This is a genomic window from Saccharopolyspora sp. NPDC050389 (assembly GCF_040655595.1).
GTDB lineage: Bacteria > Actinomycetota > Actinomycetes > Mycobacteriales > Pseudonocardiaceae > Saccharopolyspora.
Map to the genome: position 1 here is coordinate 1 of NZ_JBFAKG010000003.1, position 57,671 is coordinate 57,671.

20 protein-coding genes and 3 pseudogenes (1 of these 23 running past the window's edge) are annotated in these 57,671 nt (G+C 68.2%); 4 read left to right on the top strand and 19 right to left on the bottom strand.

Annotated features, from left to right (window positions below; all coding sequences use genetic code 11):
* Positions 1-15: 15 nt before the first annotated feature.
* A pseudogene (locus AB0I53_RS02475) lies at positions 16-663 on the top strand (reverse transcriptase/maturase family protein); the annotation flags it as partial.
* An 86-nt stretch (positions 664-749) separates the two neighbouring features.
* Positions 750-1,094, top strand: a complete 345-nt coding sequence (locus tag AB0I53_RS02480; RefSeq protein WP_358595243.1) for a group II intron maturase-specific domain-containing protein — start codon at positions 750-752, stop codon at positions 1,092-1,094.
* 223 nt (positions 1,095-1,317) lie between these two features.
* Here AB0I53_RS02480 and AB0I53_RS02485 read toward each other — a convergent pair whose 3' ends face one another.
* The 15 genes and pseudogenes from AB0I53_RS02485 to AB0I53_RS02555 all read right to left on the bottom strand — a co-directional run bounded on the left by AB0I53_RS02485 (position 1,318) and on the right by AB0I53_RS02555 (position 23,778).
* The gene (locus tag AB0I53_RS02485; RefSeq protein WP_358595671.1) at positions 1,318-1,479 is read right to left on the bottom strand and encodes a lipopolysaccharide assembly protein LapA domain-containing protein; all 162 of its coding nucleotides are present in this window, start codon (positions 1,477-1,479) and stop codon (positions 1,318-1,320) included.
* 93 nt (positions 1,480-1,572) lie between these two features.
* The gene (locus AB0I53_RS02490) at positions 1,573-2,169 is read right to left on the bottom strand and encodes a DUF308 domain-containing protein (RefSeq protein ID WP_358595246.1); all 597 of its coding nucleotides are present in this window, start codon (positions 2,167-2,169) and stop codon (positions 1,573-1,575) included.
* A gap of 439 nt (positions 2,170-2,608) precedes the next feature.
* Positions 2,609-2,983, bottom strand: a pseudogene (locus tag AB0I53_RS02495) (leucine zipper domain-containing protein); the annotation flags it as partial.
* Positions 2,984-3,066: 83 nt separating this feature from the next.
* Positions 3,067-3,318, bottom strand: a pseudogene (locus AB0I53_RS02500) (MFS transporter); the annotation flags it as partial.
* Positions 3,319-3,565: 247 nt separating this feature from the next.
* Positions 3,566-4,864, bottom strand: coding sequence for a cytochrome P450 (locus AB0I53_RS02505; protein WP_358595248.1), 1,299 nt, complete (start codon positions 4,862-4,864; stop codon positions 3,566-3,568).
* Between the two features lie 152 nt (positions 4,865-5,016).
* The gene (locus AB0I53_RS02510) at positions 5,017-6,096 is read right to left on the bottom strand and encodes an HAD-IIIC family phosphatase (RefSeq protein WP_358595251.1); all 1,080 of its coding nucleotides are present in this window, start codon (positions 6,094-6,096) and stop codon (positions 5,017-5,019) included.
* A 17-nt stretch (positions 6,097-6,113) separates the two neighbouring features.
* Entirely contained in the window at positions 6,114-7,226 is a 1,113-nt protein-coding gene (locus AB0I53_RS02515) for an acyl-CoA dehydrogenase family protein (RefSeq protein ID WP_358595254.1), read from the bottom strand.
* Positions 7,216-7,503 (bottom strand): phosphopantetheine-binding protein, encoded by a 288-nt coding sequence (locus AB0I53_RS02520; RefSeq protein WP_358595256.1) that lies wholly within the window; start codon positions 7,501-7,503, stop codon positions 7,216-7,218. Before AB0I53_RS02520 ends, AB0I53_RS02515 begins: the two co-directional genes overlap by 11 nt.
* Positions 7,500-8,366, bottom strand: coding sequence for a 3-hydroxyacyl-CoA dehydrogenase family protein (locus AB0I53_RS02525; RefSeq protein WP_358595259.1), 867 nt, complete (start codon positions 8,364-8,366; stop codon positions 7,500-7,502). Before AB0I53_RS02525 ends, AB0I53_RS02520 begins: the two co-directional genes overlap by 4 nt.
* Positions 8,367-8,481: 115 nt before the next feature.
* Positions 8,482-9,150 (bottom strand): class I SAM-dependent methyltransferase, encoded by a 669-nt coding sequence (locus AB0I53_RS02530; protein WP_358595262.1) that lies wholly within the window; start codon positions 9,148-9,150, stop codon positions 8,482-8,484.
* Positions 9,151-9,428: 278 nt separating this feature from the next.
* On the bottom strand, positions 9,429-10,568 hold the full coding sequence (locus AB0I53_RS02535; RefSeq protein WP_358595265.1) for a cytochrome P450: 1,140 nt from the start codon (positions 10,566-10,568) through the stop codon (positions 9,429-9,431).
* Complete coding sequence (locus tag AB0I53_RS02540) at positions 10,565-16,009, bottom strand: type I polyketide synthase (RefSeq protein WP_358595268.1); 5,445 nt, start codon at positions 16,007-16,009, stop codon at positions 10,565-10,567. Before AB0I53_RS02540 ends, AB0I53_RS02535 begins: the two co-directional genes overlap by 4 nt.
* A gap of 40 nt (positions 16,010-16,049) precedes the next feature.
* On the bottom strand, positions 16,050-21,323 hold the full coding sequence (locus tag AB0I53_RS02545; protein WP_358595271.1) for a type I polyketide synthase: 5,274 nt from the start codon (positions 21,321-21,323) through the stop codon (positions 16,050-16,052).
* A gap of 393 nt (positions 21,324-21,716) precedes the next feature.
* Entirely contained in the window at positions 21,717-22,982 is a 1,266-nt protein-coding gene (gene ccrA / locus AB0I53_RS02550) for a crotonyl-CoA carboxylase/reductase (protein ID WP_358595274.1), read from the bottom strand.
* Positions 22,983-22,992: 10 nt separating this feature from the next.
* Entirely contained in the window at positions 22,993-23,778 is a 786-nt protein-coding gene (locus AB0I53_RS02555) for an alpha/beta fold hydrolase (protein ID WP_358595276.1), read from the bottom strand.
* 308 nt (positions 23,779-24,086) lie between these two features.
* Here AB0I53_RS02555 and AB0I53_RS02560 point away from each other — a divergent pair, with 308 nt between their 5' ends.
* Complete coding sequence (locus AB0I53_RS02560) at positions 24,087-24,317, top strand: hypothetical protein (RefSeq protein WP_358595279.1); 231 nt, start codon at positions 24,087-24,089, stop codon at positions 24,315-24,317.
* A gap of 540 nt (positions 24,318-24,857) precedes the next feature.
* Positions 24,858-25,751: a winged helix-turn-helix domain-containing protein gene (locus AB0I53_RS02565; protein WP_358595282.1), complete on the top strand. Its 894-nt coding sequence runs from the start codon at positions 24,858-24,860 to the stop codon at positions 25,749-25,751.
* A 110-nt stretch (positions 25,752-25,861) separates the two neighbouring features.
* Here AB0I53_RS02565 and AB0I53_RS02570 read toward each other — a convergent pair whose 3' ends face one another.
* From AB0I53_RS02570 to AB0I53_RS02585, 4 genes are all read right to left on the bottom strand, one after another.
* Positions 25,862-34,807 carry an amino acid adenylation domain-containing protein gene (locus AB0I53_RS02570; RefSeq protein ID WP_358595285.1) on the bottom strand — a complete coding sequence of 2,982 codons (8,946 nt, stop codon included), beginning with the start codon at positions 34,805-34,807 and terminating at the stop codon, positions 25,862-25,864.
* Complete coding sequence (locus tag AB0I53_RS02575) at positions 34,804-47,535, bottom strand: amino acid adenylation domain-containing protein (protein WP_358595287.1); 12,732 nt, start codon at positions 47,533-47,535, stop codon at positions 34,804-34,806. Before AB0I53_RS02575 ends, AB0I53_RS02570 begins: the two co-directional genes overlap by 4 nt.
* 366 nt (positions 47,536-47,901) lie before the next feature.
* A complete protein-coding gene (locus tag AB0I53_RS02580) occupies positions 47,902-48,123 on the bottom strand; it encodes an MbtH family protein (protein WP_358595290.1) in 222 nt (73 codons plus the stop codon).
* On the bottom strand, positions 48,116-57,671 hold the 3' portion of the coding sequence (locus tag AB0I53_RS02585) for a non-ribosomal peptide synthase/polyketide synthase (RefSeq protein ID WP_358595292.1). Its footprint extends 8,378 nt past the window's final position; the window shows 9,556 of its 17,934 coding nt (coding positions 8,379-17,934); its start codon lies beyond the right edge, outside the window — the gene reads right to left on this strand; its stop codon occupies positions 48,116-48,118. Before AB0I53_RS02585 ends, AB0I53_RS02580 begins: the two co-directional genes overlap by 8 nt.

Genomic DNA, 57,671 nt, shown 5'->3' on the forward strand with positions numbered 1-57,671 from the left:
CGGTGCAGGGACAACTTGCACGCCGGGTTCGGAGGGCGGAGCGGAGAAACGGACCGGATCGAAAGACCGGCACCGCGCTTCGCTCCGACCCTACTCCACCCGTGCTCCTACGGGTTCCGCCCGAAGCGCCGCGCCCACGACGCGGTGGCGGAGGTACGTCACATGACGTCTCGTTCGTTCGAGTGGGTCGTCGAGGGCGATATCACGGCCTGCTTCGACGAAATCTCGCACCCGCCCTTGATGGAACGGGTGCGCAAGCGCGTCGGAGAAAAACGTGTCCTGGCGCTGGTGAAGGCGTTTCTCAAAACCGGGATCCTCACCGAGGACCGGACGTTGAGAGCCACCACCACCGGCACCCCGCAGGGGTCGATCCTCTCGCCGTTGCTGAGCAACGTGGCGTTATCCGTGCTCGACGAGCACATCGCCCGCGCACCGGGCGGGCCGAACATCTCCCGCCCGCAGCGACGCAAGCGCTGGCGTCACGGCCTGCCGAACTACCGGCTGGTCCGCTACGCCGACGACTGGTGCCTGGTCGTCTCCGGCAGCCGAGCTGACGCGGAAGCGCTGTGCGAGGAGATTGCCGGCGTCCTCTCCACGATCGGTCTTCGCCTGTCGCAGGAGAAGACACTGATCACCCACATCAGCGAGGGGCTGGATTTCCTGGGATGGCGCATCCAGCGCCACCGGAAACGAGGCACCAGCAAGCACTTCGTCTATCTTACCCGGCCAAGAAAGCGCTGCGTGCGATCATGGCCAAGGTCAAGACGTTGTGCAGGCAGGATCTCAGACAGTCGCTCGATGACCTGCTGCGCCGACTCAATTCGGTGCTGCGGGGCTGGACCGCCTACTTCAAGCACGGTTCGTCGAAGGCGACCTTCAACTACCTGCGTGCCTACACCTGGAAGCAGGTCTTTCGGAGGCTCCGCCGTAAACATCGGCGCACCAACTGGAAGACACTCCGCCGCCAATTCACCCGCGACGGATGGTGGCCCACCACCAGCGAGAGGACCTTGTTCAACCCGGCAGGAGTGAAGATCATCTATTACTCCTACCGAGGAGGCAAGATCCCCTCGCCCTGGCCGAGCGCAGCGTGAGAACACCCAAGGTCCACTGGGATATGTGGAGAGCCCGGTGCCTGGTAACAGGCACGCCGGGTTCGGGAAGCGGCCCGGAGAAACCCACCGGCGGAAACACCGGCAGGGCGCTCCGGGCCGACTTCGCTTGACGATGGCCGCAGTCGGGTTGTGAAAGACCGGATTTCATCAACGTGGTGGTGGACAGTGTAAGGCAGCACTGGCGTGCGGGTGCTGAGGCAATTCACTTCCTTGGGCGGGACACCAGGAGCCCGACAACGACGCCGACGACCAGCATCACGGCCAGCGCCGTCCACAGTGGCATCGCGACCACCGGCACGAAGATCCTGATGTCGACCATTTGCCGGTTTTCGACCGCGAGCACCACGGCCGCAGCAACGAGCACCAATCCCGTTATGGTGCGTGGGGACACCCAGTTGTGACGGGCGCCCGTCCTGTCCCGTGAAGGCTGCTTCTGACTACTCATGGCGAACTCCCACTATGCGGGCGCTGGGCCCGCCTGCCCCGCAGGTGCTGCTACTGCATGCGGCCGCATTTGGATTGCTCGGATAGCTGCGATTACCCCGTAAACCACCAGCCAGACGCCGAGGATGTAGGTCAGGGTCACCAGCCCGATGCCGGGGTAGGCCAGCAGGGCGATACCGGCGAGCACGCTGAGCAGCCCGGATGCAATCGTCCATCCCCGTGACGGGACGTCCGCGGCGACGATGGCGTGCAAGGTCTCGACAACGCCGCTGATCAGCCAGAAAAGGCCCAACGCCAGCGGGAACGCTGCGGCGGATGCCACGGGCGACCGCAGCAGGATCACACCGGTGATGATGGCCAGCAGAGCATGGGCGAAGCGGTTTTCCTGGTGCGCGCCCACTGCCTTGACGAACCAGAAGATCCCGCCGATGAACAACTGGACTCCGACGATGATCGCCAGAGTGACGACCGCCGGCCCCGGCCACACCAGTACCAGCACCCCGGCGACCACGGTCAGGATTCCGAAGGCCAGCAGCCAACCCCAGGACCGCCCGAGCCGAGCCAGCGGTTCAGCGGCAGTCGTGGCGGGCTGTTCCTGGGTGTTCGACATGACCACCTCGCACGCGAATCTACCCCCTCAGATTGCGCGGTCCTCCCGGTGCGCCCCAAGGGTCCAACGACCTCAGTCCTCAGGACGCTCGCCACCGGATTGGGGTCAGCTCACGCACGTCTACGACGCTGGCATCTGGCTGCGTGCCGTGCGGGTGAGCCCTGTCAGGCGGTGCTGGCGAATCTTTGAGGAGACGGCACCGCTCACAGCCCAGCGATCAGCGCAGCGGCGGACGAACCGCGACGGTCGCGCTGATCACGTTCTTCAGACAGCAGCGACGATTCGCTCCATGATCGCGTCCACGACCTGCTGGATTTCCGCGGTGTCGATCATCACGACGGGTGTCCCGAGTTGGGAGACGGCACGCAGCCGACTCGGCACCCTTGTGTACCCCGCTGGAACATTTGTCGTTGCCGATCCCTGCGCCTGCTCGCGGTCGGCCCGAGCCGTTCCGCAAACGGCGTTGTCCCAGCCCCAACCGCTTCAAGTGTCTGGTGACCGCGCGGCGGTTGATCATGAACCCGAGGTCGGCCAGCTCGTCGGCGATCCGTCGCGCGGACCATTTGTGCTCCCGCCGCCAGGTCTCGATCTTCTCGACCACCCACGTGGGTGTCGCGGTCGGGCTGTGGTGCGGCACCGAGGATCGGTCCTGAAGGCCCGCCTCGCCGTGACGTCGCCACCGGTTGACCCACTTCGAGGCGCAGGCGCGGGAGATTCCCATCTCGGAGGCCACATGCGCGACAGGTCTGGTTCGGCAACGCTCTACCAGTCGCCGGCGACCCTCGATGTTCAGTAGCGCGTTGCGGTGTGTCATGCCGTGTCCCCGCCGCGGCGTGGCGTCGCGGTCATCGGGCGCGGACCGATGACTGCGAACTATCTGGGCCGTGGTCAAACTCCCAGCCCGCACAACGATGACCCGAGTCCAAAGACAGCGAGTCCGACGAGGAATACGCGCCGTCGGCCGAAGCCGTCGGCCATCGAGCCCGCCAGAACGAGAAAACTCGCCAGCACCAGGGTGTAGGCGTCGACCGTCCACTGAAGACCAGCCGCCGACGCATCCAGGTCGCGTCGAATGGCCGGCAGCGCGACATTGACGATCGAGATGTCCATCACCACGACGATCACGCTGGCGCAGCAGATCGCGAGCACCAGCAGTCGGCGTCGTTGATCGGTACCCCTCTTCGGCGACAAGAACAGGGTTGGGAGCAAAAGAGAACCCCAGCTGGGGACCGAGCAGATCAGTCACACCTTCGCACTGATCGATCTGCTGCTGTACGGGCGGCAGGAGGAGTGGCAGGACTCGCCCGAGGGCTGGCCGCAGGGACCCACCTGCAGCCGGTGGGCGAGTTCCGAAGACATCGCCGCGCACTACGGCTCGGATGATTGACGGACCAGTTCAGGTGCGCTGAACGGTCTTGCCCGGGAAGGCCGGGAATGACGCCAGGCCGCGGACGACCGACGTCGGGCGGCGCACCACGGGTCCGGCGCGGCGCAGATCGGGCACCCGGGTGGCCAGGCAGCGGAACGCGACCTCCCCCTCGATCCGCGCCAGCGGGGCGCCGAGGCAGTAGTGGCTGCCCGAGGAGAAGGCCAGGTGCTCGCCCTGGACCTCCCGGGTGATGTCGAATCGGTCGGGATCCTCGTGCTTCGCCGGATCCCGGCCGGCCGAGGCCAGCAGCACCAGCACCGGCGTGTCCTTGCGCAGCTGGCGGCCGGCGAGCTCGACCGGCTCGTGCGCGATCCGGCCGGTCATCTGCACCGGCGGGTCCCAGCGCAGCGCCTCCTCCACCACGGCCGGCGCCAGGCCCGGGTCGGCGCGCAGGAGGTCCCACTGCTCCGGGTGGTTCAGCAGCGCGTTCGCGCCGTTGCCGACCATGCTGACGGTCGTCTCGAAACCGGCGACCAGCAGCAGGTTGCACAGCTGCACCAGCTCCGTGCTGGTGATCTTGTCGTCGTCGAGGGCGGTAACCAGGTTGCTCACGACGTCGTCGCCCGGGTCCGCGCGGCGCTGCTCGATGAGCCTGGCGAACATCGCGTCCAGCTCGTTCAGGGATTCCCGCATCTGCCGGAGCTGCTTGGTCGAGCGGACCCCGTCCAACGAACCGGACACCACCAGGCCGTGGTGCCCCAGCCGGTCGGCGTCCACTTGGGACAGTCCGAGCAGGTCGCAGATCACCCGGATCGGCAGCAGGCTGGCGTAGTCGCGGACCAGGTCGAAGCTGCCGCGCTCGATCGCCTCGTCCAGCAGCTCGTTTGCGATGTCCTCGATCCGCTGCCGGTACTTCTCCATGCGGCGCGGCCGCAGCTCCGGCGCGGCCAGCCGCCGGATCCGGGTGTGGTCCGGCGGGTCGAGTTCGAGCAGCGAGAGCTGGAGGTCGACGGCGGCCGCGGTGGGGTCGCCGTAGGACCCGTCGCTGCGGAGCACGCCGAACCGCCGGTCCCGCAGCACTTCCTCGCACAGCTCGTGGGTGGTGCAGATCAGCAACCCGAGCTTGCTGCGGATCAGCGGCCCCCCTGCGCGCATCGCCGCGTAGATCGGGTACGGGTCGTCCCGCCACGGGGAGTGCAGCAGGCGGGCGAACGAATCGCCGCCCTTGGCGAACAGCAAGGCCAGCGCCCCTTGGGCGAACAGCCTCGCCCGGAGCCCGAGCTCGGCGAACGTGCTCTGGTCGGCCCGGGACTGCTGACCGGACATCGTCGAACCTCCATGATCTTCGGAATGAGAACCAGTCCGAGAACTCGTTTTGCGTGGCGATGCAAGTAGCGGAACCTCAGACACCGCCTGGACTCCGCCCTACGCGACTTCCATTGAAATCGGACCTTCGATTTCAATGGAAATCGCGGCCCCTACGGGACGCGGGGTAGGCCGAGGGCCGGGGCGTCGAGGCGCATGGTTTCGGGCAGTGCTCGCGGCTCCGGAACGAGGTGCAGCCGCTGGACGTCGGCTTCCCCCGGCTGGTCGGTGCTGCATTCGCAGCGCTCGTCGGTGAAGCCGGCGAAACGGTAGGCGATGTCCATCATCCGGTTGCGGTCGGTGGCCCGGAAGTCGGCGACGAGGTGCACGCCGGCCCGGAATGCCTGGTCCACCAACCAGTTCAGGATGACCGTGCCCACCCCGAAGGAGACCACCCGGCACGAGGTGGCCAGCAGCTTGAGGTGCCAGGAGTCGGGGCGGGTTTCCAGCAGCAGCACGCCGATGGCGCCGTGCGGGCCGAAGCGATCGGTGAGCGTGGCCACCAGGACCTCGTGGGCCGGGTCGGCGCAGAGCTCGCGCAGCACGGCGTCCGGGTAGTGCACACCCGTGGCGTTCATCTGGCTGGTGCGCAACGTCAGCTCTTCGACCCGCGACAACTCCTCGTCGTCCGCCCGGCCGATGCGCAGTTCGAGGCCCAGCGTGCGCAGGAACTCCTCGTCGGGCCCGGTGAAGGACTCCCGTACGGATTCGCGCTGGAAGTTCGCCTGGTACAGCTGCCTGCGCCGCCTGGAATCGACCGTCACCGCCCGCGGGCTGAACTCGGGCAGGCCCGGCAGTGCCAGCGCCTGGTCGGCCGGGTAGCAGCGGACCTCGGGGAGGTGGAAGGCGACCTCCGCGCGTTCGGCCGGCTGGTCGTCGATGAAGGCGATCGTGCCGGGCGCGAAGTTCAACCGCTCCGCGATGCGGCGAACCGAATCCGACTTGCGCCCCCAGCCGATCTGGGGCAGCACGAAGTAGTCGGCCGCGCCCAGCTCCACCAGGCGGGCCCAGGCCAGGTCGTGGTCGTTCTTGCTGGCCACCGCCTGCAGGATGCCGCGGGAGTCGAGCTCCTCGATGACGGCGGTGATCCCGTCGGTCAGGCGCACCTCCCCGTCCTCGACCAGGGTGCCCCGCCACAGGGTTTCGTCCAGGTCCCAGACCAGGCATTTCACCAGCGTCTGCTTGTCGTCCATCGGTACTCCCGAAACGTTCATCGCGCTGCGATCAGCGCGTGCTGCGCCAAGATGAGCTGGCAGATCTCGCTGCTGCCTTCGATGATCTCCATCAGCTTCGCGTCGCGGTAGGCGCGGGCGACGACGTGCCCGTCGTGCGCGCCCGCCGAGGCCAGGACCTGCACCGCCGACGCGGCGCCCGCAACGGCCTGACCGGAGCTCACGTGCTTGGCGAGCACTGTGGACACGACCGCGTCCGGAGAGCCGGAATCCCAGCAGCGACTCGCGTGTTCGCACGCCCTCGTCGCGACCTGCTCGGCCACCAACAGCTCGGCGAGGTGCCGGGCGACCAGCTGGTGCTCCGCCAGCGGTTTGCCGAACTGCCGTCGCGACGCGGCGTGCCCGCTCGCTGCGGCCAGGCAGGCCCGCAGGATGCCGACGCAGCCCCAGGCCACCGACATGCGGCCGTAGGCGAGGGCCGTCGTGACGAGCAGCGCGAGGGACTGCCCGGTGCCGCCGAGGACGCTGCTCTTCGGCAGCCGCACGGAATCGAAGCGGACGTTGGCGTGCCCGGCCGCGCGACAGCCCAGCGGCTCCGCGATCCGCTCCACTTGCACGCCGGGTGCCGATGCGGGCACGACGACCGCGGCGGCACCGTCCCCGTAGCGGCCGAAGACCACCAGCAGGTCGGCGTAGTGCGCGGCAGTCATCCACACCTTCTGCCCGCTCACGACGACGGAGTCGCCGTCCTGGCGGATCTCGGTGCCGATCGCGGACAGGTCGCTGCCCGCCTCAGGTTCGCTGAACCCGACGGCGGCCAGCTCCCCACCGGTCAACTGCCCGAGGTAGGTGCTGCGCTGGTCGGCGTCGCCGAGGCGCTGGATGGTCCACGCCGCCATGCCCTGCGAGGTCATCACGCTGCGCAGCGAGCCGCAGAGGCTGCCCATGTGGGCGGTGAACTCCCCGCAGGCGAGGCTGTCGAGGCCGAGGCCGCCGTGCTCCGCCGGAACTTGGGGGCACAGCAGGCCCCGGACGCCGAGTTCGCGCAGCACCTTCTCCGGCAGGAGTCCCGCCACGTCCCAGGAATCGGCTTGGTCGCCGACGAGCGCAGCGACCAGCGCGCGTTCGTCGGCGAGCCGCTCAGGCGCCATCGGTGGGCGCGGCCCGCTGGAGCCGGTGGACGAGCTCCGCCATGGCGTTGACGGAGCGGAAGCTGTCCATCTTCAGGTCCGGTCCGACGATGGACACGTCGAAGGTCTGCTCCAGCTGGACCACCAGCTCCATCGCGAACAGCGACGTGATCAGCCCTTCCGCGAACAGGTCCCGGTCGGGTGCCACCGACGTCCTCAACCGCTGCTCCAGGAACGACAGCAGCTCGCGCTCGATCGCCGCGCGGGAACCCTTCGCGACTGATTGATCCGTTGTCATGAGAGCACCTCTCCGTAGTCGTAGAAGCCCTGGCCGGTCTTCCGCCCCAGGTCTCCGCTGGCCACCTTTTCCAGCAGCAGGTCGCACGGTCGGCAGCTCTGCTCGCCGGTCCGCTCGTACAGCGCCGCGAGGGAATCCACGAGGTTGTCCAGGCCGATCAGGTCCGCGGTCCGCAGCGGGCCGGTCGGGTGGCCGAGGCAGCCCTGCATCAAGGTGTCGACGGCGTCCACTGTGGCCGTGCCGCGCTCCACGATCCGCGCCGCCTGGTTGATCATCGGGTGCAGCAACCGGCTGGTTACGAACCCGGGGTCGTCCCGCACGACGACCGCGGTCCGGTTGATCGCGACCAGCAGCGACTCGACCGCCGCGACCGCGGCATCGGAGGTGCGCGGGCCGCGGACGAGTTCCACCATCTTGATCAGGTACGTCGGGTTCATGAAGTGCGTCCCCACGAGCTGCTCGGGGCGCGGTAGATCCTCGGCCAGTTCGTCTATCGGGATGCCCGAGGTGTTGGACACCAGGGGTGCTCCGGGCGGGACCACCGCCGCGACCTCGGACAGCACCTTCCGCTTCACTTCGGGAAGTTCGGTGACCGCTTCCAGGACGGCGGTCGCCCCTTCCGCGCCCGCGACGGATGTGCTGGTGACCAGCTCGCCGGCGGGCTGGCCGGCGGGCAGCGCGCCCAGCAGGTGGGCGTGCCGCAGCTGCCGGTCGATCCGCGCCCGAGCTTGATCCAGCGTCGACTGGTCCACGTCGACCAGGTGCACGGGCAACCCGTACCCGACGGCCAGGGTCGTGATGTTCGATCCCATCACCCCCGCCCCGAGGACGGTGAGCCGATGTTCTCCCGGACCGAATTCCACCGCATCTCCTAACGAAGTGTGGAGGCCGACCGCCGCCGACCATCCTGTTCGGACGGTCGGATCGACGGGAGGCTGGTTGTCGTCTCAAGTCGTTCTCGCCCGGTGGGCCTGAGCATCAGGACACCTTCTTGCGGACGAGGGAAATGCCGTCGGCCATGGTCAGCATCGCGAGGTCGACCCGGTCGTCGGCGTGGATGCGCGAGTTGAGCTCGCGCAGCGCGACCGTGTCCGGATCCTGGGCGGCCGGGTCGACGACCCTGCCGAAGAAGACCGTGTTGTCCAGCACGATCAGCCCGCCAGGGCGCACCAGGTCGAGGGCGTGCTCGTAGTAGCTCGGGTAGTTCGCCTTGTCCGCGTCGATGAACACCAGATCCGTCCGGTTCGCGCCGCCCTCGGCGATGAGCTCGGCGAGCGTCGTCCGCGCATCACCGACGCGGACCTCGATCCGGTCGGCGACCCCGGCGCGCTTCCAGTACGGGACGCCGATCGCTGGCCACTTGTCGGTGATGTCGCAGGTCACCAGCCGACCGTCGGCGGGCAGCGCCCGGGCCATGCACAACGTGCTGTAGCCGGTGAAGGTGCCGACCTCCAGCACGGAACGGGCCCCGATCAGCCCGACCAGGAACGCGAGCAGCTGCCCTTCCTCGGGCATGACCTGCATGACCTTCCCCATCGGATAGGCCACCGTCTCCTCGCGCAATTCGCGCAGGATCTCGTCCTCCCGCAGCGAAACCTCGCGGACGTAGGAGAGCAGTTCCGGGGAGAACCCGGTTTGATCGGCCATGTCTCCTGCAACCTCCCGCTTGATGCCTGCCTTGTGCCTCCGGATCGAGTTCCGGCTGGACCTTCTGATAAGCGGCGGTAGCCGCTTGCGGTGTGGGACTCAACTCGCACCGCCGCGGGTTCACGGTGCCCACCCCTCTGGGGTTCTCCCAGCGAGGACAGCCCCGACGTGGTGAATTGGCATTCATGAGTCGGGGATCCCACAGCGAGAAGGCCTCAGCAACTCCCGCAGGGGGGCCGCCACCCGCACCGCTTCGCAAACCACTTTGAAACAACTCCTTACGTCCGGCCGAGCCGGACCGGGAGCCGCTCCAGCCCGCGCATCACGACGCTGAACCGCCACTCCAGCTGCTCGGCCGGTACCGCCAGGTCGATCCGGCCGTACCTGCCCAGCAGCTTGGTGAACGCGATTTCCGCCTCCAGCCGGGCCAGCGGCGCTCCGAGGCAGTAGTGGATGCCGTGCCCGAACGCGAGGTGGCCGCCCTCATCCCGGCCGATGTCCAGGACGTCCGGGTCCGCGTACCGCCGCGCGTCGTGGTTGGCGGAGTCGATGTTGAGCATCACGAACTCGCCCTCCGGGATGCGCACCCCGGCGATCTCCACGGGTTCGGTGGTGAACCGCAGCGTCGCCTGGTTGATGGGGCTGTCGTAGCGGAGGAATTCCTCGATGGCGTCAGGAAGCCGGGTCAGGTCGTCGCGCAGCGCCGCGAGCTGGTCCGGGTGGGCCAGCAGCGCGAGCATGCCGTTGCCGATCAGGTTCACCGTGGTTTCGTGGCCGGCCGCCAGCAGCAGGCACGCCATCGAGACCAGCTCGTCCGCGGTCAGCCGATCACCGCCGTCTCGCGCGTGGATCAACGCGGAGAGCATGTCCTCGCCCGGGTGCTGCTCCTTGGCCTTGATCAAGCTGTGCAGGTAGTCCGCCATCGCGCTGGACGCCTCCGTCACGACTTCCGGCGGCAGCGCCGAGACGAGCGCGTTCGACCAGGACCGGAACTCCTCCCGGTCCTCCTGCGGAACCCCTAGGAGCTCGCAGATCACCTTGATCGGCAGCGGGACCGCGAAGACCGCCAGCAGGTCGACGTGCTGCCGCCCGCCCAGGGCGTCCAGCAGCTCGTCGCAGATCTCCTCGATTCGCGGCCGAAGGCGCTCGACCGCGCGCGGGGTGAACGCCTTGTTGACCAGCCCGCGCAGCCTGCCGTGCTCCGGCGGATCGGTGTTGAGCATGTGGTGCAGGAGGGACTGCCCGAACAGGCTGTCGGTGCCGGGAAGCGAGTGCCGGTCCAGCAGTTCGGCGACCCGGTGCGAGTCCTTCGCGAACCGCTGGTCGGCCAGCGCCGCGCGCACCTCCGCGTGGCCGGTGATCAGCCACGGGCGGAACCCCGACGACATGACCATCTGGCGAACCGGGATGTCTGTCATGACGATTCTCCTCGCATCGGCGGCTGCACCGATGGGCCGCCAGCTGCCGCTGCAGCTGTCCCGAGGTCCTTGGCCAGCCAGGACTCCAGCGCGGCGGCGGTCGTGGTGGCGTGGTCGTGCAGCATGGTCGCGTGATCACCGGGCACGACGACGATCTCGTCGACACCGTCCGGTGGTGCCGGGCTCTCGCCGCCCGTCGCGTCGAGGAACACCTGTTCCCGGGCGCGCAGCAACAAGGTCCGAACCGCGGCGGGCCGCGCCTCCCACTTCTCGAACAGCTGCAGGTACCGGCTCATGGCGGTGAGTTCCTCGCTGCCGACGTTCAGCGTCCGCACGAGCCGCGAGTTCGCCGCCATCAGTTCGTCGAAAACCCGGTGCGCGTACTGGAGGTCGGGGCTGTAGGCGTCCACCAGCACCAGGCGCTCTGGCGGCGAGCCGATGCTCTCCAGGTGCGCCGCCACCTCCTGCGCGACCCAGCCGCCCGAGGAATAGCCGAGCAGCACGAACGGCTCGTCGCCCGCGCATTCCAGCACTGTCGTCGCGTGATGCCGGACCAGCGTTGCCATGTTCTCGGGAAGCTGTTCGCCACGGCCGAAACCGGGGTGGGGCAGCACCCAGACGTCCCGCTTGCCGCGGAACGGGGCGGCGAGGCGCACGAACTGGTGGGCACCGGCCGGCGTGACGAACGGGGTCAGGCAGATCAGCGCGGGCCGCTCCGGACCCTGTGCCAGGTGCAGCGGGGTGGGCCGGTTCAGCAGCTCCTCCGGGCTCCTGGCGCCGGGGCGCAGGTTCGCGGCCGCCTCCAGCATCGGCATCGCCTTCATGGCCCTGCCGTTCTCGCAGGCCTGCCGGTAGAGCTCGACCATCATGTCGGCCGGATCGTCTTCCGCACCTCTTTCGCGGGAGCCGCTCAACGCCGTGCGCAGGTACCGGGCGAGCTCGGCCGGCGTGGGGTGTTCGAAGGCCAGGCTGGTGGGCAGTTTGAGGCCGGTGGCCACCGAGAGCCGCTTCCGCAGCTGGACCGATGTCAGCGAGTCCAGCCCCAGCTCGGTGAAGCGCTGCGTCGGATCTACCTCGTCGGCCTCGGTGTAGTTGAGGACGGCGCCGATCTGGCCGCGGACCAGGCCCAGGAGTGCTTCCTCCTGTTCCTCCGCCGGGAGCCCGGCGAGTTCGTCCACAAGGGACGACCTGTCGGCGGGCTCATCGCCTCGGCGGAGCCGCCGCACGTCCGGGAGGTCCGCGAGGATCGGACTCGGGCGGGTCTCGGTGAAGGCGGGGAAGAACCGCGTCCAGTCGACCGGCGACACGACCAGCGAGGTCTCCTCGTGCTCCACCGCCTGGCGAAGCGCGTCGACCACCAGCTCTCCGGGAATCGCCGGGTCGAGTCCGCGGTCCAGCGCCACCGCTGTCACGGCCGCTCCGCGCGCGCGGCGTCGCCGGGCCAGCCCGTCGAAGAACGCGCCGACGGCCCCGGTACGGGCCTGTCCCGCGACGCCCCAGACCGCACCGGCCGAGGATAGGAGCGCGAACGCGTCCAATTCCCGGTCCGCGAGCAGTTCGTCGAGGTTGGCGGCGGCCGTCAGGTCGTCGGCCAGGCCCACGCAGAACTGCTCCGTCTCGGCGTTCGGGGGCGCGAAGTGAAGCACTGCGGTGAGATCCCGATCGATCTCCGTCAGCAGCCGAGCAAGCGCCTCCCGGTCGCTCGTGTCGCACTCGACGATGCTCACCCGCGCTCCGGCGGCCAGCTCCTCGGGTTCCGGGTGTCCGGGCCGACGTTGCAGCACCAGGTTCTCGACGCCGGATTCGGCCAGCCTCTTCACCAGGCTTTCCCCGACATCGTCGCCGATCGCGCCGGTTACCAGCACCGTGCCGCGCGGCTGCCAGGTGCGCTTCGGCTGGGCGTCGGCCAGCGGGGCGCGAACGAGGCGGCAGCCGAACACGCCGGAAGCGCGCATCGCGACCTGGTCTTCGGTCCGTCCCGCGAGGACGCCGGCCAGGCGTCGCATCGCGAACTCGTCCGGTGCTTCGGGAAGGTCGATCAGCCCGCCCCAGCGGGCGGGGTGTTCCTGTGCGACCGCGCGGCCGAAGCCCCACAGCTGGGCCTGCGCAGGATCGGGAAGTGCATCGGTGGGCGAAGTCGATACGGCTCCGCGGGTCGCGCACCACAGCGGCGCTTCGACGCCGAGCTCACCCAAAGCGCGCACGAGGCCGATCGAGGCGACCAGGCCGGTGGGCAGCGCCGGGTGGTCCGGGTGTGGTCCGGATGCGAGCCCCAGCAGGGAAAGGACCCCTGCCGGCGGTTCGTCGATTGCCGCGCGCAACCGCTGCGACACGACGTCGTGGTCCGCGTCGACAGGCAGCTCGACCGCGCGCACCGTCGCACCGTGCACGCTGAGGGCCTGGGCCGATGCGGCCATCCAGTCGTCGTCGTCGTGTCCGGCCGGAACAGCGAGGAGCCAAGTCTCACCGAGCTGCGGCGCGGTGGCTTCGGACACCCGCGCGAAACCAATGCGGTACCGCCATTTGTCGATAGTGGACTTCTCCCGGCGCTTCCGCCGCCAGGAAGACAGCAGCGGGAGGGCCGGTTCGAGCACAGTGGCGTCGGCGCTCAGCGCGGCGGCGAGCGCGGGGAGGTCCGCTTTCTCCACCAGATCCCAGAAATCGGCGTCCTCCGTGCGCGATCCGGTGGCTCCCTGGGGGACGTACTCCATCCAGTACCGCTTGCGCTGGAACGGGTAGGTCGGCAGGTCGACCGTCCGGGAGGCGCCGTCGCCGAAGGCGGGTTCCCAGTCCACGTGCACGCCGTTGACGTACATCTGGGCCGCGGCTAGGAAGAACCGGTCCAGGTCGCCGTCGTCGCGGTGCAGGGTGTCGCCCACCACCACTTCAGCCTCCGCCGCATCGGCGATCGCCTGGACCATCTCGGCGAGCAGCGGGTGCGGGCTGATCTCGACGAACGCCTCGTGGCCGCGGGCGAGCAGGCTGCGCACGGCTGGTTCGAAGCGGACGGTCTGGCGCGCGTTGCGGTACCAGTAGTCGGCGTCCAGCTCGGTGGTGTCGAGCGCATCGCCGGTCACGGTGGAGAAGAACGGGATCTGCGCCTGCGCCGGGGAAATCCCGTCGAACGCTGCCAGCAGGTCATCGCGCAGCTCCTCCACCTGGGCCGAGTGCCCGGCTCCGGTGGCGGCCCGGATCTTGCGGGCGCGCACACCAGCGGCCTGCAGTTCTTGCAGCAGTTCGTCGATCGCGTCCAGGTCGCCGGAGACGGTGAGCGCGGTCGGCCCGTTCTCCGCGGCGACGGACAACCGGTCGCCGTACTTCTCCAGCCGCTGGCGTAGTTCCCCGACCGGCATCGCGATGGCGGCCATGGTTCCCTTGCGGTGCAACGGCATCAGGGCTTCGCATCGCTTCGCGATGAGCTTGGCCGAGTCTTCCAGCGTCAGCGCCCCGGCGATGTGGGCGGCGGCTACCTCGCCTTGCGAGTGCCCGAGCACGGCGGCGGGCTGCACCCCGTAGGATTGCCAGAGGCGCGTGAGCGCCACCATCACCGAGAACAGCACCGGCTGGACCACCTCGCCGCGGTCCAGCGACGGGGCTCCCGGCAGCTGGCGCAGCACGTCCACGACCGACCAGCCCACCAGCGGCGCGAACGCGTCCGCGCATTCCTGCAACGCCGCCGCGAACACCGGGGACGAGTCCAGCAGCGCCACGCCCATGGCCGCCCACTGCCCGCCCTGCCCCGGGTACACGAACACCGGTGCGCCGATGTGCTGCCGGGCGACGCCCGCCGCGACCTGCGCGGAGTGCTCATCCCGCTCGGCGGCGGCGAGGCCGGCGAGCAACTGTTCGCGATCCCGACCGACCACCACGGCGCGATGTGACAACGCCGCTCGCGATCGGACCAGCGACCGGCCCAGGTCCTCGATTCCGGTGCCGGGAGCCGACTCCGCGAACCTCCGCAGGTTTCCGGCCTGCGCGCGCAACGCGGGCGTGCCCTTGCCGGACAGCACCCACGGCACGGCCGGGACGGCTGCGGGGTCCACCGGACTGGTCTCGGCCGGGGCCTGCTCCAGGATCACGTGGGCGTTGGTCCCGGCTCCACCAATGGACGAGACCGCTGCGCGGCGGGGGCGGCCGGTCTCCGGCCACGCACGCTCGTCCGCCAGCAGCCGCAATGCACCTGAGGACCAGTCCACATGAGACGACGGCTCATCCACGTGCAACGTCTTCGGCAGCAAACCGTTTTCCAAGGCCATGACCATCTTGATCACGCCGGCAACACCCGAAGCAGCCTGCGTATGCGCGATGTTCGACTTCACCGACCCCAACCACAACGGCCGTTCCGACGAATGCCCCTCGCCGTAGGTCGCCAGCAACGCCCCCGCCTCGATCGGATCCCCCAACCGAGTTCCAGTCCCATGCGCCTCCACCGCATCAACATCCGACGCCGACAAACCCGCATTCTCCAACGCCGCACGAATCACCCGCTCCTGCGACGGACCATTCGGCGCCGTCAAACCGTTGGTCGCGCCGTCTTGGCTCACCGCGCTGCCGCGGACGACCGCCAGCACCTTCCTGCCGTGCCGCACCGCATCCGACAGGCGCTCCACCAAAACCACTCCGACACCCTCGCCCCAACCAGTGCCGTCCGCCGACTCCGCGAACGCCTTGCACCGGCCGTCCGCCGCCAGGCTCCGCTGCCGCGAGCCCTCGACGAAGATCCGGGGTGAGACGATCACGGCCGCTCCCCCGGCGATGGCGAGGTCGCACTCGCCCAACCGCAACGCCTGGCACGCCTGGTGCAACGCCACCAACGACGACGAACACGCCGTATCCAGCGTCACCGCGGGCCCGTGCAGCCCCAGCGCGTACGCCAGCCGCCCGGACATGACGCTCTGCCCGTTGGCGGCCAGCAGATAGCCCTCGTCGGCGTCGGGCACCCGGTCGAGGAGGCCCAGGTAGTCGTCCCCGGAAGCGCCGATGAACACGCCGGTCGCCGTGCCGTGGGCCGAAGTCGGTGCGATCGCGGCCTTTTCGAACGTCTCCCAGGTGGTTTCCAGCAGCAGTCGCTGCCGCGGGTCCATCATCAGCGCCTCGCGCGGGGAGATCCCGAAGAACGCCGGATCGAACCCGGCGGGGTCGTCCATGAAAGCGCCCTGCCGGACGTAGGCCTTGCCGAGCCGGTCGGGATCCGGGTCGTACAGACCCTCCAGGTCCCAACCCCGATCCACCGGAAACCCCGTCACCGCATCACGACCCCCGGCGACCAACTCCCACAAATCCTCCGGCGACGACACACCACCCCCGTACCGGCACGCCATCCCCACGATCGCGATCGGCTCGCGAGAGCGCTCCTCCAGCTCACGCACGCGCCTGCGGGCATCGCGCAGCGCGGCGGTGGCCCGCTTCATGTAGTCGAGGGTCTTCGCGTCTTCCGTCACGTCAGTTCCACCTATCCGACCGCCGGGGGCGTCCACGAGCTCAGGGCGTGTCCAGTTCGCTGTCGAGGATGTCGAACATCTCGCTGATGTCGGCGGATTCGAGGTCGCGGGCCCCATTTCCGTCCACATCGGACTCCGCATCGGCGGCCCCCAGGCTTCGGGCCAGGTCGGCGAGGCGCGCCGCGATGGTGCGGCGCTCCTCCGGCCCGTAGGAGCCGTCGGCCAACGCCTTCTCCAGCCCGTCGATCTCCAGCAGGGCCTTATCGGCCGGAGCGGGGTCATCCCCGACGAGCCGGGTGCGGAGGAAGGCCACGAGCTCGGTGGTGGTCGGGTAGTCGAACACCACCGTGGCCGGCAGCCGCTGGCCGATCACGGCCCCGAGTCCGTTGCGCAGCTGCACCGCGGTCACCGAGTCCAGGCCCATGGCGAGGAACGTCTGCCCGGGGTCCACTGCCTCCGGGGAGGCGTGGCCGAGCACCTCGGCGACCTGCGTGCGAACCGACTCCAGCAGCAGCCGGTCCTGCTCGTGCCGCGAGGCGGACGCCAACCGTTGCGGCAGCGACGCCGGTTCCTCCCCGCTGCGCACGTCGTCCGCGGCGGTGCGGCTCATCGCCTCGATCGCCTGCCGCGCCTCCGGCAGCTCGTCCAGCAGCGGGCGCCTGCGGGCCAGGGTGAAGCCGGTGACGAAGCGCTCCCAGTCCATGTCCGCGACCGTCACCAGCGTCTCGTCGACGTCGAGGGTCTGCTGCAACGCCGTGATCAGCAGTTCCGGCGCCATGACGTGGACGCCCCAGCGGTGCAGCGTCTCGTCCGCCGCTTCCTGCATCGTCGAACCGGCTTCGGCCCACGCACCCCACGGAAGCCCGCGGCGGCGCAAGGTGTCCTCGGCGGCGTCGCGGACCGCCATGCCGTCCCCCGCCCAGCCGCCCCAGGCGATCGCGGTCGCGGGCAGGCCGCGCGCTCGGCGGTGCTGCGCGAGCGCCTCCAGGTACGTGTTCGCCGCGCCGTAGCTGCCGTGGCGGCCAACGCCCCAGGTCGCGGTGACGGCGGAGAACAGGACGAACGCGTCGAGGTCCAGATCCTCGGTCAGCTCGTGCAGATGCCGCGCGCCGACGGCCTTGGCCTCTGCGATCTCGGCGAGGTCGGCAGGACTCGTGTCCGGGAGCGACTGCAACCGGCCGATTCCGGCGGCGTGCACGACCGCCGACAGCGGTCGTTCCGCCGGGATGGCGGCCAGCACTCCGCGCAGCGCCTCCCGGTCGCGCACGTCGCAGGCCACCACGGTGACCTCGGCACCAAGCGCCTCCAGTTCGGCGACCCGCTCGGCCATGCCGGGCGCGGCATCGCCGCGACGGCCAAGCAGCACCAGGTGACCGGCACCGCTGCGGGCGAGCCAGCGGGCGACGTGCCCGGCCTGCACGCCGGTACCGCCCGTGATCAGCACGGTTCCGCCCGGCCGGGGGCGCCAGGCGCGAGATCCGGTCCGTTCGCCGAGCCGGGCCCGGACCAGGCGGCGCACGAACGCCCCCGAGTCGCGGATCGCGATGTGGTCCTCGTCGTCGGCCGCGCTCAGCACCCCGGCCAGTTGCCGGAACACGCCGTCGCCCGGTTCCGGCGGCAGGTCGACCAAACCGCCCCACCGCTCGGGGTGTTCCAGGCCGACGACCCGGCCCAGGCCCCAGGTCAGCGCCTGCAGCGGGCGGAGCAACGGGTCCGAGGCACCGGTGGAGACCGCTCCCCGGGTCAGCAGCCAGAGCGGTGCGCCCACCTCCGCGTCGCCGAGGGCCTGGATGAGCGCCAGCGTCCCGGTCGTTCCCGCTGGGACCCCGGGGTGCTCCGGATCGGGGGTCTCGTCCAGCGCGAGCAGCGACACCACTCCGGAGACGTCCGACGACCGCAGCCCGGCGTCGGCGAGCGTGGTGCGGAGCCGGTCGAGCAGTTCGCCGCGCCGCATCCCGGCCGGCGTCCCGAGCGGCAGCACGACGGCACCGCGGTCGGCCAGACCGTCCAGCACCGCGCTCGCCCATTTCTCGTCGGCGTGGCCTTCGGGGGTCAGCGCGAGCCAGGTCCCCGACAGCCGGCGGGTCTCGAATTCGGTTGGCTCCCAAGTGATTCGGTAGCGCAGGTCGTCCAGCGCCGAGGCCTCGCGGTCCCGGCGGCGCCAAGCGGCCAGCGCCGGCAGCACGTCCTGCAGCGACCCGGTTCCGGTTGCCTCGACTCCCAGCGTCTCCGACAACGCTGCGGCATCCTCGCCCTCGACCGCGGCCCAGAACCGCTGCTCGGCCGACGACCCGCTGCTCACCGGAGTGGCTCCGGCCTTCGGCTGCTTCTCCGGCCAGTACCGCTGCCGCTGGAAGGGGTACGTCGGCAGGTCCAAGTCACGACGGGCGGTTCCCGCGAACGGTATCGCCCAGTCCACCGGGATGCCGACGGCGAAGGCTTCGGCCATGGCGTGATACAGGTGGCTCAGATCGCCCTTGTCGCGTTGGAGGGTGGCAGTGACGAATACCTGATCACCCAGATCGTCGAGGTTCTGCTCCACCGCCGCCGTCAACACGGCGTGCGGGCTGATCTCGACGAATGCGGCGTGCCCCCGTTCGGCCAGCGCTTTGACGGCGTTGCCGAACCTGACCTGCCGGCGCAGGTTCCGGTACCAGTAGCCGCCGTCGAGCTCCGGGCCGTCGAGCCAGTCGACTTCCACCGTGGAGAAGAAGGGGATTCGCGCGGTCGTCGGTTCCGTCGGCGCCAGGGCGCGTTCCAGCTCTTCGGCCAGGGCCTCGACGTGCTGCGAATGGGCCGTGAAATCGACTCCGGGGACGCGCCAGCGCACCACGCGCTGCGCGGACAGCTCGCGCTCCAGCTCGGTCAGCGCACCGTCGTCGCCGGAGACGGAGACCGACGCCGGGCCGTTGACCGCTGCTATCGCGAGGCGATCCCCCCACGGGGTGATCATGTCGCGCACCCGGTCGGCGGGCGCCATCACCGACACCATCCCGCCCTTCCCGGCGAGCCGCACCAAGGCCTGGCTGCGCAAGGCCACCACTCGCGCACCGTCTTCCAGCGAAAGCGCACCGGCCACGCAAGCGGCGGCGACCTCGCCCTGCGAGTGCCCGACCACCGCGCCCGGCTCAACGCCGTGCGAGCGCCACACCTCCGCCAGCGACACCATCACCGACCACAGCACCGGCTGGACCACATCGACCCGCGCCAGCGCCTCCTGATCGTCCAGCACGTCGGCCAGATCCCAGTCCACCCAGGGCCGCAGCGACGCGCCGCACTTGCCCATCCATTCCGCGAACACCGGCGAGGAGTCGAGCAGTTCCCGGCCCATCCCCACCCAGTGCGATCCCTGTCCGGGGAACACGAACACCGGAGCGGTGTCGACGTCACCGGCGACGCCGCGAACCACCTGGGGCGCTGGCTCGCCATCGGCGAGCGCAGCCAGCCCGGCGAGCAGGTCCGCACGTTCCGCGCCGACGACAACGGCCCGGTGCTCGAAGGTGGATCGGTTCTTCACCAGTGCGGCGCCCAGGTCCGCCAGGTCCAGTTCCGGGTCCCGCTCGACCCGGGCCAGCAGCCGCGCCGCCTGCTGACGCAGTGCGTCCTCGGTCCGGCCGGACAGCACCCACGGCACCGCGGGGAGCGCCTCACCGGCGTCCTCGTCGGCGTGGGCGGGGACTTGTTCCAGGATGACGTGGCTGTTGGTGCCGCTGACTCCGAACGATGACACGGCTGCGCGGCGGGGGCGGCCGGTCTCCGGCCACGCACGCTCCTCCGCCAGCAGCCGCAACGCGCCTGAGGACCAGTCCACATGAGACGACGGCTCATCCACATGCAACGTCTTCGGCAGCAAACCGTTTTCCAAGGCCATGACCATCTTGATCACGCCGGCAACACCCGAAGCAGCCTGCGTATGCGCGATGTTCGACTTCACCGACCCCAACCACAACGGCCACTCCGACGAATGCCCCTCGCCGTAGGTCGCCAGCAACGCCCCCGCCTCGATCGGATCCCCCAACCGAGTTCCAGTCCCATGCGCCTCCACCACATCAACATCCGACGCCGACAAACCCGCATTCTCCAACGCCGCACGAATCACCCGCTCCTGCGACGGACCATTCGGCGCCGTCAAACCATTCGACGCACCGTTCTGGCTCACCGCGCTGCCACGGACGACCGCCAGCACCTTCCTGCCGTGCCGCACCGCATCCGACAGGCGCTCCACCAAAACCACTCCGACACCCTCACCCCAACCAGTGCCGTCCGCCGACTCCGCGAACGCCTTGCACCGGCCATCGACGGAAAGGACACGCTTGCGGGAGAACTCGACGAACCCCTCGGGCGTCGAAAGCACCGATGCGCCACCGGTGATCGCGAGGTCGCACTCACCCAACCGCAACGCCTGGCACGCCTGGTGCAACGCCACCAACGACGACGAACACGCCGTGTCGACCGTGACGGCCGGTCCGTGCAGCCCCAGCACGTACGCCAGCCGCCCGGACTTCACGCTGGCCGCGTTCCCGGTGATCACATAGCCTTCGCTGCTCGCCGGGATCGCGTCGAAGGCGTACCGGTAGTCCTGGTAGTTGGTGCCGATGAACACGCCGGTAGTGGTTCCGCCGAGGCTCGTCGGGTCGATGCCGGCCCGTTCCAGCGCCTCCCAAGTCGTCTCCAGGAGCAGCCGCTGCTGGGGATCCATCACCGCGGCCTCGCGGGGAGAGACACCGAAGAACGCCGCGTCGAATCCGGCTATGTCGTCGAGGAAAGCTCCCGCGCGAGTGTAGGACTTGCCGGCGTGGTCGGGGTCAGGGTCGTACAGACCCTCCAGGTCCCAACCCCGATCCACCGGAAACCCCGTCACCGCATCACGACCCCCGGCGACCAACTCCCACAAATCCTCCGGCGACGACACACCACCCCCGTACCGGCACGCCATCCCCACGATCGCGATCGGCTCGTCCAGCCGCACCTGGGCGTGGGCCCCGGCGGAGGACTCCGCCCCCGACTCGCCGGTGATGCGCCCGCGCAGGTAGCGGGCCACCGACAGCGGGTTGGGGTGGTCGAAGAGCAAGGTCGACGGCAAGGCGATTCCGGTGGCCCGCGAAAGCTCCTGTCGCAGCTCCTCCCTCGCCTCGCGCTTGATCCCCATGTCCCGGAAGGGCTTGTTCTCGGCGATCCGCGAGGGCAAACCGCCGCCCAGCACGGAGACCACCTGCGCTCGCACCAGGTTCAGCAGAATCCTGTCCTGGCGATCGCCGGTCTCCCCGGCCAGCAGGTTCCGCAACTCGGCCACGGCCGCCGACTGAGTGTTCACCAGATACCTTCCACAAATCGACTCGGGGACGTTCGGTGGGTCCACGCGGGAACACGGCCCGCACGACCGCCCCTTCCCGCGGGTTCACCCCGAATTCGGGGAAATGCCAAGGAGAATCGGTGTGGCTGAGCGCGCACGGATTTCAGCGGATGCGCACGACTTCCTCGCCGCCGCGGTCGCGCCTCCTCCAACGTGTGCGAGTTGCCGAGGTCGGCGAAACGGGACGCTACGCTCGGCCCGATCTGGCGCACAAGGAAGACGGCCACAAGCTGCCACGGCGAGCAGGGCGCGACGGCGCGAATCGTCTTCAGTTCACCAAAGTCATTGCCACATAACGAATTCCGGATCGCGCGGGTGCACCGACGCGCGTGCACCCGCGCTCGAACCCGGCGCTCAGGCCGCGGCCGCGGCCGGCAGGTCGATCGTGTTCGTGCCGCGTTCCCGAGCGTTGATGAGCACGGCCATGTTGCCCATCGGGTGCGCGTTGTCGAACAACAACTGATGGAGGGAGCCGATGTCCTCGAACGTTTCGCACGTGGACAGGCACGGGTTGAGCAGGCCCGCATCGACCAGCCTGACGACGTCGCGGAACTGGCGGGCGTTCGCGCCGTGCGAACCCTGCAACCGCTTGGAGCGCATCCACAGGTGCCGGAGGTCGATGTCGCCGTTGTAGCCGGTCGTGCCGCCGCAGATCACCACCATGCCGCCGCTGTCGCACAGGTACATGGAGGTGGGCAGGGTGTCCTGCCCGCTGTGCTCGAAGACGATCCGCGGCGACTTCCGCTCGCCGAGGATCTCCCAGATCTTCTTACCCATGGCCCGCGCGCCCTGCAGGAACTTCGTCATGCCCTCGATGTCGTCCACCGCGGGCAACCGGCCCCAGTGGTCGAACTCGTGCCGGTTGATGACGCCCTTCGCCCCGAGCTTGAGGCAGTACTCGCCGCGGGCCTCGTCGGAGACGACCGCGATCGGGACTCCGCCGGCCATCTTGACCAGCTGGATGGCCATCGAGCCCAAGCCGCCGGCCCCGCCCCAGATCAGCACCGGGTCACCGGGCTGCACCGTGTTGCCGTGCCAGCCGAAGAGCTGCCGGTAGGCGGTCGAACCGCAGAGCATGAAGCTGGCGGACTCCTCCCACGACACGTCCTTGGGCTTCGGGTGGCACTGGTAGTCGTTCACCAGGCAGAACTGGGCGAAGGAACCGTAGTTGGTCTCGTACCCCCACGCGCGGCCGCTGCTGGACGTCGCCACGTCCGCGCCCAGCCGGATGTCCTCGTCCTTCTCGTCGTACTGCCCGCCGGAGAGCACCACGTGGTCGCCGACCTTGACGTGCCGCACGCCCTCGCCGACCGCCCACACCACGCCCGCACCGTCGGTGCCGCCGATGTGGAAGTCCTCCGGCTGCCCGAGGCGCTGCCGCATGCCGATGACGTCCACCGGCAGGCTCAGCGCCGCCCACACGTTGTTGTAGTTGATCCCGGCCGCCATCACGTACACCAGGACCTCGCCGGGACCCACCTTCGGCACGTCCACGACCTCGATCTGGAACGCCTGCTTGGGCGGTCCGAACCGGTCCTGGCGGATCACCGACGCGTACATCCGCTCGGGGACCTCACCCAGCGGCGGCACCTCACCGATCTCGTAGAGCGACTTCGTCATGGCTGTCTCCTCAATTGCCTCTCGCGTCGGCCGGGGCCGACAGGTGTCGTAGTTGCGTCCTGATCTCCTCGATCACCTCGGATTGGCGCTCTGCCAGGTAGAAGTGGCCGCCGGCGAAGACCTTCGCCTCGAACGCGGAGCTCGTGTGCTTGCCCCAGGCGCGCACCTCGTCGACTGTGGTGAGCGGGTCGGCGTCGCCGACGAGGGCCGTGATCGGGCACCGCACCACCGACTCCGGATCGGCCACGTAGGTCTCGATCGCCCGGAAGTCGCCGCGGATGGCGGGCAGCACCAGGCGGAGCATGTCGTCGTCGCCCAGCAGGTCCGGAGACGTCCCGCTCAGCAACTTCAGCTCCGCGATGACGTCGTCGTCGGGATTGAGGTGCACGTTCCGCTCGACGTACTTCTCCGACGGCGCTCTCCGCCCGGAGAGCAGCAGCGCCCGCGGGCTGTTGCGGTCGCGTTCTTCGAGGCGCAGCGCCACCTCGAAGGCGAGCACCGCACCCATGCTGTGGCCGAGGTAGACCGGCGGCGGGCCCGGCAGCCCCGCCAGTTCGGTCGCGATCCGGTCGGCCAGCTCGCCGATCTCGGTGATCACCGGCTCCCGGTAGCGGTCCTGCCGCCCGGGGTACTGGACGGCCAGCACGTCGACCTCCGGCGCCAACCGCATCGAGACGGGGCGGAAGAACGACGCCGAGCCGCCCGCGTGCGGAAAGCAGATCAGCGTGATGCCACCGTCGGATTCCACGTCGAAACGCCGGATCCACTTGCCACCTTCGGTCGCGGCCGTGCTCATGCGTTGGTGCCTCCCAGTTCGGCCATCACGGCGGACTTCGCCCCGTCGACTACCGACCTGCAGGGCGTGGTCGTCTACGCGGGGCTGCTGATCACGGCGGGGGTTGCGGCCGACCGGCACGGCGACGCCGGGCGGTGCTGGCGCATCTCGACGCTAGGAGGAACGCGATCCGCCGCACAAGCTTGCGGCCACAAGCTGCCACGGGTTCCGCCGCGCACCGATCGACCAAGCGCGGACACCGCTGTTTTCCCCAGAACCACAACGCGATTCGACATCAGATGTCAGCCGGAGCGACTAGTTTCGCCGACGTGCCATCCACTTTGGAAGCGGGTGACAACGGCCCGGCCGCGCCCTCGACGTTCACCCACACCGCGCGGAACGCCTTCGTCACCGCGCAGGCGACCACGATGCTCGTCACGGCGTGTTGCTGCATCGCCGGAGCGGTCGTGGCCGGCGTGGCGCTACGTCGCGAGGCCGTGCGTGCTCCCCGGACGCCGCGAACACCGGCGAACGGTTGCGAGAACTCGCCGTCGGCTTGACGGCTCCCACCACCATGCGGCATCCCCGCCTGAATTCAACCGCCAGCGGGGTGATCAAGTAGTGTCGCCTTCAAGCAATCAATTACCTTCTTTCCTCATTCTGAATCGCGGCGGAACACGCCCTACCACAAAAACTACGCCGACGCTCCCCGACTTCATTGACACTTCTTCCAGCCACGGGACCGTTCGACAATCCGACGACCGTTTCGCACCCACCCGGAAGACCGTAAAACCCCGCGTCTACCGACTAAGCAGCGAACTGTGCCAAATGGACCTCCGAGACTTGATCAACAAAAGGAAGCGCATTACTACGAATGGACCTACCTTGATAGTTGATCACCATGTTGGAGTATCGTTATGCTCAGGATCTATTTCACCCCCAAAGATGTTCTTCGCATCCGCGTGGCGGAACAGCCTGATCCGATGTGGGAACTCGCGCTGAGCTTGCACGTCCTCCGCGGACACGTCACCTGGCCGACGCAACTCGCGTGGCGGGGCTGGGCGCGACACAGGTTACGCGACACAGGATTATCCACCCGAATGCATCTCGTGTCCTCACTGGTTCCCGTCAAGGGAAACTTCCCGGATTTCCTCACACCGGTCACCGCCGGGCCGGACTTCGAGGCCGGCGTCGAAAGCATCCTGTCCGCCGGGAAGACCCGGCTCAGCAACGATCTTTCCGCGGCTTTCGCGAAGCAGAGCGCGCCGCCTTGGATCCGCAAGCTGTCCGACGGCGACCGGGCCGCGGTGGACAAGCTCTGCGACACCCTCCGGGACTATTTCAACACCGCCATCCGCCCGCACTGGCCGAAGGTCCACCACCAGGTCAACGAAGACCACGTGCTGCGGACGCGCCATCTCACGACCGGGGGCGCCGAGAAGCTGTTCAACTCGCTCCCGGCCCCCATCAAATGGCGCTGGCCCGTACTGGAGACGAATTACCCGGAGAACCGGACTCTGCACCTCGGCGGCCGCGGCCTGACGCTGATCCCGTCGTACTTCTGCTTCGGCAACCCGATCACCTTCATCGACCCGGAGCTCCCGCCCGTGCTCGTCTACCCCGCCCACAAGGCAGCGAGCGGTGCGCGCCCCGGCGGTGGCGAGGAGAACGCGTCGAAGCGGTTGGCCGCCCTGCTGGGGCACACGCGCGCGCAGGTCCTGCTCGCGTTGCGGACGCCCAGTTCGACCTCCGGTCTCGCCCGGCAGATCGACGCGTCGCTCGCTTCCGCCAGCCAGCACACCACCATCCTGCGCGAGGCCGGCCTGATCACTTCGACCCGGCTCGGCAAGGCGGTCCTGCACAGCCTCACCCCGCTCGGGCGGGAACTCGCCAGCGCCAACGACCATCCCGGCCCCGTCGTGCCGGGTGAGCACCGGGGAGTCAGCCGTCCGGGGCACAGGCGGATGCCGCACCTCGCCGATTCGGCCGGATAGGACAGGCGGCAGGCACGGGTCCTCTCGACGAGCGCTCCGAGTGGCGGCGCTCGCCGAGAGGACCTGGACCCGCCGAGCGGGCAGCCGCACCGGACGTCCGCCCGCCGAGATCAGCGGTCGAGGTCTTCCCACTCCAGCTCCAGATCCGCTTCCAGCTCTTCGATGTCGTGTTGGTCGAGCTGGAGCAGGGGCAGGTCCGACGGAGTGCGTCCACCTGTGCCGGGCCGATCGACGTGGGCGACGAGTCCATTCAGGACGGTCAACCAGTCCTGCGCGAGCTCGTGCACGGCCTCCTCGCTGGTGACAGCGGTGTGCCAAGACCACGTCGCACTCAACCGCGACCCATCGGCACCGTCTTCCACGATCGCGTTGATCTCGATGCCATGCCCCACACCCAGCCCCGGATCCACACCACCACCGAGAGCATCGACCTCCCGCGCCCAACCCCACTCACCACCCGCAGACGCGCCGAAACGACCCAGATAGTTGAACGCGATCTGCGGACACGCCAGCCTCGCCAACTCTGGCGCGGTGCCCGGATTGAGGTACCGCAGGAGCCCGTAGCCCATGCCGTGATCGGGAATCGCCCGAAGCTGCTCCTTGACCTGCTTCAACGCTATTCCCAGGGACGGCCCTCCGGTGGTGACCTCGGCCCAATCGAGCTCGCCAGCGTTCAGCAGCACCGGATGCAACGTGGTGAACCAACCCACCGTCCGGGTCAGATCGACCCCCTGAACAACCTCCTCGTGCCTGCCGTGCCCCTCCACATCGATCAGCACGCCACCCGCTGAGCCGGTGTGGTGTCGCACGGCCAACGCCAACGCCGTCAGCAACACGTCATCGACACCAGCGAAGAACGCCGCAGGGACCCTCGTCAGCAACGCCGCCGTCTGCTCCGTGGACAGTGAGACGTTCAACGACCGCACTCCTGCCACCGTGTCCCCGTTCGCAACATCGCGATCGGTCACGCGCACTCCGGGATGGGCCAGGACCTCTTGCCAGATCGACAGCTCCGGCAGTCGTGATTCCGCGAGTTCGCCCAGCAGACCGGCCCACTGGCGAAACGACGTGCCCACCGGCAGCAACTCCGCTGGCCGCCCTGAGGACAGTGCTTGATACGCCTCCCCCAGATCCGACACCAACACCCGCCACGACACCCCATCAACCACCAAATGATGGGCCACCACCAACAGCCATCCTGGTCGTGAACCGCCCGCGTCCAACCAGACCACCCGGAACATCACCCCTCGTGCCGGATCCAAACCAGCCGCCGCGGCTGCCTCCACCTCCGCCAGCACGACCCGCCAATCCGGATCAACCTCAGGAACTTCCACCCGCTCCACCAGACCCGCGGCATCCACCCACCCCACCGGCGGCACCACCAACCCCCGCTCACCCAACCGAGACCGCAACAAATCATGACGATCCACCACCGCCCCGACAGCCGATACCAACACATCCAGCGACAACCCGGCCGGAACCTCCAACACCACCGACTGGTAGAAGACCGACCCCAGATCACCCCGTTCCCCCAACCAACACATCACCGGCGTCAACGCCACATCCCCGACCCCGGAAACCACCGAGGACGACACCAAACCCGACGACGCCACCACCGCCAGCCCCGCAGGAGTCCGACACTCGAACACCTGACGCGGACTCACCACCAAACCAGCCCTGCGCAATCTCGCGACCAGCTGCATCGAGGAAATGCTGTCCCCACCCAGCTCGAAGAAGCTGTCCTCCGCGCCAACCTCCGCGACCCCCAGCACCTCGGCGAACAGGCCGCAGAACAGCCGCTCCCGCTCGGTGCGAGGACCACGGCCGCGTCCCGTGGTCACCGCCGGGGCGGGCAAGGCGTGCCGATCCAGTTTCCCGTTGGAGTTCAACGGGAAACTTTCCAGCACCACTACTGCTGAAGGCACCATGTAGTCAGGCAGGGCCCTGGCGACGTGATCCCGCAGCCCATCCGGATCACAGCCGCCGCCGGCCGGCACCACGTAGGCCACCAGACGTCTGTCGCCCGGCTGGTCTTCCTGGACCACCACCGCACTGCGGGCCACGTGCGGGTGGGCGGTGAGCACTGCTTCGATCTCGCCCGGCTCGATCCGAATACCGCGCACCTTGACCTGGTCGTCGACGCGGCCGACGAACTCCAGCTCGCCATCCCGGTTCCAGCGCACCAGATCACCGGTCCGGTACATCCGCTCACCAGGAGCTAACGGGTCCGCGACGAAGCGCTGGGCGGTCAGCCCAGCCCGCTCCCAATAGCCCCGCGCCAACCCGTTGCCCGCGATGTACAGCTCCCCCACCACACCAGGGGCGACCAGCCGCAACTCGGGATCCAGCACATGAACCCGCGTGTTGGGCACCGGCCTGCCGATCGGCGGAGCGCCGTCCAGGTCGTCGTCGGAGCACCAGATCGTCGAGTACACCACCGTCTCGGTCGGACCGTAGATGTTGGCCACTCGGCAGCCGGGGAACGTCGCACGAATGTCGTCGTACAACTCGGGCGGAACGGGCTCCCCGCCGAGCACGACCGTGTCCACCCCCGGACGCCGTTCCTGCTCCTGGATGACCCTGGCGAGCACCGACGGCACGCCGCTGACCAGCCCGCCACGCGGTGGACCGTCCGCCAGGGCCAAGAGGTTGGGAACCACCTCGACCGTGCCACCGACCATCAGCGGCGCGAGGATCTCGAACACGGAGAAGTCGAAGCTGAGCGAGGTCGCCGCCAGCACTCGGCCCAGGCGGTCCACGCCGATCGTTTCCCGCACGCACGTGACCAGGTCGACGACGTTGGCGTGCGCGACCATGACGGCCTTGGGTCGCCCGGTGGAGCCCGAGGTGTACATGACGTAGGCGATGTTCTCCGGATGCGGCCCCAATCGGCCCGGCGCGGCTGTTCCGGCGCGGCCCGCAGAGATGGCTGGATCGTCGAGCAGCATCGTCTCCACGTCGGCACGCACCCCGCCGGAGCCGGTGGTGATCAGCAATGCCGGCTTGGCGTCAGCGAGCACGAAGCCGATTCGCTCGGCAGGGTGGTCAAGGTCGATCGGCAGATAGGCACCCCCAGATTTGAGCACCGCCAACATCGACACGACCATGTCGATGGATCTCGGAAGCGCCAGCGCGACAACGGATTCCGGACCGACCCCGCGCTCCACCAGGAGGCTGGCGAGTCGGTCCGCACGGTCGTCGAGCTCCAGGTACGTCACCGATTCGGCACCGCACACGACCGCCGCCGCATCGGGCGTCCGCGCGACCTGAGCCCGGAACAGCTTCGGCAGCGTGGTCTCCTGGGTGTCGGTCCGGAGCCCGTTCCACTCCTCAAGCAGTTGTCGGCGTTCGGCGCCGGAGAGGAGGTCGAGCCGGCCCACCGGCCGGTCGGGATCTGCGACGATTGCTTCCAGGACGCGTTGGAGCCGGGCGGCTTGCGCTTCGACCGTGGCGTGGTCGAAGACATCGGGTCGGTATCCCAGGCGCAGGCGCAGGCGCTCCCCTGGGATCGCCACCAGGTTCAGCGCGTAGTGGGTGGCATCCCAACCGGACACCGACTCCACCTGGAGCTCGGATTCCGGATCGATCACCTCGTCGGGATCAACCGGGTAGTTCTCGAAAACGGTGGCGGTGTCGAACAGCTCCCCGGTGCCGACCTGCCGTTGGATGTCGGCCAAGCCCAGGTATTGGTGGTCCAGCAGCCGCGCCTGCTCCGCCTGCAACCGGATGAGAACGTCCACGATGGACTCTGACGGATTCAGCCGGATCCGGACCGGGACGGTGTTGATGAAGAGCCCGAGCATCGACTCCACGCCTGAGATCTCCGGAGGACGACCCGACACAGTGGACCCGAACACCACATCCCCGCGCCCAGTCCACCGACTCAGCAGCAGAGCCCACGCACCCTGCACCACCGTGTTCAACGTCAACCCACGAGCCCGAGCCCACTCCACCAGGTCGGCGGTCAGTCCTTCCGGGATATCCAGGGTAAACCGTTGCGGAGCAACCGAAACGCGATCCCCTGCGCCGAGCAAGAGCGGCTGAACACCTTCCAGCGCCTCAGCCCACGCACCCAGCGCCGCGTCCCGATCACGATTTTCCAGCCATGCGAGGAAATCCCTGTATTCCCCCGGATCCGGAATCCGGGACTCATCCCCCTGCGACCGGTACAGGGCGAACAGTTCGCGCACCAGCAGCGGCATCGACCAGCCGTCCAGCACGAGGTGATGATTGGTCACGACAAGCCGAGAACGTCCTTCTCCCATGCGTACCAACATCATTCGCAGCAATGGCCCCCGCTGCACGTCGAAGCCGGCAGCCCGGTCCTTTTCCAACAACCGAGCCAACTCCTCCTCGCGCTCGGCTTCCCCCCGGGCCGACAGATCCACCTCGGACCAGCCGATAGCCGACTCCCGCGGCACGACCTGAACCGGACGACTCAACCCCTCATGAACGAAACACGCCCGCAAATTCGGATACCGCTCCAACAGCACGTCCCCGGCACGCCTCAATCCGTCCCCATCCACCTCCCCCGACAGCTCAAACGCCAACTGCACGACATACACATCACCCAGACCATCGTCATAAACGGCGTGGAACAGCAATCCTTCCTGCAACGGCGAGAGCGTGAGGACATCGACCACCCCGCCGACCAACTCCTCCACCAAACCGGCCTCAGCCCCATCGAGCACGACCGAAGCCGAATCCGCTGCCTGCTCGTGCGTGCCGCTCTGCGCCTCGGCCACCAGCGCCGCGAGCGCTGCGGGCGTCTTGTGCTCGAAGATCTGTCGTGGACTGATGACCACCCCGTCCCGGCGGGCGCGGCTGGACAGCTGGATCGACATGATGCTGTCCCCACCCAGCTTGAAGAAGCTGTCGTCGGCGCCCACCTCCGGCACGCCGAGCACCTCCGCGAACAGCCCGCACAGCAGTTCCTCGCCCTGGGTCCGAGGGTCGCGCCCCGACGTGGTGCCGCCGAAGTCCGGTGCCGGTAGCCGCCGCCGGTCCAACTTCCCGTTGGAATTCAGGGGAAGTCGGTCCACCGCGACGATGCCCGCCGGGACCATGTGCGCGGGCAGGCGTTCCTCGACGTAGGACTGCAGCGCCGTGATGACGGCCCCCACCTCGCTCGACGACGCGGGGTCGTTGGCGTACGCCGACCAAGGACGCCCGGCACTGCCGGTGGATGCGTGCGGTTGGCCGTCGTCCGGGATGTCGCTGCGGACCAGCGCGGCATCGAGTTCTTCCGCCACCCTCGACCAGGTGAGCGCCACGCGGTAGCCGATCTCCTCCGCCAACTCGTGGAATTCCTCCGGGTCCGGCTCGACACCGGCCACGTCCCGCACCAGCTCGGCTCGCGCGGATTCGACGTCTGCGCCGTGCTCGACCGCCCGCACGGCCGCCAGGTCCGTCGTCAAGCGAGCATTGGGAATCCCGGAGACCCTCAGCCGCTCGGGCCGGGTGCCGGAAAGCAGCTCTCGCAGACCGGTGAAGTCCCGGACATCGCGCCCCCACCTCAGTTCGATCAGCTCCGCGACATCACCAGTCGGGCCGGCGACGTCGGCCGCCTTGCGCAGGATCGCGTCGTAGCGGTAGCGCGCGAGCTCGTTGTGGCCCGCACCGCGCTTGATCCGCACATCGATCTCGTCCACGCCATCGACAACGTCGCGCAACCGCGCGAAGAAGTCGGGAGCGACCAGCAGCTCCTTTTCCTGCAGGATGTTCTGCTCGACCGACCTGCGCAGGACCGACGGCGCCGTCGAGCCGTCCGTCCGGCTGAGCTCGACGGCGGTGGCGAAGCACCTGAGCAGCCGGAGGTTCCGCACGTCTCCGACGAAGACGGCACCTCCCGGGCGGAGGAGCCGCACGGCTTCGGTCAGCACTTCGACCAGGTAGTCGACGCTCGGGAAGTACTGAACCACGGAGTTGATGAGGATGGTGTCGAAGAAGGCGGTGGGAAGGTCGTCGAACACGTGCGCGGGCTGGCACAGCAACTCCACGTTCGCATAACCGGCATCTCCGTCGAGCCGGTCCCGCAGCGCCTCGACCACCACGGGCGAGAAGTCGGTCGCCCAGTACGACTCGCACATCGGCGCCAGCTGCGACATCAGCAGGCCGGTGCCGACTCCGATTTCCAGGATCCGCTTCGGGGCGAGGGATGCCACCCTCTCGACCGTCGCATCGCGCCATTCCCGCATCTCGTGCAGCGGAATCGGAAGGCCGTCGTAGCTGCTGTTCCAGCCCGCGAAGTCGGCACCGAACTCAGCGCCGGAACCTTCCCGGTACAGCTCGTCGTAGACCGCTCGCCATTCGCCGACCTGCCGGTGGTCCGCCTCGCCCGGCTCCCGCCGGATGGTGTCGGGGACGACGTAGGCGATGAGCCGCTTGTCCCCAGGCTGGTCTTCGCGGACGACTGCCGCGGCCTGCGCGATCTGCGGGTGGGTGGTCAGGGCGGTCTCGACCTCGCCGAGCTCGATCCGGAAGCCACGGACCTTCACCTGGTCATCGACCCGGCCGACGAACTCCAACTCGCCATCCCGGTTCCAGCGCACCAGATCACCGGTCCGGTACATCCGCTCGCCAGGAGCGAACGGATCCGCGACGAACCGCTGGGCGGTCAATCCGGCTTGACCGAAATAGCCCCGCGCCAGCCCGGCGCCGGCTAGGTGGAGCTCTCCGACCGCGCCTGGTGGGACCAACCGCATTTCGGCATCCAGCACATAAACCCGGGTGTTCGAGATCGGCCGGCCGATCGGCGGCACTCCGACCGGCCGGTCGTCGTTGCAGAACCACGCCGTCGCATAGACCGTCGCCTCGGTCGGCCCGTAAATGTTGGCCACCAAGCAGTCCGGGAACACCGATCTCACCCGGGAAAGCAGCGAGCCCGGCAGCCCCTCGCCCGCCAGGACCAACGTCTCCAGGCCCGGCGCCTCCAACTCGCCCCACGCCTCCAGCAGACCTGCGACGGCCGACGGAACACCGCTGACGAGAGAAACCTCAGACAGCAACTCCGGCGAGTCCGCCAAGGAGAGCAGATCGTCCACCAGCAGGACGCGCCCGCCCACTGTCAGGGGAACCAAGATCTCGAAAACGGAAACATCGAAGTTCAACGACGTCGACGCCAGGACGCACCGCAACCGATCGCCGAACGCTTTCGCGGCCCACGCAGAAAGACCCGCGACACTCGAATGCCCAACAACGACGCCTTTCGGCCGCCCCGTCGAACCCGACGTGAACAACACATACGCCGCATTCCCCACAGCCAACGGACCAACCCGATCCCCATCAGCTAGATCCGCACCCGACAACCCGGCCACCACCGGGTCGTCCACCACCACAACGGGCAGGGCCTCGTCGGAAAGGCCGACCTCGACCGCAGAAGCCGTCAACAGCAACACCGGCTTGGCGTCGTCGAGCATGAACTCAATTCGCTCGGCGGGATAGTCGAGGTCGATGGGCAGATAGGCGGCTCCGGCTTTGAGAACGGCCAGCACGGCGACAACCATGTCGACCGACCTCGGAAGCGCCAGCGCAACAACGGATTCCGGCCCAGCACCCCTACCGACCAAACAACGAGCGAGCCGGTTCGCCCTCGCATTGAGCTCCGCATACGTCACCGACTCGCCGCCACACACCACCGCCGCAGCCTCCGGCGTCCGCACGACCTGCGCCTCGAACAACTCCGGCAACGTGACCGCCGGAATGCTGGTCCGGCTCCCGCTCGATTCTTCGAGAAGCCGACGGTGTTCGACGTCGGTGAGGATGTCGATGCGCCCCACCGGCTGGTCGGGTTCATCGACAACGGTTCGCAAGATCTCAACGAGGCGGCCGGCGAATCCTTCCACCGTGGAGCGGTCGAAGACATCGGGCCGGTAACCGAACCGCAGTTGCAGACGCTCGCCGGGCATCGCCACGAGGTGGAGCGCGTAGTGGGTGGCATCCCAGCTCGACACCGACGTGACGCTGATTTCGGCGGACGGGTTGAGCACCTCGTCGGGGTCGAGCGGATAGTTCTCGAAGGCGATGGCGGTGTCGAAGAGCTCCCCGGTACCCACCTGCCGCTGGATGTCGGCCAGGCCCACGTGGTGGTGGTCCAGCAGCCGCGCCTGCTCCGCCTGCAACCGGACCAGGATGTCCGCGATGGACTCCGACGGATCCAGCCTGATCCGGACCGGGATCGTGTTCACGAAAAGCCCGAGCATCGACTCCACGCCCGGGATCTCCGGAGGTCGACCCGACACAGTGGATCCGAACACAACATCCCCGCGCCCAGTCCACCGGCTCAGCAGCAGGCCCCATGTGCCCTGCACCACCGTGTTCAGCGTCAATCCACGAGCCTGAGCCCACCGGGTCAGGGCCGCCGTCAACGGCTCGGGCAACTCCAGCGAGTACTCGTCCGGCAGCACGGGAGCGAGATCCCCCGAACCCACCAACAGCGGCTGGACGTCCTCCAACGCTTCTTCCCATGCTCCCAGCGCAGCTTCCCGTTCACGATTGCTCAGCCACACGAGGAAGTCCCGATACCTCCCCGGAACCGGTAGATCGCTGTCGTCGCCGCGCCGCTCGTACAGGGCGAACAGCTCGCGCACCAGCAGCGGGAGCGACCAGCCGTCCAGCACGAGGTGGTGATTGGTCACCACCAACCGGGAACGCCCCTCCCCAACGCGAACCAACATCATCCGCAGCAGCGGACCCCGCTGCACATCGAACCCAGCAGCCCGATCCCGCTCCAGCAGCCGAGCCAACTCCTCCTCACGCTCGGCCTCACCCAGGTCGGACAAATCCACCTCGGCCCAGCCGATACCCGAATCCCGCGGTACCACCTGAACCGGACGGCTCAAGCCCTCATGAACAAAGCACGCCCGCAAATTCGGATACCGCCGCAACAACGCGTCCCCGGCGCTCCTCAACGCCTCCCCATCCACCTCCCCCGCGAAGTCGAACACCAACTGCATCACATACACATCGCCCCCTCCCCCGTCGTAAACGGCGTGGAACAGCAACCCTTCCTGCAACGGCGACAACGGGAGGACGTCTTCGAAATCCGGGCTGGTCATTTGGAGTCCTTCCACCAAGATTCAAGTCGCTCGATGTCGTGTTGGTCGAGTTGGAGCAGGGGCAGGTCCGACGGGGTACGGCCACCTGTGCCGGGCCGATCGACGTGGGCGACGAGTCCATTCAGGACGGTCAACCAGTCCTGCGCGAGATCGTGCACGGCTTCCTCGCTGGTGACAGCGGTGTGCCAAGACCACGTCGCACTCAACCGCGACCCATCGGCACCGTCTTCCACGATCGCGTTGATCTCGATGCCATGCCCCACACCCAGCCCCGGATCCACACCACCACCGAGAGCATCAGCCTCCTGCGCCCAGTCCCACTCACCACCCGCAGACGCGCTGAAACGACCCAGGTAGTTGAACGCGATCTGCGGGCGTGCGAGCACAGCGAGCTCTGCAGCGGTATCCGGATTGAGGTACCGCAGGAGCCCGTAGCCCATGCCGTGATCGGGAATCGCCCGAAGCTGCTCCTTGACCTGCTTCAACGCTATTCCCAGGGACGGCCCTCCGGTGGTGACCTCGGCCCAATCGAGCTCGCCGGGGTTCAGCAGCACCGGATGCAACGTGGTGAACCAACCCACCGTCCGAGTCAGATCAACCTCATGAACAACCTCCTCGTACCGACCGTGCCCCTCCACATCGACCAACACACCACCCGCCGTACCCGCGTGACGCCGCACAGCCAACGCCAACGCCGTCAGCAACACGTCACCGACACCGGCGAAGAACGCCGCAGGGACCCTCGTCAGCAACGCCGCCGTCTGCTCCGCCGACAACGACACCGTCAACGACTGCGCCCCCGCCACCACATCCCCGCTCGTGACGTCGCGATCGGTCACACGCACACCGGGATCAGCCAGAACCTGTCGCCACACCGGCAGCTCCGACACCCGCGATTCCGCCAACTCGCCCAACAGACCGGCCCACTGGCGAAACGATGTGCCCACCGGCTGCAACTCGACCGGATGTCCCGACGCCAGTGCTTGATACGCCTCCCCCAGATCCGACACCAACACCCGCCACGACACCCCATCAACCACCAAATGATGGGCCACCACCAACAGCCGTCCTGGTCGTGAACCGCCCCCATCGAGCCAGACCACCCGGAACATCACCCCTCGTGCCGGATCCAAACCAGCCGCCGCGGCTGCCTCCACCTCCGCCAACACGACCCGCCAATCCGGATCAACCTCAGGAACTTCCGCCCGCTCCACCAGACCCGCGGCATCCACCGACCCCACCGGCGGCACCACCAACCCCCGCTCACCCAACCGAGACCGCAACAAATCATGACGATCCACCACCGCCCCGACAGCCGATACCAACACATCCAGCGACAACCCGGCCGGAACCTCCAACACCACCGACTGGTAGAAGACCGACCCCAGATCACCCCGTTCCCCCAACCAACACATCACCGGCGTCAACGCCACGCCCCCGACCCCGGAAACCACCGAGGCCGACACCAAACCCGACGACGCCACCACCGCCAGTCCCACAGGAGTCCGACACTCGAACACCTGACGCGGACTCACCACCAGACCGACCCTGCGCAATCTGGCGACCAGTTGGATCGACAAGATGCTGTCCCCGCCGAGCTGGAAGAAGCTGTCCTCCGGGCCGACCTCGGCGATCCCGAGGACCTCGGCGAACGCCTCGCACAACAGACTCTCCCGCTCGGAACGGGGGCCTCGGCCTTCCGCTGCCTTCACCTCGGGCGCGGGGAGCGCCTTCTGATCGAGTTTCCCGTTGGAGTTCAACGGCAATCGGTCCAGCAGCACGACAGCGGTGGGCACCATGTAGTCGGGCAGCGTCCTGGCGACGTGATCCCGCAGCCCGTCCGGCTCACAGCCGTCGCCGGTCGGCACCACGTAGGCCACCAATCGCTTCTCCCCCGGCCGATCCTGCCTTGCGACGGCGACGGCATGAACAACTTGCGGGTGGGAGGTCAGGGCGGTCTCGACCTCGCCGAGCTCGATCCGGAAGCCACGGACCTTCACCTGGTCATCGACCCGGCCGACGAACTCCAACTCGCCATCCCGGTTCCAGCGCACCAGATCACCGCTCCGATACATGCGGCTGCCCGCAGGGCCGAACGGGTCGGCGACGAAACGATCGGCGGTCAGGCCGGAACGCCCCGAGTAACCACGGGCCAACCCGCTGCCCGCGATGTACAGCTCGCCCACCACACCAGGTGGAACCAGCCGCAATTCGGGATCCAGCACATAAGCCCGGATGTTCGAAATCGGCCGACCAATCGGCGGCACCTCCACCGGCCGGTCATCGCGCCAGAACCACGAAGTCGCATACACCGTCGACTCGGTCGGCCCATAAATATTGGCCACCACGCAATCCGGGAACACCGACCTCACCCGCGACAACAACGACGCCGGCAACCCCTCACCTGCCAGGACCAACGTCTCGACGCTCCGCTTCTCCGGCATGTCGCACGCCCCCAGCAAGCCCGCGACGGCCGACGGAACACCACTGACGAGAGAGACCTGGGACAGCAGCCCAGGTGAGTCCACCAGGGAAAGCAGATCATCCACCAGCACGACCTGCCCGCCCACCGTCAACGGCACCAAGATCTCGAATACGGAAACATCGAAGTTCAACGAGGTCGACGCCAACACACACCGCAGCCGATCGCCGAGAACCTCCCCGGCCCACACCGCCAAACCCACGACACTCGAATGCCCAACGACGACGCCTTTCGGTCGCCCCGTCGAACCCGACGTGAACAACACATACGCCGCATTACCCGCGGCCAACGGACCAACCCGATCGCCATCAACCAGATCCGCACCCGACAACCCGGCCACCGCCGGATCACCCACCACCAGTCGAGGCACGCCAGGAGGAACGGCATCCTCGACATCGGCGGCCGTCACCACCAGCACCGGCTTGATGTCGTCGAGCATGAACTCGACTCGTTCGGCGGGATGTTCCAAGTCGATGGGCAGGTACGCGGCCCCGGCCTTGAGGACGGCCAGCACGGCGACAACCATGTCAATCGACCTCGGAAGCGCCAGCGCAACAACGGATTCCGGTCCAGCACCTCGCGCGACCAGGAACCGACCGAGGCGGTTCGCCCTCGCGTTGAGCTCCGCGTACGTCACCGACTCACCGCCACACACCAACGCCGTGGCGTCCGGCGTCCGCACGACCTGCGCCTCGAACAACTCCGGCAGCGTGACCGCCGGGACCTCGACCGCGTCCGCGTGCCAATCCGCGAGGAGCCGACGGCGCTCCGCCGCGGAGAGGACATCGATGCGCCCCACGCGCTGGTCCGGATCTTCAACAGCTGTTTCGAGGATGCGTTGGAGGCGGCTGGCGAGGGTCTCGACGGTGGCCTGGTCAAAGACGTCGGGGCGGTAGCCGAACCGCAGTTGCAGCCGCTCGCCGGGCATCACCGCCAGGTTGAGGGTGTAGTGGGTGGCGTCGAGGCTCTCCGCCGACGTCATCCGCAACTCGCGCACCGGATTCGACAGTTCGTCGAGGTCGATCGGGTGGTTCTCGTAGACGGTGGCGGTGTCGAACAGCTCCCCGGTACCCACCTGCCGCTGGATGTCCGCCAAACCCAGGTACTGGTGGTCGAGCAGCCGCGCCTGCTCCGCCTGCAACCGGACCAGCATCTCCGCGACGGTCTCCGAAGGATCCAGCCGGACCCGGACCGGAATCGTGTTGATGAACAGGCCCAACATCGACTCCACACCCGGCAGCTCCGGAGGGCGACCCGACACAGTGGACCCGAAAACCACATCCCCGCGCCCAGTCCACCGACTCAGCAGCAGAGCCCACGCACCCTGCACCACCGTGTTCAGCGTCAAACCACGAGCCCGAGCCCATTCCACCAGCCCGGCGGTCAGCTCCTCCGGCAACTCCATCGAGAACCTTCGCGGTACAACCGGCACCCGATCCCCAGAGCCGAGCAACAACGGCTCAGCACCTTCCAACGCCTCCCGCCACGCTCCCAGTGCCGCGTCACGGTCACGATTGCTCAGCCACGCCAGGAAATCCCGGTACCTCCCCGGGGTCGGCAAGTCGCCATCATCGCCGCGTCGCTCGTACAGGGCGAACAATTCGCGCACCAGCAACGGAAGCGACCAACCGTCCAACACGAGGTGGTGAGTGGTCACCACCAGTCGGGAACGCCCCTCGCCCAGGCGAACCAACATCATCCGCAGCAGCGGCCCCCGCTGCACGTCGAACCGAGCGGCCCGATCCCCCTCCAACAGCCGAGCCACCTCGTGCTCGGTCTCCGCACAGGCCGACAAGTCCACCTCGGACCAGCCGATATCCGACTCCCCCGGCACGACTTGAACCGGACGACTCAGCCCCTCATGAACAAAACACGACCGCAAATTCGGATACCGCGCCAGCAGCACATCCCCGGCACGCCTCAACCTCTCGCCATCCACCTCCCCCAACAGCTCAAAAACCAACTGCACCAAGTAGACATCATTCGATCCGTCATCAAAGACGGCGTGGAACAGCAACCCTTCCTGCAGCGGCGACAGCGGAAGGACATCCAGCGCCCCGCCGACCGTCTCCTCGACCAACCGAGCCTCAACCGCATCAAGCACGACCAGCGCCGAATCGGACTCGCTGGATTCGGCCGAGGTATCAAGCACCCCCGCGACGGCCGCCAATGCCGCAGGCGTCTTGTGCTCGAACACATCGCGAGGGGTTATCACCAGTCCGGCACTTCGGGCGCGACTCACCAGCTGCATGGACCCGATGCTGTCCCCGCCCAGATCGAAGAAGTTGTCCTCGACGCCCACCTCCGGCAAGCCCCGGATCTCGGCGAACAACTCGCAGAGCATTTCCTCGCGCGGTGTCCGCGGTGACGCTTTCGCCGATCCGGAACCGAAGTCGGGAGCCGGCAAAGCCTTTCGGTCCAGCTTCCCGTTGGCGGTGAGCGGAAGGCGCTCCAAGGGCAGCACTGCCGAGGGGACCATGTAATCCGGAAGGCTGCGGGCCACGTGATCCCGCAATTCCACAGGATCTAGTTCGCCTGTGCGAGCGACGACGTAGGCGACCAGGCGCTTCTCACCCGGCCGGTCCTCCCGCGCAGCCACCGCGCACTGCGCCACCGCCGGATGAGCAGCCAGCGCCGCTTCGACCTCACCCAGCTCGATGCGGAAACCGCGAACCTTGACCTGGTCATCGGCCCGGCCAACGAACTCCAACTCGCCATCCCGGTTCCAGCGAGCCAAATCTCCGGTCCGGTACATCCGCCCACCAGGCGGACCGAACGGATCAGCCACGAAACGCTCGGCCGTCAACCCAGCGCGCCTGAGATATCCCCGCGCCACGCCATCACCGGCGATGAAGAGCTCACCTCGGACACCAGGCGGCACCGGGCGCAGGCCCGCATCCAGGACGTAGACGCGGGTGTTGTCCAACGGCCGGCCGATGGTCACCGAACCCGTTCGGTCGATTTCCGCCGCGGTCGACCACACCGTCGCCTCCGTCGGCCCGTAGAGGTTGACCACCTCTCCGGACAACTTCCGCAGCCGGGTCGCCAGGTGCTCCGGCAGGGCCTCGCCACCGGTCAACACCCGCAGCCCACGCAACATCGTCGGAGTCTCGGCCACCACGACCTGCCACAGGGCAGGCGTGGCCTGCATGACCGTCACACCCCACTCAGCCACCAACCCGGCCAACGCGCGCGGATCCGCCAGCTCAGCCTTGGTCGCGACCACGACCGAAGCACCGGCGAGCAGCGGCGCCAGCAACTCCACCACAGCGATGTCGAACGACAAGGTCGTCACCGCCAGCAGTCGATCTCCCGGCCCGACCTCCAACCACGGATCGATCGCCGAAACGAACCCGCACACGTTCCGATGGGTGACGACCACGCCCTTCGGGCGCCCCGACGAACCCGACGTGAACAACACATACGCCGCATCATCGAGTCCCACAGCAGCCCGGTCCCCGCCAGTGAGATCCGCTCCCGAGAACCCGGCCACCACAGGCGCAGTACCCGGATCATCCACCACGAGAACCGGAAAACCCCACCGCACCACATGCTCGACCTCGACGGTCGTCATCACCAGCGCCGGGTCGGCGTCGTCCAGCATCAACCCGATACGTTCGGCCGGAAAGCCCGGATCGACCGGCAAGTACGCAGCACCCGCCTTGAGTACCGCCCACACCGCCACGACCATCTCAACCGACCGCGGAACAGCAAGACCCACAACACAACCCGGCCCAACACCACGACCGACCAAACACCGAGCCAGCCGATTCGCCCGAACGTTGAGTTCCGCATACGACACCGACACATCACCGCACACCACCGCAGTCGCACCCGACGACTCCGCAACCCGCGCCTCGAACAGCTCCGGCAGAGTCGACTCAGCGGCGACCACACCTTGCCCGTTCCACACCTCAAGCAACTGATCTCGCTCGGCATCGGTGAGGACGTCGATTTCCCCTAGCCGAATATCCGGCTCTTCGACAACAACTTCCAGAACGCGCACCAGCCGAGCAGCGAGTTGTTCCGCGGTGGCACGATCGAACAAATCGGTGCTGAATTCCAGCTCACCGGCGAGCCCCGCTTCACCACGCCGCTCGGTCAGCTCGAAGGTGAGATCGAACTTCGCCGCCTCACCATCCACCGGCAGGGATTCCACTCCAGCGCCAGCAATCTCCAAACCCGTCTGCTCAACGTTCTGGAACGCCAACATCACCTGGAACAACGGATGCCGAGCAAGAGACCGCTGCGGATTCAACGTCTCAACGAGGCGTTCAAAAGGCAGATCCTGGTGGGCATAAGCAGCCAGGTCCGACTCCCGAACCCGTCCCAGCAGATCCCGAAAGCCCGGATCACCGGAAGTATCGGTCCGCAACACCAACGTGTTGACGAAAAGACCCACAAGATCCTCGGTCGCCTGCTCCGTACGCCCGGCGATCGGACTCCCGATCGGGATATCCGTACCCGCACCCAACCGCGTCAACAACGCAGCAAGCCCGGCCTGCACCACCATGAACACCGTCGCCCGGCACTCACCGGCCACACGTGTCAAGCCCGCGTACAACCCCGGTGATACATCGAAACCCAACCGCTGACCCGAATACGAAGCGACCGCCGGACGAGGCCGATCCACCGGAAGAGCGATCTCCTCCGGAAGATTCCGGAGTTCGTCCTTCCAGAACTCCAGCTGGCGAGAGATCACACTGCCCGGATCTTCTTCACCACCCAGGACTTCCCGCTGCCACAACGCGAAATCCGCATACTGCACCGGCAAGTCCCGCCAACCCGGCGCCTCGCCGACGCGCCGGGCCGCATACGCCGTGGCCAAATCCCGCACCAGCGGGTCGACCGACCACCCATCGCCGGCGATGTGATGCAACACCACCAACAAGACGTGGCCGCCTTCGGTGACTTCCCACGAACGCACCCTGATCGGCGGCTCCACACCCAAGTCGAAAGCCTGCCGGGCTTCCTCTGCCATCACCCGAGCGACCTCGTCAGCGGAGATCTTCGGCACTTCGGCACCGCCGGCCGCCAGCTCCCACGCAGCATCGGCGTCCAGGATCCGCTGCCGAGGAACATCGCCCTCGTCCTGCAGGAAGACCGTCCGCAACGCCTCGTGCCGTGCCAGGACGTCCCGCGCCGCTTCCTGCAACGCCAAGATGTCGACCTCACCGGTCAGCCGCCACGCCAGCGGAATGTGATACGCGGAACCAACCGCATCCAGCTTGTCCACGAACCACAAGCGGTACTGGGCGAACGACAACGGAAGGCGCTCCGGCCGCACCATCCCCGCCAACACCGGACGCACCGACTCGTCATCGCCATCCAACCGCGCAGCCAGCTCCGCCACCGTCGGCGCCTCGAACACCGCACGCACCGACAACTCGACGGCGAACGCACCACGGATGCGACTCACCAACCGAGTCGCCAACAACGAATGACCACCCAGATCAAAGAAGCTGTCGTGTACTCCCACCCCCTCCACGCCCAGCACCTCGGCGAACAACCCGCACAACAACACCTCGCGCGGTGTCCGAGGCTGCACGCTCCCCGCCGCGGAGCCGAGAGCCGGTGCGGGCAGCGCGCGGCGATCGAGCTTCCCGTTGGCAGTCAGTGGCAAATCATCCAGCACCACCACTGCCGAAGGCACCATGTAGTCCGGAAGGCGTCCGGCCGCGAACGCCCGCACCTCGCCCGGGTCGCAGCCATGAGCATCGGCCACGACGTATGCCACCAGCCTCTTGTCACCCGGCCGGTCCTCACGCGCGAGGACCACGCACCGCGACACCCGAGGATGCGCGCCCAGCGCGGCCTCCACCTCGCCCGACTCGATCCGGAAACCACGAACCTTCACCTGGTCATCGGCCCGGCCGACGTACTCCAGTTCTCCGTGCCGGTTCCAGCGGGCCAGGTCCCCGCTGCGGTACATCCGCCCGCCGGCCTCGCCGAACGGGTCGGCCACGAACCGCTGCCCGGTCAGCCCGGGCCGACCGGCGTAGCCTCGCGCCACGCCCGCGCCGGCGACGTACATCTCGCCCACCACGCCGACAGGCACCGGTTTCAGGTTCGCGTCGAGCACGTGCACCCGCAGGTCGGCCAAGGGCCTGCCGATCCTGCTGCGCCCACCATCATCGGCCCCGATCTCGGCGTGGGTGACGTGCACGGTCGTTTCGGTGATGCCGTACATGTTCACCACCGCCGGACCCCGACCGTCACCCCAATCCGGAACCCGGCTGCAATCCAGCGCCTCGCCGCCCAGGACCACGTACTGAACGCAACCCCGTTCCCAAAGCCGACCATCCCGCGCTTCGCGCACCAGCTGGTAGAACGCCGACGGCGTCTGGTTCAGCACCGTCACGCGCTCCCGGACCAGCAACTCGGCGAACTCGCCGGGAGAGCGCGACACCTCCCAGGGGACGACCACCAACCGACCACCGCACGAGAACGCCCCCCACAACTCCCAGACCGAGAAGTCGAACCCGTACGAATGGAACAAGGTCCACACATCACCGGGGCCGAAGCCGAAGCGGGCTCGACCGACCGCCAGCAGCCGCGCCACGTTGGCATGGGTGACGACCACGCCCTTCGGACGCCCCGACGACCCCGACGTGAACAACACGTACGCCGCATGACCGGGATCCAGCGGAAGGGCACGATCCACATCCGAAAGATCAGCACCCGACATCCCGGCCACCACACCGGCGGAGGCCGGATCGTCCACTGCCAGAACCGCAAACCCGTGTCCGGCGGGTAGTCCGACCTCGGCCGAACGGACCGTCATCACCAGCACCGGATCGGTGTCGGCCAGCATGAACCCGATCCGTTCCGCTGGCTGGTCCGGATCGATCGGCAGGTACGCGCCCCCCGCCTTCAACACCGCCAGCATTCCCACGACCATCTCCGCCGACCGCGGGAACATCAAACCCACCACAGAATCCGGGCCGACACCACGATCGACCAAGTGCCGGGCGAGCCGATTCGCGCGAGCGTTCAACTCGGCGTACGACACGGACTCGTCGCCACAGACCACCGCGACGGCATCCGGCGAATCCGCCACCTGGGCCTCGAACAACGCCGACAGGATCGACACCGGAACGTCCGGTGCTTCAATCGAGCGTTCGAGGAACTGGTAGCGCTCTTCCTCGGTCAGGATGTCGATGTCCCCAAGCCGGACATCCGGGTCTGCGACGACGGCTTCCAGCACGCGCACCAACCGGGCAGCGAGTTGTTCCGCGGTGGCACGATCGAACAAGTCCGTGCTGAATTCCAACTCACCGGCGAGCCCCGGCTCACCACGCCGCTCGGTCAGCTCGAAGGTCAGATCGAACTTCGCCGAACCATCACCCGCCGGCAGGGGTTCTGCCTCAACGCCGGGCAGGTCGAAACTCGCCTGCTCAACGTTCTGGAACGCCAACATCACCTGGAACAACGGATGCCGAGCAAGAGACCGCTGCGGATTGATCGCCTCAACGAGCCGTTCGAAAGGCAAATCCTGGTGGGCATAAGCAGCCAGGTCCGACTCCCGGACCCGCGCCAGCAGCTCGCGGAAACTCGGATCGTCCGATGTATCGGTCCGCAACACCAACGTGTTGACGAAGAACCCCACCAGATCCTCGGTCGCCTGCTCAGTACGCCCGGCAATCGGACTCCCGATCGGAATATCCGTACCTGCACCCAAGCGCGTCAACAACGCCGCAAGCGCAGCCTGCACCACCATGAACACCGTCGCCCGGCACTCACCGGCCAAATCCGTCAAGCCCGCATACAGCCCCGGCGACACTTCAAAACCCACCCGCCGCCCTGAATGCGAAGCGACCGCGGAGCGAGACCGATCCACCGGGAGCGCAATTTCGTCCGGAAGACCGCGGAGCTCGTCCTTCCAAAACTCCAACTGACGCGAGATCACACTGCCCGGATCATCTTCACTTCCCAGGACTTCCCGCTGCCACAACGCGAAATCCGCATACTGAACCGGCAATTCCCGCCAACCCGGCGCCTCACCAATGCACCGCGCCGCATACGCCATGCCCAAATCCCGCACCAGCGGCACCACCGACCACCCATCACCGGCGATGTGATGCAACACCACCAACAGCACGACCTCGTGCTCGTCCACCACGAGAATCCGCGCACGAACCGGCACCTCGCGGGACAGATCGAACCGTGGCTCCGCATGGTCGGCCACGACTCGCTCGACCTCACCAGCCGAGGCATGCAGCAACGGAACGTCCAGGACGCTCCGGGCGTCGTGGATCACCTTCTGCTCAGGCACGCCCCCGACCTCGGGAAACACCGTCCGCAGTGCTTCGTGGCGGTCCACCACGTCCCACACCGCCTCGCGAAGGGCGGCGATGTCGACCTCGCCGGTCAGCCGCCACGCCAGCGGAATGTGATACGCCGAGCCCGCAGCATCGAGCTCGTCGACGAACCAAAGCCGGTACTGGGCGAATGACAGCGGAAGGCGCTCCGGCCGCTCCCCCGCCACCAACGGCAGACCTGAACCGCCCTTTTGGTCCTCGATTCGCGCAGCGAGCTCCGCCACCGTCGGCGCCTCGAACACCGCGCGCACGGACAACTCCACACCACACGCAGCGCGAACACGACTCACCAACCGGGTAGCCAACAGCGAATGGCCGCCCAGTTCGAAGAAGCCGTCGTCAACCCCCACCCGCTCCACGCCCAACACCCCGGCGAACAACCCGCACAGCAGTTCTTCGCGCGGTGTGCGGGGATCCCGTCCTCTCCCGGTCTCGACCTCAGGAACCGGCAACGCGCTCCGGTCGACCTTCCCGTTGGCGTTCAACGGAAAACGTTCGAGGACCACGACCGCCGAGGGCACCATGTAATCCGGAAGGTGCCGGACCGCGTACTCCCGCACCCCGGCCGGCTCGCACCCATCCGGCTCGGCGACGACGTAGGCGACCAGCCGCTTGTCGCCCAGCCGGTCTTCCCGGGCCACCACCACGCAGCGCGCCACCCGGGGATCGGCGGCCAGGACGGCCTCGACCTCGCCCAACTCGATCCGGAAGCCGCGGATCTTGACCTGGTCATCGGCGCGCCCGACGAACTCCAAGGCACCTTCCGGGTTCCAGCGGACCAGGTCCCCGGTCCGGTACATCCGGGATCCGGTGGAGAACGGGTCCGCCACGAACCGCTCGGCCGTCAACCCGGCACGCCCCCAATACCCGCGTGCCACCCCGGCACCCGCGACGTACAACTCGCCCACCACGCCCGGAGGCACCGGTCGCAGGCCTGCGTCCAGCACGTGCGTGCGGGTGTCGTCCAGCGGGCCGCCGATCGAGACGCCACGCCCCAAGACCGCGCCCGGACGCACGGCATGGCTGGTCGCGAACGTCGTGACTTCCGTCGGGCCGTACCCGTTCACCAGCGTGGTCTGCGGGCAAGCGTCCAAGACCCGGCGGAAGGCCGCGGGCGAGGCGGCTTCTCCACCTGTCCAAACCTCGCCCACCTCGGCGAAGACCTCCGGCCGCTCGTCCGACAAGACGTTGAAAAGTGCTGCGGTGAGCCACAATCCGGTGATGCGGTGTTCCGCGATCAACCGATGCAGCGCATGCGCCGTCAAATCCCCCGGTGGTGCGATGACGACCCGGCCGCCTCGCAGCAGCGGAACCCACAACTCGTACGTCGACGCATCGAAGGCGCACGGTGAGTGCAGCAGGACGCGCTCATGCTGCCCGGAGTCCCAAGCGCTGTCCGACGCGAGCGCCACGACGTCGGCGTGGGTAGTCGCAACTCCCTTCGGCAGCCCGGAGGAACCGGACGTGTACATCACGTACGCCAGCTGCCGAGGATCGCGTGGAACCGCGGGTTTCGGTGCCGCCCGGTCAGCCGCGTCGTCGAGCACGACGACGTCGATCGACTCGACGAACTCCGGCGCGGCATCGTCCGTCAGCAGAATCGACGCCGCGGAGTCCCGCAGCATGAAGCGAATGCGGTCCGCCGGGTGACGCGGGTCCAGCGGAACGTACGCCGCGCCCGCCTTCAGCACCGCGAGCAACGCCACCACCAGATCCGCGGAGCGGTCCAGCAGCACGGCCACCCTGGTCTCGCTTCCCGCACCACGCTCCAGGAGGAGTCCGGCGAGGTCGTCGGCGCGGGCGTTGAGCGCGGCGTAGGTCAGCGTGGCGTCCTCGGCCACCACCGCGATCGCTTCCGGATCGCGAGCGGCCTGCGCCTCGAACAGCTCTGGCACCGTGTTGCCCCGGACAGGATTCAATGCCACCAAGGCCCGACTCCTTCACCGGAGGAACGTAGCGCGGATGCCCCGTCCTTCAGGGCGGGGAGGAAACGCGTCCACTCTGGTGCCAGCGTGCCTCGCGGCACCAGGTAGACTGATCAACGTGCTGAGCGAGAACCAAGCCAGCATGGACACTTCTCCTTTCTGGGGACCGGGCTGGTTCCAACCCGGCTGGTGTTGAGGGCAGAAGACCCGTTCGTCCGCAGGGCGACCGGGCAGCCTGAGCCAGGAATCTCCCGTCTTCGGGCGAGAGAGGGCTCAAATCGTCATCAACCAGGCGGAGACGGCATCGGGAGGCCGCCCGGCGCGGTAGGACCGGGCGCAGGGCGACCTCACCGGCTCGGCTTCGGGTCAGGCTTGCTCCATCTTCTCGACCAGGCTCCGGGGCCGCAGGTCTGTCCAGTTCGCCTCGATGTACTCCAGGCAGGCCTGCCGGGTGTCCTCCGGGTGCACCACGCGCCATCCGGCGGGGACGTCGACGAACGACGGCCAGAGGGAATGCTGGTTCTCGTCGTTGACCAGGACGAGGAACTTGCCGTTCTCGTCGTCGAACGGGTTCGTCGGACTACTCATCACTTGCCTCCTGGATCTCCATCAAAATGCGGGCGATCTGATCGGCGGACTCCGGTCGCATCATGTCCGCGTGCCTGCAGTCGATCTGGTGGGTGCGGATCTCCCCGGTCGTGTGGGGACGCCAGACGTCGAGCGTCGCCGGGCCTCCGTTCGCCTCCCGCGCGGCGGTGAAGAGCTGAACGTCGCCGCGGAAGACGCCTAATTCGCTCGAAGCGAGCAGTGCGGTGTTGTTGCCGTACACCCGGCGGACGCCCTCGACTACCCGGTGCCAGAGGCCGTCCTCATCGCGGGTGCCGAAAAGTTCGGCGAAGCCGGGCAGCAGTTCGGTCAAATTGTCCGGTTCCGCATTCCCCGGGTCGGAGCCTGTGACCGGGTAGGCATCCAGCAGCGCGAGCATTTCCACCTGCTCGCCCTCGTCCTGCAGGAGCGTGGCGACGGCGTGGGCGACCACGCCGCCGAACGACCACCCCAACAGTCGGTAGGGGCCACGGGGCTGGATCGTACGGATCTGCGCGGCGTAATCCCCGGCGATCTCGGCCACGCTGGTGGGCAGTTCCTCCGCCGGATCCAGGCCGCGCGACTGGATTCCGTAGACGGCGAAGGCGGATGCGGTCCGGGCGAGCTCGCGGTACGACCAGGCGATACCGCCTGCCGCGTGCACGCAGAAGAGGTTCGGCTTGCCCTCGTCGGGCGTGATCGGCAGCACGATTTCGAACGGGTCCTGTCGCGTCCGGCCGGACAGGTGCGGTGCGAGCCCGGCGGCGCTCGGCGTCTGGAGCACCGCGCCGATCCCGATCTCCACCCCGAACTCCGCCCGGATCCGCTCGACCAGGCGCAGCGCCAGCAAGGAATGCCCGCCGAGATCGAAGAAGCCGTCGTCGACCCCGACGCGCGGCACCCTGAGCACCTCGGCGAACAACCCGCACAACAGCTTCTCGTCCGGCGTGCGGGGTGCCGCGCTCGCCGAGCGCGGGTCCGGGGCCGGCAGTGCTCGACGGTCCACCTTTCCGTTGCTGGTCAACGGGAAATTGTCCAGCACGACCACGGCTGCGGGCACCATGTGGTCGGGCAGGGTCCGGGTCGCGTGCGAGCGCACCTCCAGCGGGTCGCAAGGTTGCTCCGCTTCCGGCACGACGTAGCCCACGAGCCGTCGGTCGCCGGGCCGGTCCTCGCGGACCACCACGACGGCTCGGGCCACCTGCGGGTGATCGGCCAGCGCCGCCGCCACCTCACCCGGCTCGATGCGGAAGCCGCGGACCTTGACCTGGTCGTCGGCCCGCCCGACGAACTCCAGCTCGCCCTGCCGGTTCCAGCGGGCCAGGTCCCCGGTCCGGTACATCCGAGAACCCGTCGAGAACGGGTCCGCCACGAACCTCTCGCCCGTCAGCCCAGGACGTTCCCAGTACCCGCGGGCCACGCCCTCGCCGGCGAGGTAGAGCTCCCCCGCCACGCCGGGCGGCACCAACCGCAATCCCGAATCCAGCAAGTACGCCCGGGTGTTGCGCAGCGCTCGGCCGATCGTCACCGGTGCCGAGGGGGTCACCCGTGCCACGGTGGACCACACCGTGGCCTCGGTCGGCCCGTAGGCGTTGACGACCTCGCCGGCGAGGGCGGCGAGGGCGGCCCCGAGCCTGTCGGGCAGGGCTTCGCCACAGGCGAGGACCCGCAATCCCCGGATCATCTCCGGGGCCGCCGACACGAGGAGCTGCCAGTGCGTGGGCGTGGCCTGCATGACCGAGATCCGGTGCTCGGCCACCAGCCGGGCCAGTTCCTCCGGGGTGTTGCCGGTCGCCACGACCACCGCGGCACCGGTCAGCAGCGGCACCAGCAGTTCGAGGACCGCGAGGTCGAACGACAGCGTGGTGACCGCGGCGACCCGATCGGCGGGCTCGAATCCCGCCCAGTCCTGAACCGCCGTCGAGAAGGACGCCAGGTTGCGGTGGGAGATCACCACGCCCTTCGGGCGTCCGGTGGAGCCCGAGGTGTGCAGGACGTACGACGGATGGTCCGGCCACAACGGCCGTCGGCGCTCCGCGTCCGCGAGATCGTTGGGGGATTCTTCGGCGATCAGGCCGAGCACGTGGGATGTGTCCAGCTCGACTGCGGGTATCCCCGAAATCGGTAGCCCGGCCGCGACCTCGGTGGTTGTCACCACCAGCGCCGGCTTGGTGTCGGCGAGCACGAACTCGATCCGCTCCGCCGGGTAGGCGGGGTCGATCGGCGAGTAAGCGGCTCCCGACTTGAGGACCGCCAGCATGGCCACGACCATGTCCACCGATCGCGGCACCGCCAATGCCACGACGGACTCCGGCCCCGCCCCCTGCGCGACCAGGTGTCGGGCCAGCCGGTTGGCCCGCGCGTTCAGCTCTGCGTAGGACACCGAATCTCCGCCGCACACCACCGCGGTGGCGTCCGGGGTCCGCACGGCCTGGGCCTCGAACGCCTCGTGCACCATCGGCGCGGGGGCCTCTGCGCTCCGTGCTTCGAGCAGCTGGTGGCGTTCGAGTTCGGTGAGGACGTCGATGTCCCCGACCCGGATTCCGGGGTCGGCGACGACGGTCTCCAGGACGCGCACGAGCCTTGCGGCGAGTCGTTCCGCTGTGGCGAGGTCGAAGAGGTCGGTGCTGAACTCCACCGCCCCGGCGAAGCCCTGCGGCTCACCCGCTGTTCCACTGCGCTCGGTCAGTTCCACGGTCAGGTCGAACTTCGCGGTGCGGGCGGGCGGCGTCATCTGCTCGACGTCCGCGTCCGGTAGGTAGAGAGGGTCGGCAGGACCGTTGTTGACGACCAGCAGCACTTGGAACAGCGGGTGGCGGGCCAGGGACCGCTGCGGGTTGAGCGCTTCGACGAGCCGCTCGAACGGCAGATCCTGATGGGCGTAGGCAGCCAGGTTCGTCTCACGGACCCTGGCCAGCAGCTCCCGGAAACTCGGATCACCCGAAGTATCGGTCCGAAACACCAGCGTGTTGACGAACGCACCTACGAGATCGTGCAGCGCCTCATCATCGCGTCCGGCGATCGGACTGCCGATCGGGATGTCCGTACCCGCCCCCAGCCTCGTCAGCAGCGCGGCGAGCGCGGCCTGCACGACCATGAACACCGTCGCTCGACTTCCACCGGCGACGCGGATCAAGCCCGCGTGCAGCTCGGGCGAGACCTCAAGACCCACCCGGCGACCCCGGTACGAGGCCACGGCGGGTCGGGACCGGTCGGTGGGGAGCACCAGTTCTTCCGGGAGATCCCGCAGGGTGTCTTTCCAGAACTCCAGCTGGCGGGAGATGACGCTACCCGGATCTTCCTCACTGCCCAGGCCTTGCCGCTGCCACAAAGCGAAATCCGCGTACTGCACCGGCAAGTCCTGCCAACCCGGTGCCGCTCCGGCGCATCGCGCCGCGTACGCGGTGGCCAAGTCCCGCAGCAACGGCCCCACCGACCAACCGTCACCGGCGATGTGGTGCAACACCACCAACAGCACGACCTCGCGCTCGTCCACCACGAGGATCCGCGCACGGATCGGCAGCTCTCGGGCGAGGTCGAAGCGCTCACCCACCACGGCGTCCACCAAGGGGGCCGGCTCGGGTGCCGACACCACCGGCACATCCAGCACCGACCGCGCATCGTGGATCACCTGCTGCCGTGGAGTTCCCTCCGCAGCGGGAAAAACCGTACGCAGCACTTCGTGACGATCCACCACGTCCCACAACGCTGCCTGCAACGCGGGAACATCGACCTCACCGGTCAACCGCCACGCCAGGGGGATGTGATACGCCGAGCCCGCGGCATCGAGCTTGTCCACGAACCACAACCGGTACTGGGCGAACGACAACGGCACCCGCTCCGGCCGCACCATCTCTGCCAGACTCGGGCCCGGTCCCGCCGACTTGTCAGCGCGCTCTACCCGTGCGGCCAGCTGCGCCACCGTTGGCGCCTCGAACACCTCGCGCACCGACAACTCCACACCACACGCCGCACGGACACGACCGGTCAATCGAGTCGCCAACAACGAATGCCCACCGAGTTCGAAGAAGCTGTCGTCCACCCCCACCCCGTCAACGCCCAGCACCTCGGCGAACAACTCGCACAACAACACCTCACGCTCAGTCCGAGGTGGCGCTTTCGCCGCACCAGAAGCGAAATCGGGTGCAGGCAACGCCTTCCGGTCCAGCTTCCCGTTCGCCGTCAAGGGAAGGCTCTCCAGCAGGACCACTGCTGAAGGCACCATGTAATCCGGCAGGCTGCGGGCCACGCGAGTCCGCAGTTCGGCCGGATCACATCCTCCGACGTCGGGAACGACATAGGCGATCAGCCGCTTGTCGCCCGGCCGGTCCTCACTGGCCGCCACCACGCACTGCGACACCGCCGGGTGAGCAGCCAGCGCCACTTCGACCTCACCCGGCTCGATGCGGAAACCCCGAACCTTGACCTGATCATCAACCCGGCCGACGAACTCCAGCTCGCCACCGTGGTTCCAGCGAGCCAAATCTCCGGTCCGGTACATCCGCCCACCCGCAGGACCGAACGGATCAGCCACGAAGCGCCCGGCCGTCAACCCGGCACGACCCAAGTACCCCCGCGCCACCCCGCAACCGGCGATGAACAGCTCACCCACGACACCAGGCGGCACAAGCCGCAAACTCGCATCCAGGACGTAGACGCGGGTATTGCCCAACGGCCGACCGATAGTCGCCCGACCATCGCTGTCGACCTCCACCGCCGTCGACCACACCGTGGCCTCCGTCGGCCCATAGAGGTTGACGACCTCGTCGGACAAGGTCCGCAGCCTGCTCGCCAAGCGCTCCGGCAAGGCCTCGCCACCGGTCAACACCCGCAGCCCGCGCAACATCTCGGGAACCTCGGACACCAGGGCCTGCCACAAAGCGGGTGTCGCCTGCATGACCGTCACCGCACGGTCGGCCACCAACGCCGCCAACGCCCGCGGATCCCCGACCTCGCCACCACGAGCCACGACCACCGACGCACCGTTGAGCAGCGGCGCCAACAGCTCGACCACAGCGATGTCGAACGACAGCGTCGTCACCGCCAACAACCGATCCGCCGGCCCGACCTGCAACCACGGATCGATCGCCGAAACGAACCCGCACACATTCCGATGGGCGACCACCACACCCTTCGGCCGCCCCGACGAACCCGACGTGAACAACACATACGCCGGGTGATCCGCGCACAAACCGCTCACGCGATCAACATCGACCACGTCATACGGGCTTGCACCCGCGATCTCCGAACGAACGACCGGATCATCCACCACCAGAACAGGAACGTCGATCTCGTCGGGCAATCCAGGCACAACCCCGGAAGTCGCTATGACCAGCAACGGGCGGGCATCGGCGAGCATGAACCCGATCCGTTCGGCCGGAAAACCCGGATCGATCGGCAGATACGCAGCGCCGGTCTTGAGCACCGCCCACACCGCCACGACCATCTCGATCGAGCGCGGAACAGCAATCCCCACAACACAATCCGGCCCGGCACCCCGATCGATCAGACGCCGAGCCAGCCGATTCGCCCGGCCATTCAACTCGGCGTACGACGCCGACTCATCGCCGCACACCACCGCAGTGGCATCCGGCGACTTCGCCACCTGAGCCTCGAACAGCTCCGGCAGCGTCGACACCGGAACGTCGGGTGTCCGTCCGTTCCAACGTTCAAGGAGTTGGTAGCGCTCTTCGTCGGTGAGGATGTCGATGTCCGCCACTCGCATGTCGGGATCGGCCGCCATCGACTCCAGCACGCGAACCAACCGCCGCAGGACCAACTCCGCTTCCTCGGCGGTGAAGCAGTCCGGCCGGTAGTCCAGGCGCAACGTCAGCTGCTCGTCCCCTGGCACCGCTACCAAAGCCAACCCGTAATGCGTTGCATCGTGACCTTCGACGCTCACCACTGACGGCTTGTCGCCGGCGGCCGAGCCAGGACGATCCGCAAGAAGATCAGGCCCTGCCGGATAGTTCTCGTAGATCACCACCGAATCGAACAACTCACCAAAACCAAGCGCACCCTGAATCTCCGGCAACCCCGCATGCCGGTACGGCATCAACCCGACCTGCTCGGACTGAACCTCCCCCAACAAACCGCCAACGCACGTCCCGGGCGACCACCGAACCCGCACCGGAACCGTGTTCACGCACAACCCCACCAGCGACTCAACACCCCGGACCTCCGAGGGACGAACCGCCGCGACAGAGCCAAAAACGACATCCCGACTACCAACCAGTCCACCCAGCAACACCCCCCAACCAACCTGAACCACCGACGACAACGTCACGCCACGCCCGCCGGCCAGATCCCGCAAACCACCCAGTAGTTCGCCCGACACCCCCGCCACCACACGACCCGGCACCACTCCGCCTCGACCTGCGCCCGGAGCCACCAAAGTCGGCTGTTCCACCCCCGCAAGGGCCTCGCCCCACGCCCGAACAGCCCCCACACCGTCCTGATCGGACAACCACGCCAAGTATTCCCGCCACACCGGAGCCGGCGGAAGTTCGTCCCCGGAGTCGTACAGGGCGAGCAGCTCCCGCAGCACGATCGGGAGCGACCAGCCGTCCAGCAGCACGTGGTGGTGCGTCATCACCAGACGATGGCGTCCCTCCCCGACCTTCACAGCGGTGAAGCGCAGGAGCGGCGGCCGCCCCAGGTCGAACCGCTCGCGCCGGTCGCGGTCGAGCAGGTCCTGGTACGCCTGCTCAACATCTTCCGCGCCCGTCAGATCGACCTCGCGCCAAGGCACGAGCACCTGCCGGGCGACGACCTGCACCGGCTCCCGGCCGCGCCGGTCGAACCCGGCGCGCAGGCTCCCGTGCCGATCCAGGAGGCGCTGCGCGGCCGTGCGAAGTCGCTGGAGGTCCCAGGAACCGGCCAGCTCGATGCACAGCTGGACCAGGTACACGTCCGGTCCCTGCTCGTCGAACCACGCGTGGAACAGCAACCCCTCCTGCAGCGGGGTCGGTGGGAGAACGTCCTCGACCGCCGGACCGGCCTGCTCGATGCGGTCGACGTCGTCCTGGCTCAGCGGAACCAGCGGGAAGTCCGACGGGCTGCCGCCACCGCCGGGGTGGCGGACGAACGCCCGGAGCGTCTCCACCCAACCCGCCGCCAAGGCCCTCACATCTGACTCTCCGAGCAAGCCTTCCGGCCACGACCAGGTCGCCACGAGCCTCGGGCCGCCCGGGGCCTCCTCCGTCACGGCGTCGATGGTGAGGCTGTGGGCCGCGGGCAGGTCCGGATCGCTCCCGGCTCCAAGACCCACCGGTGCCCAGTCCGCGGCCTCGGTCGGTGCGGTGAGGCGGCCGAGGTAGTTGAACGCGATCTGCGCCTTCGCGCCCGCGAGCGCGGACCGGGTATCGGGGTTGAGGTACCGCAGCAGCCCGTAGCCGAGCCCGCGATCGGGCATGGCGCGCAGCTGTTCCTTGACCCGTTTGACGGCCCGCACCGCACCCGGCCCACCGTTGAGCACCTGTTCCCGGTCCACCTCGTCGGGATCGAGAACGACCGGGGCGATGCAGGTGAACCACCCGACGGTGCGGGACAGATCGATCCCGGCGGCCTCCTGCCTGCCGTGCGTTTCCACATCCACCAGCACGGCGCTGCCGCCACGTCGGTGCTGCACGGCCAAGGCCAGTGCGGTGAGCAGGATGTCGTCGACATTGCCTCGGAACGCGGCGGGAACGGTGGTCAGCAGCGGCAGCACGTCCTCGGCGGAGAGCACGACTTCGATCGCGCGGAGCGTCGCCGAGGTGTCGGTGGCCGGATCGAGCGGGCGGTTGCCGAGCAGCGGCTCCTCGACGTCGGACACCAACTGCCAGCCAGGCAGCTCTGCGAGCCTCTCGGCGGAGCGTGACTGCTCGACCAGGTGGTCGGCCCAGCCGCGCAGCGAGGTGCCGACGGGGTCGAGGACGACCGGGTCGTTCCCCGCGGCGACCTGGGACCACGCGGTCTGCAGGTCGGGCAGCAGGATCCGCCAGGACACACCGTCGATGGCCACGTGGTGGACCACCAGCAAGAGTCGGCTGGGACGGTGGTTCCCCGCATCCAGCCAGGTCGCGGAAAGCACCTCACCGGTGCGGGGGTTCAGCCGGCGCACCGCGTCGTCGAGGTGCTCGCCCACGGCCTCGTCGAAGTCAGGGCCGTCGACCACGACACGCCGCAGGCAGGAGGCGGCCCGAACGGTCCCGGGCGGGAGCACCCGCAGGTTCCAGTCGTCGAGGCTCAGCCGAAGGGCGTCGTGGTGGTCGATGACGGCTTGCAGGGCACTGGCTATTTCGGCTTCGCCGACCGTCGCAGGCACCTGGACCACCATGCGCTGGTGGTACTGGTCCACCGGGCCGCCGCGGTCGCGGAGCCAATGCATGATCGGCGTCAACGCGACCGGTCCGGGCTCAGGGCCGCCGACCACCGAGCCGGGCTCGTCCGAGACGTCGGCGACGAAGGCCAGGGCCGCCGGGGTCCTCTGCTCGAAGACCTGCTTCGGGCTGATCCGCACCCCCGCGCGACGGGCCTTCGCCACCAGCTGGATCGTCATGATGCTGTCGCCACCGAGCCGGAAGAAGTCGTCGTCCGCTCCGACCTCGACGACGCCGAGCACCTCGGCGTATGCCGCGCAAAGGCGTTTCTCGCGCTCGTTGCCGGGACGTCGCCCCCGACCGGCTTCGACCTCGGGGGCGGGCAGCGCCTTGCGGTCGAGCTTTCCGTTGGTGGTCAACGGAAGCGCATCAATGAGCACGACCGCTGCGGGCACCATGTAGTCGGGCAGGCTGCGGGTCGCGTGAGCCCGCAGTTCGGCCGGATCGCATCCACCGGCGCCGGGGACGACGTAGGCGACGAGCCGCTTCTCGCCGGGATGGTCCTCCCGGACGACCGCGGCGACTTGGGCGACGCCGGGGTGGCCGGTCAGGACGGTTTCGATCTCGCCGAGTTCGATCCGGAAACCGCGCACCTTGACCTGGTCGTCGGCGCGCCCCGCGTACTCCAGCTCGCCATCGCTGCTCCAGCGCGCCAAGTCCCCGCTCCGGTACATCCGGCTCCCGGCGGGGCCGAAGGGATCGGCCACGAACCGCTGCCCCGTCAAGCCGGGGCGACCCGAATAGCCCCGCGCCACCCCGGCGCCGGCGACGTACAGCTCGCCCACCACGTCCGGCGCAACCGGTCGCAGGTTCGCATCCAGCACGTACACCCGCAAGTCCGCCAGCGGTCGACCGATCACGCTGCGGCGGTGGCGATCCTCGGCGCGGATCTCGGCGTGGGTGACGTGCACGGTCGTCTCGGTGATCCCGTACATGTTCACCACCGCGGGCCCGCCGGATTCCCAGACCGGTACGCGAAGCGGGTCCAGGGCCTCGCCGCCCAAGACCACGCAGCGCACGCGCCAACCGTCCCGTCGAGACGGCTCGTCCTCCAGGGCCTGCACCAACTGGTAGAACGCCGACGGGGTCTGGTTCAGCACCGACACCTGCTCCCGAACCAGCAACTCCGCGAAATCCGCCGGGGAACGCGTCACCTCCCACGGCACGACCACGAGCCGCCCGCCGCCT

Coding starts and splice junctions, on each gene's coding strand:
- AB0I53_RS02480 (WP_358595243.1), top strand. CDS start 750: ATGGCCAAGGTCAAGACGTTGTGCAGGCAGGATCTCAGACAGTCGCTC.
- AB0I53_RS02490 (WP_358595246.1), bottom strand. CDS start 2,169: ATGTCGAACACCCAGGAACAGCCCGCCACGACTGCCGCTGAACCGCTG.
- AB0I53_RS02505 (WP_358595248.1), bottom strand. CDS start 4,864: ATGTCCGGTCAGCAGTCCCGGGCCGACCAGAGCACGTTCGCCGAGCTC.
- AB0I53_RS02510 (WP_358595251.1), bottom strand. CDS start 6,096: ATGGACGACAAGCAGACGCTGGTGAAATGCCTGGTCTGGGACCTGGAC.
- AB0I53_RS02515 (WP_358595254.1), bottom strand. CDS start 7,226: ATGGCGCCTGAGCGGCTCGCCGACGAACGCGCGCTGGTCGCTGCGCTC.
- AB0I53_RS02520 (WP_358595256.1), bottom strand. CDS start 7,503: ATGACAACGGATCAATCAGTCGCGAAGGGTTCCCGCGCGGCGATCGAG.
- AB0I53_RS02530 (WP_358595262.1), bottom strand. CDS start 9,150: ATGGCCGATCAAACCGGGTTCTCCCCGGAACTGCTCTCCTACGTCCGC.
- AB0I53_RS02535 (WP_358595265.1), bottom strand. CDS start 10,568: ATGACAGACATCCCGGTTCGCCAGATGGTCATGTCGTCGGGGTTCCGC.
- ccrA (WP_358595274.1), bottom strand. CDS start 22,982: ATGACGAAGTCGCTCTACGAGATCGGTGAGGTGCCGCCGCTGGGTGAG.
- AB0I53_RS02555 (WP_358595276.1), bottom strand. CDS start 23,778: ATGAGCACGGCCGCGACCGAAGGTGGCAAGTGGATCCGGCGTTTCGAC.
- AB0I53_RS02565 (WP_358595282.1), top strand. CDS start 24,858: ATGCATCTCGTGTCCTCACTGGTTCCCGTCAAGGGAAACTTCCCGGAT.
- AB0I53_RS02570 (WP_358595285.1), bottom strand. CDS start 34,807: ATGACCAGCCCGGATTTCGAAGACGTCCTCCCGTTGTCGCCGTTGCAG.
- AB0I53_RS02580 (WP_358595290.1), bottom strand. CDS start 48,123: ATGAGTAGTCCGACGAACCCGTTCGACGACGAGAACGGCAAGTTCCTC.